Source organism: Ruegeria sp. HKCCD6647-2 (assembly GCF_057221075.1).
In genome coordinates this window covers 1,017,358-1,073,561 of record NZ_JBWVBD010000001.1, presented here as the reverse complement: position 1 = coordinate 1,073,561, position 56,204 = coordinate 1,017,358, and the positions used below count along the sequence as shown (strand labels likewise).

53 protein-coding genes and 2 tRNA genes are annotated in these 56,204 nt (G+C 56.1%); 33 read left to right on the top strand and 22 right to left on the bottom strand.

Going from position 1 to position 56,204, the window contains the following annotated elements:
* Positions 1 to 68 precede the first annotated feature (68 nt).
* Positions 69 to 2,678 carry a TRAP transporter permease gene (locus AC2TDJ_RS05220; protein WP_480839897.1) on the top strand — a complete coding sequence of 870 codons (2,610 nt, stop codon included), beginning with the start codon at positions 69 to 71 and terminating at the stop codon, positions 2,676 to 2,678.
* Complete coding sequence (locus tag AC2TDJ_RS05215) at positions 2,675 to 3,106, top strand: universal stress protein (protein WP_480839896.1); 432 nt, start codon at positions 2,675 to 2,677, stop codon at positions 3,104 to 3,106. The genes AC2TDJ_RS05220 and AC2TDJ_RS05215 overlap by 4 nt, the downstream gene beginning before the upstream one ends.
* A gap of 18 nt (positions 3,107 to 3,124) precedes the next feature.
* On the opposite strand, the gene AC2TDJ_RS05210 is transcribed toward AC2TDJ_RS05215, so the two are convergent.
* From AC2TDJ_RS05210 to AC2TDJ_RS05195, 4 genes are all read right to left on the bottom strand, one after another.
* Positions 3,125 to 3,940 (bottom strand): sugar phosphate isomerase/epimerase family protein, encoded by an 816-nt coding sequence (locus tag AC2TDJ_RS05210; RefSeq protein WP_480839894.1) that lies wholly within the window; start codon positions 3,938 to 3,940, stop codon positions 3,125 to 3,127.
* A gap of 65 nt (positions 3,941 to 4,005) precedes the next feature.
* Entirely contained in the window at positions 4,006 to 5,040 is a 1,035-nt protein-coding gene (locus tag AC2TDJ_RS05205; RefSeq protein WP_480839892.1) for a lipocalin-like domain-containing protein, read from the bottom strand.
* Positions 5,030 to 7,441: an ABC transporter permease gene (locus tag AC2TDJ_RS05200; RefSeq protein ID WP_480839890.1), complete on the bottom strand. Its 2,412-nt coding sequence runs from the start codon at positions 7,439 to 7,441 to the stop codon at positions 5,030 to 5,032. The genes AC2TDJ_RS05205 and AC2TDJ_RS05200 overlap by 11 nt, the downstream gene beginning before the upstream one ends.
* Positions 7,438 to 8,085 carry an ABC transporter ATP-binding protein gene (locus AC2TDJ_RS05195; RefSeq protein WP_480839888.1) on the bottom strand — a complete coding sequence of 216 codons (648 nt, stop codon included), beginning with the start codon at positions 8,083 to 8,085 and terminating at the stop codon, positions 7,438 to 7,440. The genes AC2TDJ_RS05200 and AC2TDJ_RS05195 overlap by 4 nt, the downstream gene beginning before the upstream one ends.
* A gap of 172 nt (positions 8,086 to 8,257) precedes the next feature.
* Between AC2TDJ_RS05195 and AC2TDJ_RS05190 the strand changes: the two genes are divergently transcribed.
* Positions 8,258 to 8,692, top strand: coding sequence for an ion channel (locus AC2TDJ_RS05190; RefSeq protein WP_480839886.1), 435 nt, complete (start codon positions 8,258 to 8,260; stop codon positions 8,690 to 8,692).
* Here AC2TDJ_RS05190 and cls read toward each other — a convergent pair.
* From cls to AC2TDJ_RS05175, 3 genes are all read right to left on the bottom strand, one after another.
* The gene (cls, locus tag AC2TDJ_RS05185; protein ID WP_480839884.1) at positions 8,689 to 10,101 is read right to left on the bottom strand and encodes a cardiolipin synthase; all 1,413 of its coding nucleotides are present in this window, start codon (positions 10,099 to 10,101) and stop codon (positions 8,689 to 8,691) included. The two genes, AC2TDJ_RS05190 and cls, sit on opposite strands and share 4 nt — an antisense overlap.
* 23 nt (positions 10,102 to 10,124) lie before the next feature.
* Positions 10,125 to 11,096 carry an HAD family hydrolase gene (locus AC2TDJ_RS05180; RefSeq protein WP_480839882.1) on the bottom strand — a complete coding sequence of 324 codons (972 nt, stop codon included), beginning with the start codon at positions 11,094 to 11,096 and terminating at the stop codon, positions 10,125 to 10,127.
* A 71-nt stretch (positions 11,097 to 11,167) separates the two neighbouring features.
* A complete protein-coding gene (locus AC2TDJ_RS05175; RefSeq protein WP_480839881.1) occupies positions 11,168 to 12,778 on the bottom strand; it encodes an arylsulfatase in 1,611 nt (536 codons plus the stop codon).
* A gap of 192 nt (positions 12,779 to 12,970) precedes the next feature.
* Between AC2TDJ_RS05175 and AC2TDJ_RS05170 the strand changes: the two genes are divergently transcribed.
* Positions 12,971 to 13,651 carry a Crp/Fnr family transcriptional regulator gene (locus AC2TDJ_RS05170; protein ID WP_480839879.1) on the top strand — a complete coding sequence of 227 codons (681 nt, stop codon included), beginning with the start codon at positions 12,971 to 12,973 and terminating at the stop codon, positions 13,649 to 13,651.
* Here AC2TDJ_RS05170 and AC2TDJ_RS05165 read toward each other — a convergent pair.
* Entirely contained in the window at positions 13,634 to 14,752 is a 1,119-nt protein-coding gene (locus AC2TDJ_RS05165; protein ID WP_480839877.1) for an AI-2E family transporter, read from the bottom strand. The two genes, AC2TDJ_RS05170 and AC2TDJ_RS05165, sit on opposite strands and share 18 nt — an antisense overlap.
* 117 nt (positions 14,753 to 14,869) lie before the next feature.
* Between AC2TDJ_RS05165 and AC2TDJ_RS05160 the strand changes: the two genes are divergently transcribed.
* A complete protein-coding gene (locus tag AC2TDJ_RS05160; RefSeq protein WP_480839875.1) occupies positions 14,870 to 15,739 on the top strand; it encodes a YihY/virulence factor BrkB family protein in 870 nt (289 codons plus the stop codon).
* Between the two features lie 110 nt (positions 15,740 to 15,849).
* Positions 15,850 to 16,044 carry a hypothetical protein gene (locus AC2TDJ_RS05155; RefSeq protein ID WP_480839873.1) on the top strand — a complete coding sequence of 65 codons (195 nt, stop codon included), beginning with the start codon at positions 15,850 to 15,852 and terminating at the stop codon, positions 16,042 to 16,044.
* Positions 16,045 to 16,051: 7 nt separating this feature from the next.
* Here AC2TDJ_RS05155 and AC2TDJ_RS05150 read toward each other — a convergent pair whose 3' ends face one another.
* Positions 16,052 to 16,768: an RlmE family RNA methyltransferase gene (locus tag AC2TDJ_RS05150; RefSeq protein WP_480839871.1), complete on the bottom strand. Its 717-nt coding sequence runs from the start codon at positions 16,766 to 16,768 to the stop codon at positions 16,052 to 16,054.
* Positions 16,768 to 17,880, bottom strand: a complete 1,113-nt coding sequence (locus tag AC2TDJ_RS05145) for a Ppx/GppA phosphatase family protein (RefSeq protein ID WP_480839870.1) — start codon at positions 17,878 to 17,880, stop codon at positions 16,768 to 16,770. The genes AC2TDJ_RS05150 and AC2TDJ_RS05145 overlap by 1 nt, the downstream gene beginning before the upstream one ends.
* A gap of 239 nt (positions 17,881 to 18,119) precedes the next feature.
* On the opposite strand from AC2TDJ_RS05145, the gene AC2TDJ_RS05140 reads away from it, so the two are divergent.
* The 5 genes from AC2TDJ_RS05140 to AC2TDJ_RS05120 all read left to right on the top strand — a co-directional run bounded on the left by AC2TDJ_RS05140 (position 18,120) and on the right by AC2TDJ_RS05120 (position 21,512).
* A complete protein-coding gene (locus tag AC2TDJ_RS05140; protein WP_480839868.1) occupies positions 18,120 to 18,416 on the top strand; it encodes a virulence factor in 297 nt (98 codons plus the stop codon).
* Between the two features lie 26 nt (positions 18,417 to 18,442).
* Complete coding sequence (locus AC2TDJ_RS05135) at positions 18,443 to 19,369, top strand: methylenetetrahydrofolate reductase (RefSeq protein ID WP_480839866.1); 927 nt, start codon at positions 18,443 to 18,445, stop codon at positions 19,367 to 19,369.
* Between the two features lie 9 nt (positions 19,370 to 19,378).
* Positions 19,379 to 20,440 carry a methyltetrahydrofolate cobalamin methyltransferase gene (locus tag AC2TDJ_RS05130; protein ID WP_480839864.1) on the top strand — a complete coding sequence of 354 codons (1,062 nt, stop codon included), beginning with the start codon at positions 19,379 to 19,381 and terminating at the stop codon, positions 20,438 to 20,440.
* Positions 20,441 to 20,568: 128 nt separating this feature from the next.
* Positions 20,569 to 21,393 (top strand): polyphosphate kinase 2 family protein, encoded by an 825-nt coding sequence (locus tag AC2TDJ_RS05125; protein WP_480839862.1) that lies wholly within the window; start codon positions 20,569 to 20,571, stop codon positions 21,391 to 21,393.
* Positions 21,394 to 21,438: 45 nt separating this feature from the next.
* Positions 21,439 to 21,512: transfer RNA gene (locus AC2TDJ_RS05120), tRNA-Gly, on the top strand.
* A 13-nt stretch (positions 21,513 to 21,525) separates the two neighbouring features.
* Here AC2TDJ_RS05120 and AC2TDJ_RS05115 read toward each other — a convergent pair.
* Together AC2TDJ_RS05115 and AC2TDJ_RS05110 are read right to left on the bottom strand one after the other, a co-directional pair.
* Positions 21,526 to 22,383: a class I SAM-dependent methyltransferase gene (locus AC2TDJ_RS05115; RefSeq protein WP_480839860.1), complete on the bottom strand. Its 858-nt coding sequence runs from the start codon at positions 22,381 to 22,383 to the stop codon at positions 21,526 to 21,528.
* A gap of 24 nt (positions 22,384 to 22,407) precedes the next feature.
* Positions 22,408 to 24,453 carry an ASKHA domain-containing protein gene (locus tag AC2TDJ_RS05110; protein WP_480839858.1) on the bottom strand — a complete coding sequence of 682 codons (2,046 nt, stop codon included), beginning with the start codon at positions 24,451 to 24,453 and terminating at the stop codon, positions 22,408 to 22,410.
* Between the two features lie 217 nt (positions 24,454 to 24,670).
* On the opposite strand from AC2TDJ_RS05110, the gene guaB reads away from it, so the two are divergent.
* The 3 genes from guaB to AC2TDJ_RS05095 all read left to right on the top strand — a co-directional run bounded on the left by guaB (position 24,671) and on the right by AC2TDJ_RS05095 (position 29,748).
* Positions 24,671 to 26,119 (top strand): IMP dehydrogenase, encoded by a 1,449-nt coding sequence (gene guaB, locus AC2TDJ_RS05105; RefSeq protein ID WP_480839856.1) that lies wholly within the window; start codon positions 24,671 to 24,673, stop codon positions 26,117 to 26,119.
* A 67-nt stretch (positions 26,120 to 26,186) separates the two neighbouring features.
* Positions 26,187 to 27,350: an RsmB/NOP family class I SAM-dependent RNA methyltransferase gene (locus AC2TDJ_RS05100; protein WP_480839854.1), complete on the top strand. Its 1,164-nt coding sequence runs from the start codon at positions 26,187 to 26,189 to the stop codon at positions 27,348 to 27,350.
* Between the two features lie 106 nt (positions 27,351 to 27,456).
* A complete protein-coding gene (locus tag AC2TDJ_RS05095) occupies positions 27,457 to 29,748 on the top strand; it encodes a hybrid sensor histidine kinase/response regulator (protein ID WP_480839852.1) in 2,292 nt (763 codons plus the stop codon).
* A 5-nt stretch (positions 29,749 to 29,753) separates the two neighbouring features.
* Here the strand turns inward: AC2TDJ_RS05095 and AC2TDJ_RS05090 are convergent, their stop codons facing one another.
* Positions 29,754 to 30,347, bottom strand: a complete 594-nt coding sequence (locus AC2TDJ_RS05090) for a gamma-glutamyl kinase (protein ID WP_480839850.1) — start codon at positions 30,345 to 30,347, stop codon at positions 29,754 to 29,756.
* Between the two features lie 191 nt (positions 30,348 to 30,538).
* Here AC2TDJ_RS05090 and recA point away from each other — a divergent pair, with 191 nt between their 5' ends.
* The 5 genes from recA (at position 30,539) to AC2TDJ_RS05065 (ending at position 36,521) form a co-directional block, all read left to right on the top strand.
* Positions 30,539 to 31,603, top strand: a complete 1,065-nt coding sequence (gene recA / locus AC2TDJ_RS05085; RefSeq protein ID WP_480839848.1) for a recombinase RecA — start codon at positions 30,539 to 30,541, stop codon at positions 31,601 to 31,603.
* Positions 31,604 to 31,786: 183 nt separating this feature from the next.
* Positions 31,787 to 34,459, top strand: coding sequence for an alanine--tRNA ligase (gene alaS, locus AC2TDJ_RS05080; protein WP_480839846.1), 2,673 nt, complete (start codon positions 31,787 to 31,789; stop codon positions 34,457 to 34,459).
* A gap of 1 nt (position 34,460) precedes the next feature.
* Positions 34,461 to 34,748, top strand: a complete 288-nt coding sequence (locus AC2TDJ_RS05075; RefSeq protein WP_480839844.1) for a DUF1330 domain-containing protein — start codon at positions 34,461 to 34,463, stop codon at positions 34,746 to 34,748.
* 295 nt (positions 34,749 to 35,043) lie between these two features.
* Positions 35,044 to 35,682, top strand: a complete 639-nt coding sequence (locus AC2TDJ_RS05070; protein WP_480839842.1) for a transglutaminase-like cysteine peptidase — start codon at positions 35,044 to 35,046, stop codon at positions 35,680 to 35,682.
* Between the two features lie 188 nt (positions 35,683 to 35,870).
* Complete coding sequence (locus AC2TDJ_RS05065) at positions 35,871 to 36,521, top strand: hypothetical protein (RefSeq protein ID WP_480839840.1); 651 nt, start codon at positions 35,871 to 35,873, stop codon at positions 36,519 to 36,521.
* A 335-nt stretch (positions 36,522 to 36,856) separates the two neighbouring features.
* Here the strand turns inward: AC2TDJ_RS05065 and typA are convergent, their stop codons facing one another.
* The 4 genes from typA to AC2TDJ_RS05045 all read right to left on the bottom strand — a co-directional run bounded on the left by typA (position 36,857) and on the right by AC2TDJ_RS05045 (position 40,373).
* The gene (gene typA / locus AC2TDJ_RS05060; RefSeq protein ID WP_480839838.1) at positions 36,857 to 38,674 is read right to left on the bottom strand and encodes a translational GTPase TypA; all 1,818 of its coding nucleotides are present in this window, start codon (positions 38,672 to 38,674) and stop codon (positions 36,857 to 36,859) included.
* A gap of 76 nt (positions 38,675 to 38,750) precedes the next feature.
* On the bottom strand, positions 38,751 to 39,086 hold the full coding sequence (locus tag AC2TDJ_RS05055) for an SMR family transporter (protein WP_480840234.1): 336 nt from the start codon (positions 39,084 to 39,086) through the stop codon (positions 38,751 to 38,753).
* Positions 39,087 to 39,474: 388 nt separating this feature from the next.
* The gene (locus AC2TDJ_RS05050; RefSeq protein WP_480839836.1) at positions 39,475 to 39,720 is read right to left on the bottom strand and encodes a hypothetical protein; all 246 of its coding nucleotides are present in this window, start codon (positions 39,718 to 39,720) and stop codon (positions 39,475 to 39,477) included.
* The gene (locus tag AC2TDJ_RS05045; protein ID WP_480839835.1) at positions 39,720 to 40,373 is read right to left on the bottom strand and encodes an alpha/beta hydrolase; all 654 of its coding nucleotides are present in this window, start codon (positions 40,371 to 40,373) and stop codon (positions 39,720 to 39,722) included. The genes AC2TDJ_RS05050 and AC2TDJ_RS05045 overlap by 1 nt, the downstream gene beginning before the upstream one ends.
* 180 nt (positions 40,374 to 40,553) lie before the next feature.
* Between AC2TDJ_RS05045 and iscR the strand changes: the two genes are divergently transcribed.
* The 12 genes from iscR (at position 40,554) to AC2TDJ_RS04985 (ending at position 51,163) form a co-directional block, all read left to right on the top strand.
* Positions 40,554 to 41,012: a Fe-S cluster assembly transcriptional regulator IscR gene (gene iscR, locus AC2TDJ_RS05040; protein ID WP_480839833.1), complete on the top strand. Its 459-nt coding sequence runs from the start codon at positions 40,554 to 40,556 to the stop codon at positions 41,010 to 41,012.
* A gap of 60 nt (positions 41,013 to 41,072) precedes the next feature.
* Positions 41,073 to 42,116, top strand: coding sequence for a cysteine desulfurase family protein (locus tag AC2TDJ_RS05035; RefSeq protein ID WP_480839831.1), 1,044 nt, complete (start codon positions 41,073 to 41,075; stop codon positions 42,114 to 42,116).
* A gap of 18 nt (positions 42,117 to 42,134) precedes the next feature.
* On the top strand, positions 42,135 to 43,655 hold the full coding sequence (sufB, locus tag AC2TDJ_RS05030; protein WP_480839829.1) for a Fe-S cluster assembly protein SufB: 1,521 nt from the start codon (positions 42,135 to 42,137) through the stop codon (positions 43,653 to 43,655).
* A complete protein-coding gene (locus AC2TDJ_RS05025; RefSeq protein WP_480839827.1) occupies positions 43,655 to 43,858 on the top strand; it encodes a hypothetical protein in 204 nt (67 codons plus the stop codon). The genes sufB and AC2TDJ_RS05025 overlap by 1 nt, the downstream gene beginning before the upstream one ends.
* Positions 43,859 to 43,907: 49 nt before the next feature.
* Positions 43,908 to 44,663, top strand: a complete 756-nt coding sequence (sufC, locus tag AC2TDJ_RS05020) for a Fe-S cluster assembly ATPase SufC (RefSeq protein WP_480839825.1) — start codon at positions 43,908 to 43,910, stop codon at positions 44,661 to 44,663.
* On the top strand, positions 44,663 to 45,943 hold the full coding sequence (sufD, locus tag AC2TDJ_RS05015; RefSeq protein ID WP_480839823.1) for a Fe-S cluster assembly protein SufD: 1,281 nt from the start codon (positions 44,663 to 44,665) through the stop codon (positions 45,941 to 45,943). Before sufC ends, sufD begins: the two co-directional genes overlap by 1 nt.
* Entirely contained in the window at positions 45,943 to 46,428 is a 486-nt protein-coding gene (locus AC2TDJ_RS05010) for a YIP1 family protein (RefSeq protein ID WP_480839821.1), read from the top strand. Before sufD ends, AC2TDJ_RS05010 begins: the two co-directional genes overlap by 1 nt.
* A complete protein-coding gene (locus AC2TDJ_RS05005; protein ID WP_480839819.1) occupies positions 46,425 to 46,991 on the top strand; it encodes a Yip1 family protein in 567 nt (188 codons plus the stop codon). The genes AC2TDJ_RS05010 and AC2TDJ_RS05005 overlap by 4 nt, the downstream gene beginning before the upstream one ends.
* A 12-nt stretch (positions 46,992 to 47,003) precedes the next feature.
* A complete protein-coding gene (locus AC2TDJ_RS05000) occupies positions 47,004 to 48,224 on the top strand; it encodes a cysteine desulfurase (protein ID WP_480839817.1) in 1,221 nt (406 codons plus the stop codon).
* Positions 48,225 to 48,299: 75 nt separating this feature from the next.
* Positions 48,300 to 48,376, top strand: a tRNA-Arg gene (locus AC2TDJ_RS04995).
* Positions 48,377 to 48,489: 113 nt separating this feature from the next.
* Positions 48,490 to 49,848: a tyrosine-type recombinase/integrase gene (locus AC2TDJ_RS04990; protein WP_480839815.1), complete on the top strand. Its 1,359-nt coding sequence runs from the start codon at positions 48,490 to 48,492 to the stop codon at positions 49,846 to 49,848.
* Positions 49,849 to 49,867: 19 nt separating this feature from the next.
* Positions 49,868 to 51,163 (top strand): hypothetical protein, encoded by a 1,296-nt coding sequence (locus AC2TDJ_RS04985; RefSeq protein WP_480839813.1) that lies wholly within the window; start codon positions 49,868 to 49,870, stop codon positions 51,161 to 51,163.
* A gap of 648 nt (positions 51,164 to 51,811) precedes the next feature.
* On the opposite strand, the gene AC2TDJ_RS04980 is transcribed toward AC2TDJ_RS04985, so the two are convergent.
* From AC2TDJ_RS04980 to AC2TDJ_RS04970, 3 genes are all read right to left on the bottom strand, one after another.
* The gene (locus tag AC2TDJ_RS04980) at positions 51,812 to 52,354 is read right to left on the bottom strand and encodes a hypothetical protein (protein WP_480839811.1); all 543 of its coding nucleotides are present in this window, start codon (positions 52,352 to 52,354) and stop codon (positions 51,812 to 51,814) included.
* A 148-nt stretch (positions 52,355 to 52,502) separates the two neighbouring features.
* A complete protein-coding gene (locus tag AC2TDJ_RS04975) occupies positions 52,503 to 52,802 on the bottom strand; it encodes an immunity protein TriTu family protein (RefSeq protein WP_480839809.1) in 300 nt (99 codons plus the stop codon).
* Positions 52,803 to 53,009: 207 nt separating this feature from the next.
* Positions 53,010 to 53,501 (bottom strand): hypothetical protein, encoded by a 492-nt coding sequence (locus AC2TDJ_RS04970; protein WP_480839808.1) that lies wholly within the window; start codon positions 53,499 to 53,501, stop codon positions 53,010 to 53,012.
* Positions 53,502 to 53,736: 235 nt separating this feature from the next.
* Between AC2TDJ_RS04970 and AC2TDJ_RS04965 the strand changes: the two genes are divergently transcribed.
* Positions 53,737 to 53,967, top strand: coding sequence for a hypothetical protein (locus AC2TDJ_RS04965; RefSeq protein ID WP_480839806.1), 231 nt, complete (start codon positions 53,737 to 53,739; stop codon positions 53,965 to 53,967).
* A 117-nt stretch (positions 53,968 to 54,084) separates the two neighbouring features.
* On the opposite strand, the gene AC2TDJ_RS04960 is transcribed toward AC2TDJ_RS04965, so the two are convergent.
* Positions 54,085 to 54,564 carry an SMI1/KNR4 family protein gene (locus tag AC2TDJ_RS04960; RefSeq protein WP_480839804.1) on the bottom strand — a complete coding sequence of 160 codons (480 nt, stop codon included), beginning with the start codon at positions 54,562 to 54,564 and terminating at the stop codon, positions 54,085 to 54,087.
* 129 nt (positions 54,565 to 54,693) lie between these two features.
* Between AC2TDJ_RS04960 and AC2TDJ_RS04955 the strand changes: the two genes are divergently transcribed.
* Positions 54,694 to 55,281, top strand: a complete 588-nt coding sequence (locus AC2TDJ_RS04955) for a DUF3885 domain-containing protein (protein WP_480839802.1) — start codon at positions 54,694 to 54,696, stop codon at positions 55,279 to 55,281.
* 51 nt (positions 55,282 to 55,332) lie between these two features.
* On the opposite strand, the gene AC2TDJ_RS04950 is transcribed toward AC2TDJ_RS04955, so the two are convergent.
* Complete coding sequence (locus AC2TDJ_RS04950; protein WP_480839800.1) at positions 55,333 to 55,992, bottom strand: TrmH family RNA methyltransferase; 660 nt, start codon at positions 55,990 to 55,992, stop codon at positions 55,333 to 55,335.
* Between the last annotated feature and the right edge of the window lie 212 nt (positions 55,993 to 56,204).

Sequence of the window (56,204 nt, the reverse complement as noted above, 5' to 3'; positions counted from 1 at the left end):
CCTGCACCAAACCCGAATCAAACGGGTGACGTAGAAGGCCGAAAATGGCCGCGACGGGGAGACATTTCATGAGTTCCGACACACAATCCAATCGCCCGCTTTCCGAAGAAGAGCTACAGGAACTTGTAGCTTCGTCCGATGCCGGTGGGCGCAATCCTGTCGGTAACGTCGGGCTCTTTCTGGCCATTGTCGCGGCGATCTGGTCGATCTTTCAGGTCGTGCTGGCGTCTCCGATTGCGAACTATGTCCTGCCGGGCAGCGTCGTGAACAACGCGCGGCAGTTTCATCTGGCCTTTGCGATGTTTCTGGCCTTCGCGGCTTATCCCGCGCTCAAATCCAGCCCAAGGGACTATATCCCCGTCCAGGACTGGATCATGGGGATTCTGGGCACATTCGTCGCGCTTTACGGCTATTTCTTCTACAACAAGATCGTCGACGCGGGCGGTCTTGCGGACGACACGGACAAGTGGGTTGCCTTGGTCGGCCTGTTGCTGTTGTTCGAGGCCGCGCGTCGAGCGCTTGGTCCCGCAATGGCGATCATCGCGACGATTTTCCTGGCCTATGTATTCTTCGGCTCCTCCGAATGGGTGCCCGAGGTTATCCGCTGGAAGGGCGCCAGCCTGAAAAAGGCGATGAGCCATATGTGGATTACGTCCGAGGGCGTATTCGGCATCGCCTTGGGCGTGTCCACCAAGTTCGTCTTCCTGTTCGTTCTGTTCGGCGCGTTGCTCGATAAAGCCGGGGCAGGGAATTACTTCATCAAAATGGCCTTCGGTGCCTTGGGGCACCTGCGCGGCGGTCCGGCCAAAGCGGCCGTCGTTGGCTCGGCGGCAACCGGTCTGATCTCGGGTTCGTCCATCGCCAACGTTGTGACCACTGGCACATTCACCATTCCGCTGATGAAACGCGTCGGATTTAGCAGCGAACAGGCGGGCTCGGTCGAGGTTGCGTCCTCCGTAAACGGTCAGATCATGCCGCCGGTGATGGGCGCGGCGGCCTTCCTGATGGTGGAATATGTCGGCATTTCATATGTCGAGGTGATCACCCATGCATTCCTGCCGGCTGCGATCTCGTACATCGCGCTTGTCTATATCGTGCATCTGGAGGCGGTGAAGCGGAACATGCCCACGCTGGGTGACCGCGATGTCCATCTGGCGCGGACGATCGTGGGGATGCTGTCCTTCTTCCTTGTCTTCGCAGGGCTGTGTTACGGCTCGCAATTTCCGGTCGATGCGGTGACCAACTGGGCTCCGTCGGCAGCCGGTCTGATTCTCAGTCTTGTCGTCTGTGCCATCTACGTTGTGTTGCTGTACCTCGCCGCGCAGGTGCCGGATCTTGAGCCCGATGACCCGAACGCAAAAGAGGTAAGGCTTCCTGTTATCGCGGACATCTACAAGGCCGGTCTGCATTACCTGCTGCCGATTATCGTTCTGGTCTACTTTCTGATGATCGAACAGAAATCTCCGGGGCTGTCTGCTTTCTGGGCAACCGCACTGCTGTTCGTGATCCTGCTGACGCAGAAGCCGCTCAAGGCTTTGTTCCGTGGCGAGAGCAGTCTGAATGAGCGTTTCATCGACGGTGTTGCTGACCTGTGGCAAGGCCTGATCGACGGTGCGCGCAACATGATCGGGATTGCTCTGGCCACGGCCACGGCGGGCGTGATCGTGGGCACGGTGACCCTGACCGGTGTCGGGCAGGTGATGGCCGATCTGGTCGAATTCTTGTCGGGCGGTAACCTGATCCTGATGCTGGTGATGGTCGGGCTTCTCAGTCTGATCCTTGGCATGGGCCTGCCGACAACGGCCAACTATATCGTTGTCAGCTCGCTGATGGCCGGAGTTGTTGTGGAACTGGGCGCTCAGAGTGGGTTGATCGTACCGCTGATCGCGGTGCACCTGTTCGTGTTTTATTTCGGTATCATGGCCGACGTTACCCCTCCGGTGGGTCTGGCGAGCTTTGCCGCGGCCGCCGTGTCGGGTGGAGACGCCATCCGAACGGGCTTTACCGCCTTCTTCTACAGCCTGCGGACCGTGGCGCTGCCCTTCGTGTTCATTTTCAACACCGACCTTCTGTTGATCGACGTGACTTGGATAGAGGGCATCATCGTTGCCATATTCGCAACAATAGCGATCCTTGTCTTTACTGCGGGAACAATGGGGTACTTCCTGACGCACAGCCGCATCTACGAAAGCATTGCCTTAATCCTTGTGGCCTTTGCGCTGTTCCGACCCGACTACCTTATGGACAGGTTCGCGCCACCTTTCACCAATGTTGAACCGGCCGCATTTGTGGAGACCATTGGCAATACGCCGCCGGGCACCGAGGTGCGGATGGTCATCAGCGGGCCCGATTTCGACACGCTTGAGATGACAGACACAACTGTCGTTGTGCCCGTCGGCAGCGAAGACGGTGGTGCTGCGCGGGTCGAGGCGATGGGCCTGCTGTTGATCGAAGAGGATGGGTTGATCAAGCTGGAAGAACCGATGTTTGGCTCTCCGGTTGCGGATGACCTGGACATCTTCGACTATTACGGTGACGAGGCCGTGCGTCTGACATCTGTCAGCCTTCCGTCCAGTCAGCCGCCTAAGCAGTTGATGTATATCCCGGCGCTGATCCTTCTGGGTCTGATCGCCTTCCTGCAACGCGGCCGCGCCGCCAGACAAGAGGTGCCCGCATGATACGTTCTGTTCTATGCGCAGTGGACGCTGGTAAACCGGAGACAGATGCAGAAGTGCTGCGGCAGGCGGCGCGTCTGGCGGATTTGGATGGTGCGCAGTTGGATGTTGTCACGGTGCTGCCGGATTATGGCGAATCTTTTGTGGGCAGCTTTTTTGAACCCGAGCACCATGAGCACGCTATAGAAAACGCACATAAGGCGCTGGAGCAGCTCGGGAATACCGTCTTGGGGCCTGAGCGTAATGCCAAGGTGCGCCATGTGGTGGCCACCGGCACTGCCTATCAGGAAATCCTGCACACGGCCGAGACCGCGCAAAGCGATCTGATCGTCATCGGTGCGCATCGGCCTGATCTTAAGGATTATCTGTTGGGTCCGAATGCCGCGCGGGTTGTACGACATTCGACTGTTTCCGTTTACGTGGTCCGTTAATCTGGTGATTGGGGTTGGCTATTCTGCCAGTCCCAGCTGATGCAAATGCGCAAATCCGGTCATGACGTCCTGGCTGTGGCGGAGTTCCAGCACAAGGCGCGCGGTCGGTGCGCTTTCCGCCAGCGCGGAAAAGACGGCGTGCCAGTTAACTGTGCCCCGACCCGGAGCCCAATGCCGGTCTGCATATCCGTCCGCGTCCTGCAGATGAACATGCGCCAGCCGTGCCCCGGCGGTACGTACATAATAATCAAGCGGCGGTGCACCGGTGGAGCCGTGGGCGTAATGCGCGTGGCCGGTATCCAGCGACACTCTGACGTGATCCACACCGAAACTGTCTGCCAGTACGACGCGATCCCGGGGATCCTTATCCTCGATGTTCTCGATCACAAGTTGAACACCCAGTGAGCCCGCCCGTTCAACAATCGGAGCAAGCGTGTCGTGCGTTCGCCCGATTTTGGAAGCCCGGGCTGTAAGATCCGCGTCGAGATTGTTGAAACTCCACGTCTTATAGGGCGAGTGCAGGACCATCTGCGTAGCACCCAGCGCGGCGGCGGCGTCCAATGCCTGATCAAGACGCATTTGCACGACGGCTCTTACCTCGGGGTCGCGACAATCAAGCGGCAGGTCGTAGAATGGCCCATGGATGCCCAGCCGCCCTTCATAACTTTTTAGTTCCGCTTTCGCGGCTGCAATCAGATCCTGCCCCTCTTGGCCAAGGTTTTTGGCAAACAGGAAGTCTTGAATTTCCAGATCACGCTGCCCCTCGATCAGCCAGTCGCGATGGGTCGCCAGATCAGTCACCATCAACGCTGCGCCCACTTTCAATTTCGTCATTAGCAGTTCCTTTCCGATGGACACTGCTCTAACGACGGGCCGTGACAGTCAGACGACAGAACGCATCAATACCCGGTCATCTCCAGATACCCCTGTCCCGAGTGGCTGCCTGAGACTTTGACCGGCCCTTCCCAATATTCGAACCGTGTGCCCATCCAGGCCTGAGGATTCAATGCGGTGACTTCGATATCCAAATCGCGATCGGGAAGGGTTACACGCCATTTGACCGGTATCTCTCGATCCGCGACGCGGGCCGTTTCCTGCGGTGCAAACGTTGCCGAGCCGTCGGGCAGGGCCGAGCTTTGACCATCTTCGCTGATCCAGGTGGCTGCGGTGAAGTCCCCTCGCGCTCCGCGCAGACGAAAGGCCATTAGTTTGTTTCCGTCATCAAAGCTGAGCGAGAACCAGTCCCAACCGCTCTGATCCGGCGACAAGGGTTGCGATGACCATTCGCGGTCCAGCCATCCCTCTCCGGTAACGGAGACGTTTCCGGTCGGCAGGCGCAAAATGCCCTCAACTGCGTATGCGGGTTGTGAGTAGTAGTGGCTGGCCTGCCCATCTGCGGATTTAACGGAATAGCCCCGCTGGCCGTGGAAAACCAACGGACCGGTGGCCCGCAGGGCGAGGTCATAGCCAAAATCTGACCCATTGGCCGCCAATTCCAGCGCGTCAATTCCGTCGCCACGCATGTGCCACTCGTCAATCCAAGCTGCAAAGGGTACAGCCGTCACGCCTGCCTGGCCAATGCCACCGCGCGACAGCCGTTCGGCAAAATAGTGTTCGTCGGGGGTGGTTATCGCGGCGTGCCCCATCCAGAGCTGAGGGCTCTGCCATCCCTCAGTCTCGGTCGGTTTGAGCGCCGAGCGGAATAACGTCCATTGAACGCCATAATCCAGGCCGTCCTCACCCCGCAGATTTGCGGTCAGATACCACCATTCGATCCGGTAGGACGGGTGCGGCCCGTGATCTGAGGGAAATAAAAAAGCGTATCCTTGTTGAGGAACGTCGAAACCTTCCGCCGTTCCTCCGAGCCCGGCATAGCCCTGCGCCCATGCGCCGATGGGAAACCAGAGGAGAAGCAGGATAACCTTAGCGTTCATTTGCAAACACCCTCAGAAGGTTGACAGGAGGCAGACGCAGCAACCGCCATGCGGGCAGGGCCGCGGCAATTGTGGCAGCAAGCAAGGTCAGGGCGAACAGGCGTATCCAATCGGTGGGGAACAGGAACATGGGCAGGCGCCAACCGAAGGCCTGTACATTTATGACGGCCAACAGAATCCAGGCCAGAACCAGACCCAAGGGCAACGCCAGACAGGCAGTCAGCGTCGCCAGCAGAACGCTGCGCAACACTTCCAACTGCGCCAACTGGGCTCGGGTCAGTCCAAGGGCCCAAATCGGTGCCACCTGCGGCAGGCGCTGTGTCCATAAGGTCAAAAGGCTGGTGAGGATGGCAAAGCCGGCGACACCGAGCGTCAGTATGTTCAAAGCCGAGGTGACCACGAAGGTCTTGTCGAATATGGCCATCGATTGCGCCTTGATTGCCCCCTGCGGCACGACGGCGCGGGCGGGCAGGTCAAATCGCTCACGCAAGGCTTGTGACAGGTCCGCGGCGCGTTCAGGTGCCACGCGGATACCAAAGCGTCGTGCTGGGGTCGACGGTGCGATCGCATCCAGTTGCGGCATCGCCACGATTGCCTGACCGGTGGGGTTGCCGTAGTCGGAATAGACGCCCGCGATCGTAAGGGAATCGTTTGGCGTCAGGTCGAGTGTGTCGCCCGGCCACAGATTAGCTCGACGGGCCAGTTGTTCATTGATCAGAATTGCACCCTGATCCATAACCATATCCCAGGCTCCGGGGCTGCGTGCGATCAACGGCCAATGCTGCCGATAGGTATCGTCGTCAATGACGCCATACAGGAACAATGGGCCGGTTTCATGCGCCATCTCGGTGCTACGAATGGGCAGAACGGCGGTGACCTGTGGCTTCAGCCAATCGGCGATTTGCGCAGCCTGCTCTTCGTTTGCGGCCGTGATGTAGAGCTCGGAAGTCAGGCGTTGATCCAGCCAGCCGGTAAACGTCAGGCGGAAACTGGAAACCATTGTCCCGACGCCCACATTGGCGGCCAGAGCAAGCAACAAAGCCATCAGTGCCAGTGAAAGACCCGGAAGCTGCGCGCGCATGTCCGCCCAAACCCACTGGGCCAGCGGTCCACGTGCGCGTCGCGCCAGTACGGCCAAAAGCCAGGAGAGGAAGACCGGCAGCAACAGGGCGGCTCCGGTCAGGATGCACGCCAACATGGCAAAGCCTGTGATCAGGCTGCCAAATCCGGCGTATAGCGCAAGCCCGGCCAAAATAATGGCGATGCCAAGTCCACCCGCCAGGCGACGGGAAACAACTCCGCCCCAGGCCTGCAATCCTGGCCCGGCCAGCAGGGGCAAACGCGATAGCTTCCACAGAGCCTGACCGCTTGCGACCAAAGTGCCCCCGACGGCCATCGTGAGACCGGCAAGCGCCCAGAGCGGACGCAGGGTCAGTTGTCCGTCAACCGGTGCACCGTAAAGACCACGGAGCGTTACCGCCACATCCGGGATCAGCGCGCCCGCGATAAAGTATCCCAGAACAAGACCCAGCAGACCTCCGAGCAGGGCCAGCAGGACAAGTTCGGACAGGAACAACGTTACGAGACGCCGCATCGGTACACCCAACGCCCTGAGCGTGCGGATCATTCCGCGCCTTTGCGCAAAAGCCAGCCCAACCGTGCCGTGCACGATGAACAGGCCGACTGCGAAAGAAAGTAGACCAAACGCAGACAGGTTTAGGTGGAAACTGTCGGTCAACTGCGCGGTGTCCGTTCGAACCGAAGGCGTGGTACGCTCTAGTTCCGGTGCGATGTGCGCCAGAGGCGGCAAGTTTGCCGGCTGATCAGGAAGGACCACGAGACGAGAGATCATGTTTCGCTGATCAAGCAGTTCCTCGGCCACTCCAATATCTGTGAGGATCATGTTCGGGGGCAGGGCATCGCTGACGATGATAGGCGGATAACCATCAAGCCCGTTAAACAGAGCCTCCAAGTCGGGTGGCATCAACAGACGCCCCGGAGAAGTCAGGATGTCAGAAGGATCAGGTGGATCGTTGCTTTGCTCGACCCGAGTAATCGCAGGCAGGGCGGGATAGCTTACCATGTCGACACCCATCAGACGCATCGAGCGCCCATTGACTCGCAGAGTACCTTCCAACACCGCGGCAACCTGCCAACCTGCGCGGCGCAATTCGACGTAGCGGGACAGGGGGATCAGACCGGACGGATCATGCAACTCGTCAAACTGACCGACGGCGAGCTGTGCGCTGGCTCTTGCATAGCTTGCACGAGCCTCGGCGTTGATGGCCTGAACCGCGGACCATAAGCCCGTCGCCAAGGCTATTCCGGTCAACAGCGTGGCCAGTTGCAACCGGTGCGTACGCCAGTGGGACAGCAGAACCTGTAGGCAGGCAGCGATCATGCGATATGGCCGCCGTATAAATGCGCGCGCCGGTCCAGCCGTGCTGCAATATCCTGAGAGTGGGTCACCAGCAGCAGCGCTGTTCCGGTGTCAGCAACCAATGATAACATCAGGTCCAGAACCACCGCACTGGCGGTTTCGTCGAGGTTTCCTGTGGGTTCGTCCGCCAGCAGAAGCTTGGGTCGCGTTGCCATCGCACGCCCGATGGCCACGCGTTGCTGCTGCCCGCCGGACAGGTGTTCGGGGTAACGGTCCAGCGTCTCAGCGAGGCCCAGTCGATGCGCCAGCTGCGCAGTCCACTCAGGATTATCGCGATCGGCAAGGCGGGCATGAATCGACAAGTTCTGGGCCACGGTCAGCGACGGGATCAGGTTGAACTGCTGAAACACCAGCGACAGGGTCGAACGTCGCAGCTCAGCGCGCCCTGCGTCGTCCAGCATCGAAAGCTGCGCGCCGTCCAAGGTGATCTCTCCCGCATCGAAACCGTCCAACGCGGCAGCCAGATGCAACAACGTGCTTTTTCCACTCCCGCTCTCTCCGGTCAGGGCCAGCGTCTGGCCCCGGTCCAGTGTCAGCGAGACATCGTTCAGAACAGGGCGCCCACCAGGGTAGGATTTCCGAACATGATCAATGGTAAGAAGCATTCTCAACCTCGTTTGGTGCACTCCACAATGTGCAATCCCGGCTTGTGGTGTCCAGTGCCCAGCGCCTCAGGGTTCCATTCGCCGCAGTGCCGACCCTGGGTCAGGGTTGTTCAATGCTGCGCAAAGGCCCATGCTGCAAACCAGAGAAAAAAGAAAACGAGGGACGCGCGGAATGACCTTGCCGCAGCAGATACTGTGGGGCAGCCTTTATTTGGGGATCTGCTTTCTGATTGAAATCATGTTGCTGACATGGTGCGTTCTGGTTGTTCGTGGCTTCCTGGAAAAGTGGGAAAGCCGGAGCACAATTCTGGCCACAGCAGGCCCCATCACAATCGCGTTGGCATTCATCATCTTTACACACACCGTACAGGTCTGGATTTGGGCCATTGTCTGGGTGTTCGGAGATGTCCTGCCTGATTGGAATTCGGCACTGTATTTCTCGCTGGTGACCTTCACGACCCTCGGCTACGGCGACATCGTTCTGGGCGAGGGGTTGCGCATCTTCGGTGCCTTCGCTTCGGTCACCGGATTGCTGGCCTTTGGTCTATCCACTGCGTTTCTGGTCGCCTTGATGACCCGCGTGTTTCAGGAGAGGTTTCTGACCTAAAGGATCGGCGCAAAGAGGCGCGCGATCGGTGCACCGAAACGGATGTGAGTGGGTTGTTGAGATAACGTTCTTGTCAGTTCGTAACTGGCCTCGAAATCGGTTTTCAGCATGTCAGCAGCTGCCCGAGCGGCGCGAGGGTCAAAAAACAGCGCCATCGCCTCGAAATTCAGCCGGAAAGAGCGGTTGTCAAGATTGGTTGTCCCAACTGCGGCCAGCGTATCATCTACCAGGAACGCCTTTTGGTGCATGAACCCATCGGTGTATCGGAATACACGCGCCCCGCATTCCCGGATCTCATCAAAATAGGCGAAAGCGGCCAGCCAGGGCAGACGATGATCAATCACATCCGGAACCAGAATACGCACATCGACACCCCTTAGCGCGGCATGTTGCAACGCCGTCATGATGTCGATGTCGGGCACGAAGTACGGGGATGCAATCCACAGGCGCTCTTTGGCTTCTGCAATAGCGGCAAAGAACATCATCGCGCCTGTTTCGGTTTCATCGCCGGGGCCGGTTGCCACGAGAAGGGCGTTCATATCCTGTTCGGACTCGCTGCCGGCCCAGTCCAGTTGGTCGATCAGGTCTTCGTTGCGCGCCCAATGCCAGTCTTCAATAAAGATCAACTGTAGTTGCCTGACGATGTGACCGGTCATTTTCAGGTGAGTGTCGCGCCATCGTCCGAACCGGGGGCTCTGGCCCAGATACTCGATCCCGATATTGTGGCCACCAATAAAACCGGTTTCCCCATCGATGATTACGGTCTTGCGGTGATTGCGATAGTTGAGCTGAAAGCGGAAGTTCGGCCCCCTTTGTTCACGTGGGTCGGCCACATCAATTCCCGCGCTGCGCAGTGTTTCCAGGTAAGTCGACCGCAGCCCGTAACTGCCGACCGCATCCGTCATGAACCGAACATGCACACCACGTTTGGCGGCTGCTATGAGCCGTTTCTGCAGGTCCTGCCCCAAAGCGTCGTCGCGAACGATGTAGAATTGGATCAGGATATAGTTTTTTGCGGCATCTATGGCTTCGAAAATGGCCTTGAATGTCGCCTCGCCATCAATCAACAGCTCGGCTCCATTGCCACGGGAAACCGGCAAATGCGCTAACGCCTCAAAGGGACGTGGATTGATCCGCAATGTGTCGGGGTCTGGTTTGGAGAAATCCGCAAAGGATTTGATGCCCTCAACCACGCGTTCGCTTTCTTTCCGCGCGATGCGGTAGCCTCTGAACCGGTGGTGACCCAAAAACAGGTAAAACGGAACTGCCAGAAAGGGCGAGGTCAGCAGAAAAACAACCCAGCCGACGGCGCCCTGAGGTGTTCGGGCTGTCTGCGCCGCACGGACGGCAAAAACGACTGCAACGCAATAAAGTGCGAACAGAATCAAAGAGACAAGTAATGTCCACATCAGTGCGTTGTATTCCGAATGGTTCAGTTCGCGCCAGTGTAGATGCGAGACCAGTCATTGGCCATATCAATGATGACCCAACCCATTTCGGGACCCTTATCCAGCCCATCGACCAGTTGACCGATATGGCTGTCGCGATCATAAGCCCATTCCCGTTCTGCGTCCGTATGGTGCACCAGAACCCCCAGTCGCGGCCCATCACCGGCGGTCGTCCATTCTATCATGGCGAAATCGCCATCCGAATTTCCGCCGGCCAGAAGAGGTCGGCGACCAATGGTCCGATCGATATTGACCGGTTTGCCTTCTTTGTCGTCAACAAAGGCAATGCCTGGCGCCTTGGCGATCATGGGGCTTTCGCCCGAGGTGTCGTAAGTGGTTTCACCATAGGTACCCAGGATCTGTTCGGGTGGGATACCGTATGCTTCTTCTGCAAAGACACGCATGAAGTGAAGGCCGCCGCCCGACACGATATAGGTCTTGAAGCCTTTGTCGCGGAGGTAACGCAACAGCTCGACCATTGGCTGATACGTCATCTGATCATACGGCAAACCCGTATCGGCGTGACGTTCGTTTTCCAGCCAGTCAGCAACGGCATTCTGAAACTCGGCAACGCTGACGCCGGAATGCGAGGCGTTTACTACTTTGATCAGGGCCTCATGGCCGCCCTTGAGAATGGCTTCAAGATCTCCTTCGGCCGCGGCCTTCAAAGTCGGATTGGACAGGATTGCAGGGTCTTGCTCGGCGAGTTCGGCCAGACGGTCCATGGCAAATATGAGCTGAAAATAGACAGGCTGCTCTGCCCAAAGCGTTCCATCATTGTCGAAGACAGCAATTCGCTCGGACGGCGTCACGTAATCCGGACCCTCGGGATCGGTCACCGAGGTGACAAAGGAAAGAATCCGCGCCTTCGACTCCGAGTCGGTCCAACTTGGCAAAGGATCGGCAAATGCAATCAGTGGCAGCGTGGCAAATAGTATTGAAAGAGATCTAATCATATCAGGAAACCTCCTGTTCAAACGGTCAGGGGCTGCAAATTCAGCAGCCCCCGAGCTTTAGCACAGCCGCATCAGTTGGATGTCGGCGTGTTCAGTTTCTCCATCACCTGATCCAGGTTGAAGCTGGCGGCCTTCTGGCGCGGCGGGTATTCTTGGAACGTTGCCAGGAAATCACCCACATATTGTTGCGCCGGAACCAGGAAATAGGCCCGGTCGAGCAGCCAGTCATAGTAGGTGTTGGATGTGCGGTAACCCCGTTCGTAGGGATCACGGCGCAGATTGACGATCAGCGGAATGCGCAGCTCGGTCCACGGCTCGATCCACGCGCGCAGGGTTGCCCAGGCTTTCTGCTCGAGGAAGATCAACTTCCAATCGTCAAAGCGCAGCGCCGTGAGGTCACCGTCATCCGAGAAATAGAAGATCTCGCGACGTGGGCTTTTTGTCGTTTCTCCGGTTAGCATAGGCAGGATGTTATACCCATCCAGATGCACCCGATAATCACGCCCCATTGCGGGGGAACTGTAACCGTCCATCAGCTTTTGCTTGATGTCGGGATCCCCGGCAACGGCCAGGTAGGTCGGCAACCAGTCCATGTGATGCACGATCTCGTTGGTGACCGATCCGGCCTCGATCTGACCGGGCCAGCGCACCATCGACGGCACACGCCAACCGCCTTCCCAGTTGGTGTTCTTTTCACCCCAGAAAGGCGTCGCGGCTGCATCCGGCCATGTGTTGTAGTGCGGCCCGTTATCTGTTGAATAATGCACGATCGTGTTGTCGGAGATGCCAAGTTCGTCAAGCAAATCAAGCAACTGACCGACATGCATGTCATGTTCGATCATGCCGGCGCTGTACTCGTCAGCGACGCGTCCTGAAATCTCGTTTGCCTGCGCGCGCATCTCGTCTTTGACGTGGGTGCGGAAGTGCATGCGCGTGCCGTTCCACCAGACGTAGAAGGGCTTGCCTTGCTCATTCGCGCGCTTAATGAAGTCGATGGCGGCAGCAACCGTTTCCTCATCCACCGTTTCCATGCGCTTTTTGGTCAGAGGGCCCGTGTCCTCGATCTCGCCATCGGCGCTGGATTTGATTACACCCCGCGGGCCGTATGCTTCGCGGAAGGTACGACCGTCAGGTAGAACCGCATCACCCGGATAGTCTTCATTCTCTGGTTCTTCCTCGGCATTGAGGTGATACAAATTGCCAAAAAACTCATCAAAACCGTGGTTTGTAGGAAGATGTTCATCTTTGTCACCAAGATGGTTCTTGCCAAACTGCCCCGTAACGTAGCCATGGTCTTTCAGCAAACCCGCTATGGTCGGATCCTCTACCTGCATGCCAAGGTCCGCACCGGGAAGGCCGACCTTGGACAAGCCTGTCCGAAATACCGATTGGCCCATAATATATGACGAGCGACCGGCAGTGCAGGATTGCTCACCATAATAGTCGGTGAAAATCATTCCTTCTTTCGCCACCCGGTCGATATTGGGCGTTCGGTACCCCATCAGACCCATCGTATAGGCCGAGATATTGGACTGACCGATGTCATCGCCCCAAATGACAAGAATATTGGGCTTCTGGTCTTGGGCCCAGGCTGGCAATGCCAGCGCGACAGCGATCGACGCCACGGCGGCCTGACGTATTCTGGTGCGCCAGTTTTTTAGGAGTTGAGAGGAAGGTGACATGTGTTGCTCCTGAACTTTTGGACTCTGAAGTCCGACGAATAAATTTGCGAACGGGACTCGAACCGATTTCAAGGCCCGTCATTAAGCCAAGGATTTCCCGCAGAAATTCAGTTTGCACGGGAGTTGTGTAACGATAACGTATGCCAGTGCAGCGGTTCGCAATTTATCATATGATGAAGTTGAAATATACGGATGTTAAAAAACCTTGGTAATCGGAACTCCCTGAAGAAATCGGACTGGTTCGCGAGCCGGTCGGCCTCCTTTCAGGACGCGTTTTGGGCCTGCGCAATCAGCAAGAATTACGACCCGGATGAGGTGTTATACCTCCACGGCGATTCGGCGGACGGCATTCACGGCGTTCTGCAAGGCGCGGTAAAGATAACCGCACCTGCGGATGACGGACAGGAATTTACCCTGCATCAGGAGGGCGGCGGTTTCTGGGTTGGTGATCTTGCGTTGTTCGCAGCCACGCGCCGATTGATCAGCGTCGTCGCTACACAACCGACCGAGACTCTGTTTTTTCCGAGTTCCCGGCTGGAGCGTCTGGTGAAAGACAACCCGGAATATCTGCGGGACTTTTATGCTCTGTCCTACGAAAACATGCAGAAGGCGTTGCGAATTATCGCCAATCTTGGAACTACGGGAACCATGAAAAGGCTGATCCTGCGCCTGTTGCATCTGGAGGAGGTGGCCACCGACCCGGACGGTTGGATCCATATTTCGCGGGAAGAATTGGCCGCCATGATTGCCGTTTCCCCTCCGACGCTTCACCGATCTCTGCACAGCCTCGTTAATGACGGATTGGTTGAAGGTGGCTATGGACGGTTGCGGTTGAAAGACCGGAGCGCACTGATCTCACTCTGTCAGAGTTGACTGGTTCGTGTCGTCCTCAGCCAATCGGCCATCCAGCGACATCAGAATCGCAACCGGCCGCAAAGCCGGGATGTGGCTGAAGATAATCAGGATACAGACCGTCAGCGGGACGCTCAGGAAGGCACCGATCAACCCCCAGATGGTCGTCCAGAAAGTCAGGGCCAGTATGACCAGAAAGGTCGACATGTTCAGGGACCGTCCCAGCATGGCCGGGTCCAGAAAGTTGCCAATCAGGAACTGAATTGTACCGCAACCCAGCACAATCACCAGAAATGGCCCGATGCTGTCGAACTGAACCAGCGCAATCATGGCCGGAAACACCACGGCGATGATCGAACCGATCGAGGGGATGAAGTTCAGCGCAAATGTCAGCACAGCCCAGGTCTCGGCATATTCCAATCCCAAAACACGGAACACCGTATAGCTGATCGTGGCGGTTATCAGGCTGATGAAGGTCTTGACCCCCACATAACGTTGCAGACTGTAGGAAATCGCATCCAGAACCGAGGCCAGATCGGCACCTAGCTGAGGATTTCCTGCCGCAAGCTGAATCTTCTTTCGAAAGGCCAGCCGTTCGGCCATCAGGAAGGCCACATACAGGCTGATTAGAAAAAACTGGTTCAGCAGCGAAGTCGCGCTGCCCAGTAACACGCGGGCGACATAGGACATGTCGATGCTGACCAGATTGTCCCGAATAAAACTGGTGACATCATTGCCGACCAGTCCGGTGATACGGTTGACGGCGGTATCGAACTGGTTCTCGTATGTGTTGATCGATCGGGCGAACTGCGTGGCCTGGCTGCCAAGCACGTACATGATCATGAACAAACCGGCCAATACAACTGTGACGCCGGCGATGTTGGCCAACCAGACGGGTGCCCGTGTCACAGCCCGCACCCGGTCGGCAAGCGCGATGATCAGAACATTGACCAGCAACGCCATGGTCAGAGGGATCAGAAACCGCGCACCGGCATAAAGCCCCAGTACGACCAGAGTGGCCACGATCGTAATATCCCGCACAACCGTCAGTGTCAGTCGGGGGCGGGCAGGGCTGTCCGGTGATTCCGAGGTCATGTCAAAGCCTTGTTCCGTGGGTGCCATGATCCTGCACAGGCCAGCGGGTTTATGCAATCCGGTCAGGCGGTTATCGGCAAGAATTCAGCATATAACCCATATTGCCATGTTCTGCCCGGTTCCAACGTGGGTTAGTGTCATTGTATGAGCCATGCTTCGATTCCATCGTTTGGACAATTCCTCAATGCCTTTTGGCTGGCATTGCGTCGATTCAATAACAAGGATGGCTTCGTCATGAGCAGCCATGTGGCGATGTCGTTGATGATGGCCTTGTTTCCTTTCGTCCTGTTCACCGTTGCCTTGGCAGGGGCGTTGTCGCAAGGCTATGTCACCGACGAGTTGATCGAATTGATCTTCGGGGCGTGGCCAAAGGACGTGGCAGATCCGATCGTTTCCGAATTGCGGGCGGTGCTGGACGGAGCAGGGACCGGCGTGATCACTTTGGGTGGCTTGCTGGCCGTCTATTTCGCGTCAAATGGTGTCGCCGCCGTCCGCAAAGCTATGACGCAGGCCTACCACGATCAGGACAGCTGGCCGTTTTGGAAAACGCGCTTGCTGTGTTTTGCGCTCGTTATCATTGGCGGCGCTGCCATTCTGGCCATCGCTGCGGTAGAGGTGGTTCTGCCGGTCTACACCCGTCTGGTGTCGGAAAGAACGGATGTAAACGTTGGGCAGTGGCTGTCCGTCGATCGGCTGCGATGGACGTTTACTGTTGCGGTACCGGCTGGCACGGTTTTGTTGGCGCATCTGATACTGCCGACGCGGCGGCACAGGCTGTCTCAGATTCTGCCGGGCGTTATTCTGACGCTTGCGCTGTGGGCGGCAGGTGGTTGGGGGTTCTCCATCTATATCGCCCAGTTTGCCACCTACAGCGCTACTTATGCGGGATTGGCCGGTGCCATGGCGGCCCTGATCTTTCTGTATCTGTGTTCCGCGATGTTGATCCTTGGAGCGGAGTATAACGGAGCATTGATCGACCTGCGGAACGCCCAGCAGGCCAAAGACGTGGCCTGATCTCTCCTAAAGCTGCCAGACCTGAACGGCACTGAACGGGCGGAATTATGCCACGTTCCCGGCAAGATTCACCGTTAGGATTAAGGGTCAAAGGTTTTTGCAGGTGTCCAATGTCTCAACGTTTTTCTACAACAACACAGCCGCTGGTCGGACCACGTAAAGCCTCTTTGGATGAACGCATTGCCGAGCTGCGCGCGAAAAGGCCGGTCTATGTCAACCACGGCGAAGCATTGTTGTTGCAAGGGATAGCGACAGCGTCGTTGCGCGAACAAAAGATCGTGGATGGCAGGTTCGATCTGGATTAACGGGCTGTCAGCCGCGGAAACCCGTTGCGACGACGAATTTCTCTGAACTGTCGGACCGCGACGCAGGCGGTTTCACGTTGGAAACCTTTTGAAACTTCTGTTTCAGTAGCTTTTGCAGGTCACCTTCCGCGCCCCCGGCCAGAACCTTGGCGACAAACGTGCCGCCCTCTTCCAGAACGTCAAAAGCGAAATAGGCGGCGGTTTCGCACAGCGCCATGATCCGCAAATGGTCGGTTTGCTTGTGACCTGATGATGCGGCTGCCATGTCCGACATCACAACATCCGCTTTGCCGCCAAGCCATTCCTTTACCTTCTCGTCGGCGTCATCTTCCATGAAATCCAACTGATGCACTTCGGCACCTGCAACGGGCTCGACCTCTTGCAGATCAACGCCCAGAACAGTGCCGACCCTCTTGCCGCTTTTTTCACCCAGCGCATTGACGCGCTTGACCGCCACTTGCAGCCAGCCACCGGGTGCGCAGCCCAGATCGACCACGCGCGCACCGGGAACGAGAAAGCGGAATTTGTCGTCCAGTTCCAGTATCTTGAACGCCGCGCGCCCGCGGTAACCCTCGACCTGCGCGCGTTTGACATAAGGGTCGTTCAATTGCCGTTCGAGCCAACGTGTCGAGCTGAGTTTGCGCCCGCGCGCGGTCTTGACCTTTACCTTCAGGTCGCGCTGCCCGCGGCCCGAGTTGATTCTGCCAGTTGGTGTCTTCGTCATCAGAACGGTCCGTCTTCCAATACACCGTCCGCACTCATCTGTGCATAAAGCAGGCCTTCGCGCAGCCCTCGGTCCGCCACCGAGAGACGGTCGGTGGGCCAGCAACGCAGCAGAGCCTGCAAAATGGCAGAGCCGGACATGATCAGGGCCTGCCGGTCATCACCGATCCGTGGATCCCGGCGTCGACCCTGAGGGCCGAGTTCTAAATACCCGCGTATGACTTTGTCAATCTGATCGCTGGTCATGCGCAAACCGTCCACTTTGGTCCGGTCATAGCGTTTCAGACCCAGATGCGAGGCTGCAACCGTCGTCACGGTGCCGCTGGTCCCAACGATCTGAAACCCTTCACGCGCCTGTTCGTCCTTGTAGGGCGCAAAGTCGGCCAGGTTTTCCTCGAAAAACCAGCTCATCAGGGCAAAACGGGCCGAGTCATCTTCGACATCGTTGAACTGATCCCGCAGCGTTGCCACGCCCAGTGGCACGCTGATCCAGTCGACAACCTTGGCTGCCGGAAATGGGCTTTCGACCGTGTGGAACCCGTTATGCAGACGCATGATCGCTGCCGGCCGGTCCCGGCGCGGCACGGATGAAATGTCGATCCAGACCAGTTCGGTCGAGCCACCCCCGATATCGACAACCAGCAATTGCTCGGTCTTGGTTGAGACCAGGGGCGCGCAGGAAATGACGGCCAGGCGGGCCTCTTCCTCGGGTTGGATGATCTCGAGCGTCAGACCGGTTTCGCGTTTAACCTGCCGAATGAAGTCCCGCGAGTTCTTGGCACGACGGCAAGCTTCGGTTGCGATCAGACGCATCCGTTTGACCTTGTTGCGTTTCAGCTTTTGCTGGCAGATTCTCAGGGCTTGAACGGTACGCGCCATTGACGCCCGTGACAGCCGCCCGGTTCGCTCCAGCCCGGCACCCAACTGCACGGACTTGGAAAAACTGTCTACCACATGGAACCCGCTGCCCTTGGGCTGGGCTATCAACATGCGGCAGCTATTTGTCCCCAGATCCAGCGCCGCATACAACGCATCTGGATCGGGTCTTGCCGGCGCGGGGCTTTCGACCGCCTTCGGGAACGCGCCCGCACCTTTGGGACGCTTGGGCGCCATCGTAACGCCCTCCGATTTTCGAGTTACCCCGACCATAGGTCGCGCACCGCAATCACGCAAGACGCTCATTATCGTCATGAAGATTTTGATGTCGGGCTCTTGGGAAACTTCGGATACAAGCCCGGTACGCGAGTGTGGGCAAAAACGTCGCTTGAAAAGCGTTGGGTGTCGAAAATCGACCGACCTGAGCCCACATAGAAGTTTAGAACCGGCCCATCGGGTTAGGAGGAATCACAGCGATGCCTGACGTCACTATTGTATACTGGCGCGATATTCCCGCTCAGGTCATCGTCGGCAAAGGCCGCCGTGGCGCCAAGCGGCAATTGGAGGAACGGTTCGAGCAAGCGATCGACCGGGCCGCCATGAAGGTGAACGCCAAGGACAGTGATGCCTACCTGGCCGAGTGGCGCAAGGCCGAACCTTTTGTGGTCGATGGCGACCCGGCAGAGATTGCCGAAACAGAAGCCGTGCGTCTGGAAACGGAATACGATCAGGAGCGGGTCAAAGCCCTGATCGCCAATGACGGTTGGGCATGAGCCCCAGATCTGTATGGGAGGCCGCAATGGCTTTGCTGAACTTCAAGAAACGTGATGCGGCCGAGAAGGCCCCGGTAAACCCGACCGTCGAAGCCTTTCTGAAAGGTTATTCGATCGAGGTTATGCCGCGTACCGCCGAAAAGGTCGAGGATTTCCGCGCGCTGTTGCCCGAAGGCACCCGCGTCTACATCGCCCATATCGAGGGCACCCCGATCGAGGACATGGTGAAAACCGCCAAGCGGATCGCGGACGAGGGTTATCCTGTCATGCCGCACTTCCCGGCGCGGATCATCAAGGATGCTGCAACGCTGGAGAACTGGATCTCGATGTACCAGGGCGAAGCGGGCGTTGAACAGGCGCTGCTGCTGGCCGGTGGTGTAGCCAAGCCGCATGGCGATTTCGACAGCTCGATGCAATTGCTGGAGTCCGGCCTGTTCGACAAGGCGGGCTTCAAACGTCTGCACGTGGCGGGTCACCCCGAGGGGAACAAGGACATTGACCCAGACGGCTCGACCAAAAACGTCGATGATGCGCTGCGCTGGAAACAGAAATTCAGCGAAACAACCGATGCCGAAATGGCGCTGGCAACCCAGTTCGCTTTTGACGCAAAGCCGATCATCGCTTGGGCCGACAGCCTGAAAGAAGCGGGCATTAACCTGCCGATCCATATCGGCATCGCGGGTCCGGCCAAACTTCAGACGCTGATCAAATTCGCCATCGCCTGCGGCGTCGGTCCGTCACTGAAAGTTCTGCAGAAACGCGCCATGGACGTCTCCAAGCTGCTGTTGCCTTACGAGCCGACAGACGTGTTGACCGAACTGGCCACCCACAAAGCGGCCAACCCGGATTTCAACATCACCAACGTACACTTCTTCCCGCTTGGTGGTATCAAGACCAACGCCAACTGGGCGATTGAAAACGGCGGCGCTTCGGCAAAGCCAGCAAACTCCTAAGGAACGGACATGACCCGTACAGTCGTAGAATCAAAAACAAAAACCGCCGTTCTGGGCTTTGACGAGCCGTTCTGTGTGATTGGTGAGCGGATCAACCCGACTGGTCGAAAGAAGCTGGCCGCCGAACTGGAAGCGGGCGACTTCTCGACCGTCGAGAAAGACGCCATCGCTCAGGTCGCTGCAGGCGCGACCGTTCTGGATATCAACGCAGGCGTTGTCTACAACTCGAACCCCAACCCGAATGAGACCGAACCGCCGCTGATGCGTAAGATCGTCGAGCTGGTGCAGGGCCTGGTCGAAGTGCCGCTGTGCATCGACTCGTCGGTTCCGGGTGCGCTGGAAGCCGGTCTGGAGGCCGCTGAAGGTCGTCCGCTGCTGAACTCGGTCACGGGTGAGGAAGAGCGTCTGGAACTGGTTCTGCCGCTGGTCAAGAAATACAACGTTCCGGTTGTGGCGATCTCGAACGATGACACCGGCATTTCGGAAGACCCCGATGTGCGCTTTGACGTTGCAAAGAAGATCGTCGAACGAGCAGCCGATCACGGAATTCCGGCCCACGACATCGTCGTCGACCCGTTGGTCATGCCCATCGGCGCGATGGCCACCGCCGGTCAGCAGGTGTTCGCACTGGTTCGTCGTCTGCGCGAGGAACTGGGCGTGAACACCACCTGCGGTGCGTCCAACATCTCGTTCGGTCTGCCGAACCGCCACGGTATCAACAACGCCTTCCTGCCGATGGCGATGGGTGCTGGCATGACCTCGGCGATCATGAACCCGGTGGCACTGCCGGTGACACAGAAGAAGATTGCCGAGAAGAAAGAGGCTGTTGCAGCCGCAGGCATCATTCTGCCGGAAGGTATGGACGACGAGACGTTCGTTCAGATGTTCGGTCTGGGTTCGACCCTGCCGCGTGCGGGCAAAGAGATGGAGGCCATCCGCGCCGCCAACCTGCTGACCAACAATGACCCGCATGGCGGCGAGTGGATCAAGTTCAACAAATCCCCCGAAGAGGCAGGCGCCACAGGTGCCGCCGGTGGACGCCGTGGTGGTGGGCGCCGTCGCCGCGCCTGATCCGCATTGCATTGAAATTCGAGAAGGCCGGGTCGTTCGCCCGGCCTTTTCTTTTTGACACGGATCATTGTCAGTGAACATCAGGGTCATAAGATTGGGAGCATCCGACGTCTCAAACAGGTGCGCCCATGTCTCATCATCCTCCGAAACTCTCGGAAGTCGATCTCTCCAAAAAACTGGGCAAACACGAATATCTTGAGCGGTTGGTAGACCTGCAAGCTCGGTTGGCGCTGATTCAGCAGGCGTTTCTGTTTCACGGCCTGAAAGGCGTGATCGTTTTCGAAGGTTGGGATGCCGCCGGCAAGGGCGGAACGATCCGTCGAGTCAGTCAGGCTCTGGACCCGCGCAGTTTCAAGGTTTGGCCGATTGGGGCGCCGCGTAACTACTATCTGAACCGTCACTACCTGTTGCGGTTCTGGGAGAGGTTACCACCCGAGGGCGCAATTTCGGCATTCGACCGCAGTTGGTACGGTCGTGTATTGGTCGAGCGGATCGAAAAGTTGACCCCTGAAAAGCGCTGGCGCGAAGCCTATCGTGAGATCAATGATTTTGAGCGAATGCTGGTCGATGACGGCACCCGCATTGTGAAGTTGTTTTTTCACATCTCGCCGGAAGAACAGATGGAGCGATTCACCGAACGGCTGCGCAACCCGCTGAAACGCTGGAAACTCACCTACGAAGACTTCCGCAATCGCGAGAAATGGCAAGAGACCGAGGTCGCAGTGGATGAGATGCTGGCCCGAACCTCGACCGAGATTGCACCATGGAACGTTATTCCTGCAAACAACAAAAAATTTGCCCGAATCAAGGCGATAACAGCCATTGTTGAGGCGTTTTCGGATGGGGTTGACCTGAACCCGCAGCATTTGGACAAAAAAACGCTCGAAGCAGCGGGGCGTTTGCTGGAAGTGGATCAGGACCTGATTGACAGTTTGCGCGCCCGGACGGATTGATCCGTCTTGAACCCGGTTCCGGGGCAGGGTATCCAAACAGGCGCGGCGGGTATGATGTAATGGTAGCCTGTCAGCTTCCCAAGCTGAACGCGCGGGTTCGATTCCCGCTACCCGCTCCAGGCATTCTCGAAATCAATTCGCTCGCTGCGCCTGAAACAGGTTGATCACCGCCGGAATCTTCAGGTCCTGACCATTGGTATAAGGGCCAAATGCTTCTGCCACGGCGTCCTGAATGGCGCGGACATCTTGTGCTGTTCCGTTGAAGTGAGAGATTACCCTGGCAGCAGGGCCGACACGGGTGCACAAAGCAGCCGAATCCTGAACCGAACCGACACCTGCCAATCCAATTGGCACAGCCTCGGCCTTAATACCGGACAGGCCAGCTTTGGCCATCATGCCTGTGACATGTTCAATGTCGTGAAATGCCAGCGGTCCGGGTGCATACCGATCCACCCTTGGTGGCTGACCCAGATGAGAAGTCGCGGCAACATGAGGAATTTTGAACCAGGGGTTGTCACCAAGCGGACCCCATGCGGCAAAGGTCATTTGTCCTTTGGATTTTAACGCGCGGGCCATATTGGTGAATGCAGCAACCGAATCTTCGAAAAACATGACGCCGAAGCGTGAAATTGCAGCGTCATGTTCACCTGCCTCAAACTCGTGCGTCTGTGCGTCGGCGTAGCGGAATTCGATGTTTCGGACACCGCTTTGCATCGCTCGGGCTTGGGCACGATCCAAAAAGGGTTGAGAAATGTCGACTGCGAGAACTTCGCCCGACAATCCCACTTGCTGTGCCGCAGAGATAGAACTGACACCGGTGCCGCACCCGATATCAAGAACCCGCATCCCCGGCCTCAGTTCGGCACGTTTCAGCACCAGGTCGAGCACCGGGGACATCAGATGATCAAGTTGGTCTTCGTAGGTCAACCATTTTGCACCAGAGGCCGATTTTCCCCAGTATTCCGCCTGTTCGTCGTTTGCGGTCTGCATTCCGGCCTCCTGTCGTTGGCGCGACTATGACCTGCGGCGACGACGGCGGCCAGATTTTTCCTCATCCCCGCCGCCAGTATTGAACGAAGGAGCGGGCAGGGTGACCACTTGTGCCAGTTCCGGGAACGGGTCAGTTTTGTGCGGGATCGCGTTAGCAGCGACGAAATGCTCCTGAAATTTGGGTTCGATTGCAGTTTCGACCTTGGTGATCTCGCGCACAACACGCTCGATCTCGGCCCGCGCGGCGATGTTGCACAAGGCGATCCGCGCGCCGGTACCGGCGGCGTTGCCCGCGCTCGATACCTTCTCCAGCGGTGCATCCGGGATCATGCCCAGCACCATGGCATGCTTGGTCGAGATATGTGCGCCAAACGCGCCCGCCAGAACCACGCGGTCGACCTTGTCGACCTCCATTTCGTCCATCAGCAAACGAGCGCCGGCATAAAGCGCGGATTTCGCCAGTTGGATGGCGCGGATGTCGCCTTGGGTGACGGTGATGCGCGGGCCGCCTTCGGCACTGGAATCGTGGATCAGGTATGCGTTGGTCCGACCTTCGGGTACGCAGCGCGCGGTTCCGGTCTGTTCGGCCGAACCGATCAGACCGCTTTCGTCCAACAGCCCGGCGATGCGCATCTCGGCCACGGCCTCGATGATGCCCGAGCCGCAGATGCCTGTGATGCCGGTTGTTGCGATGTCCTGATCAAAGCCTTCCTCGTCCGACCATTTCTCGGAACCGATGACGCGAAAGCGGGGTTCCTTGGTGGCCGGGTCGATCTCTATCCGCTCGATGGCACCAGGGGCCGCGCGCTGGCCCGAACTGATCTGAGCGCCTTCGAATGCGGGGCCGGTGGGCGACGAACAGGCCAGAACGCGGTGGGTGTTGCCCAGAAGAATTTCGGCGTTGGTGCCTACGTCGACGATCAGTACCAGATCGTCGGATTTTCCGGGCTCTTCCGACAGTGCGACCGCAGCGCAGTCGGCGCCAACGTGGCCCGCGATACAGGGCAGGATATAGACCTGCGAGCGCGGGTTCATGTTGGCCAGATCCATCTCGCGCGCCGGAAGCGAGACGCTTTCCGACGTCGCCAACGCAAATGGCGCCTGACCGAGTTCCACGGGATCAAGCCCCAACAATAGATGGTGCATGACCGGGTTGCAGACAAAAACGGTCTCTACGATCAGAGCGGCGTCGATATCGGCTTCCTCTGCAATCGAGGTGGTCAGATCGTTGATCGCCTCGCGCACGGCTTTTGTCATCTCTTGATCGCCACCGGGATTCATCATGGCGTAGGACACGCGGCTCATCAGGTCTTCGCCGAACCGGATTTGCGGGTTCATCAAACCGGACGAAGCCTTGACTTCTCCGGTTTCCAAATCGGTCAGGTGGGCCGCGATGGTCGTCGAGCCGAGGTCGATCGCCAATCCGTAAAGACCGCTTTCATGCAGCCCGGGCCAGATCTCGACAATGCGGGCGACGGTGTCCTTGTGGCCTTTGTGAACGGCTACCGTAACTTCCCATTTGCCCTTGCGCAGTATCAGTTGCAGCTTTGACATCAGGGACAGATCGGCGGTGACTTCGTCAATGTGCCACTGCTCGCGCAGCGCGCGTTCCAGTCGTTCCAGATCTCCCGTGGGCGAGTGCATGTCGGGCTCTTCCACGACCACGAAATAAAGCCGGGTGGCCGGGTCCATGGTAATGGCTCGGGCAGCGGCGGCCTTGCGGACGACCTGGCGGTGAACCTGGCTTTCGGGCGGTACGTCGATCACTACGTCGCCCTGAACAGAAGCCTGACAGCCCAGACGGCGACCTGGTTTCAACCCGCGTTTGTCATCATAACGCTGCTCGACTGCATTCCATTCGCTCAGGGCATCTTGTGCGACTGTCACGCCGTGCTTGGGAAACTCACCATAGCTGGGGGTAATCTGGCATTTCGAACAGATTCCGCGCCCGCCGCAGACCGAATCCAGATCGACACCCAATTGACGGGCAGCGGTCAGAATCGGTGTGCCAACGGGAAAATGTCCGCGTTTGCCCGAGGGAGTAAAGACGACAAGAGGGTCGTTGGTCATGTTGAGCCTGCCATTTGTATTCGCGCGTATGCCGGGCAAGATATTGGTTTACGCGCCAAGGGAAAGGGCAATCAGCGGCACGTTTTGCGCAGCTTGCGTCGTTTTCGGTTGCGGCATCGCCCCGCAGGCGAAAACTACTTGATGCCGGGGGCTTTTCCTTGGGCGCAATCCATGCAATAGGGTCACCGCCAAACGGGCTTTTGCATGGGGTTATCAGATGCAGATTCGTGAGGCACTCACCTTTGACGACGTTCTCCTGGTTCCGGGCGCATCTACCGTGCTGCCCGCCACGGCGGATACAAGCACGCGGGTGACGCGTGAAATCACCATGAATATCCCGCTGCTGAGTTCGGCCATGGACACGGTGACCGAAGCGCGCATGGCCATTGCCATGGCGCAAGCCGGCGGCATTGGCGTCGTGCACAAGAACCTTTCGGTCGAGGAACAGGCCCGAGAGGTACGCCGGGTCAAACGGTTCGAATCCGGTATCGTTTACAACCCCGTCACTCTGCGTGTCGATCAGACCCTTGCCGATGCGCAGGCATTGGTCGATCGCTACAACTTCACCGGCTTTCCCGTTGTTGATGACGCGGGCCGCGTGGTCGGTATTCTGACCAACCGGGATATGCGCTTTGCCACGTCGGACGACATGCCGGTCAAGGCGATGATGACATCGGAAAACCTCGCCATGTTGCAGGAGCCGGCTGATCTGGAAGAAGCCAAAAGCCTTATGCGCGCCCGCCGGATCGAAAAGCTGCTGGTGGTCGATGGCGAAGGCAAACTGACCGGATTGTTAACTCTCAAAGACACAGAACAGGCTGTACTGAACCCGACCGCGTGTAAGGATCGGCTGGGTCGGTTGCGCGTCGCCGCAGCGACATCTGTGGGGGATGCCGGGTTCGAGCGGTCGGAACAATTGGTGGATTCCGGTGTAGATATCATTGTTGTGGACACCGCACATGGACACTCGCAAGGTGTTCTGGACGCGGTGAAACGAGCCAAAACCCTGTCGAACGAGGTTCAGATTATCGCAGGCAACGTCGCCACCGCCGAGGCGACAAGGGCACTGATTGATGCCGGGGCGGATGCGATCAAGGTCGGCATCGGGCCAGGCTCGATCTGTACGACGCGCATGGTTGCTGGCGTCGGCGTTCCTCAGCTGACTGCGATTATGGATTGCGCAACGGCGGCGGGTGATGTTCCGGTGATCGCCGATGGCGGCATCAAATTCTCGGGCGATTTCGCAAAGGCGATCGCGGCCGGTGCGTCCTGCGCAATGGTTGGTTCGATGATTGCAGGGACAGACGAAAGCCCGGGTGAGGTGATCCTGTATCAGGGACGCTCCTTCAAATCGTACCGCGGTATGGGCAGCCTGGGTGCCATGGCGCGCGGCTCAGCGGATCGGTATTTCCAGAAGGATGCCGCCAATGACAAGCTGGTGCCGGAAGGGATCGAAGGACAGGTGCCATACAAAGGATCAGCCAGCGCGGTCATTCACCAACTGGTCGGCGGTCTGCGGGCCGCGATGGGTTATACAGGTTGCGCCACTGTCGACGAAATGCGCCGTAACTGCAATTTCGTCAAGATTACCGGTGCGGGCCTGAAAGAAAGTCATGTGCACGACGTTCAAATCACGCGCGAGAGCCCGAATTATCGGGTGATGTGATCTCCGCGTGTCGCGGTGTCCGGGCCGGGCGCCGCGCGGCAGCTGATGTGAAGGATTGGAAATCACAATGACACCAGCTGCGCGCGTGCAGGCCTCTATAGAAATACTCGATGACATCCTGGCTGGAACTCCGGTTGAAAAGGCATTGACCGGATGGGCGCGACGCAGCCGGTTTGCCGGGTCCAAGGACCGGGCCGCAATACGGGATCACGTTTTCGATGCGCTGCGACGCAAGCGTTCCTTGGCGGCATTGGGAGGGTCCGAAACGGGGCGCGGCCTGATGATCGGGCAAGTCCGCGCATCGGGGCAGGACCCCTCGGATCTATTTACCGGCGAGCGACACGCGCCGCGCGCCGTGTCTGAGGCCGAAGTTGCTCGGGATTTTTCCAGCAAAGCCGAACGTCTGGACATTCCGGAGTGGCTTTGGCCGGAGTTCCAGAGATCTCTGGGAAACGACGCTGAGGTTGCTGCCATCGCGCTGCAAGATCGAGCGCCGGTTCATTTGCGAGTTAATTTGTCAAAGTGCGACTTAGCCGAGGCCGTTCACGTGTTGGCTGAAGATAGCATAAAGGCCAAACCGCACGCCGCATGTGAGACGGCCCTGGAAGTGACTGAAGGCGCACGAAAGATTTCGCAATGCCGTGCATATATATCCGGATTGGTCGAACTTCAGGACGCCGCCAGTCAAGCCATTATTGCCGCGCTTGATTTGCAGCCGGGCATGCGCGTTCTGGATTATTGTGCCGGCGGTGGTGGTAAGGCCTTGGCTCTGGCGGGTCGAGACAAAAACGTGCGCGTCTTTGCCCATGATGCCAACCCCGCTCGAATGCGTGATTTACCTGATCGGGCATCGCGTGCGGGCGTAGACATCACTATCTTGACCGGGCCTGAGATTAGGGAACTGGCCCCGTTCGACATTGTGCTGACAGATGTTCCCTGTAGTGGAAGCGGATCATGGAGGCGAGCGCCTGCCGGCAAGTGGTCACTGACGCAGGATGGGTTGGAAGCACTTACAGTCACTCAATCCGAAATTCTTGAGATTGCTGCACCCCTGGTAACCGACGGAGGTGTGCTTGCTTATGCAACCTGCTCTATGCTGTCGGTGGAAAACGACACCATTGTCGATGCTTTTGTGCGCGACCATCCGGATTGGAAATCGGTGTTTCGGAAATCGTGGCTGGTTTCCCACGGAACTGATGGGTTCTATTCCGCGCACTTGACGCGAAAATAATCTGTTGAAAAACAACTATAAGACGATTTTTACTGCTTTACCAATTAAGCAGTGGTTAACCATTGCGATCCGATACTGATTTGAAATTTATCACGTCGAGTAGTTGATGCCGGACACTGCTGAGAATTTGCCACCGCCTCTGCCACAATGGGGACATGGGCGTGTACGTCTGCTCTCGTTAGGTGCGATAGCGCTTTTTCTGTGCGTTCTTCCGGTTTTTGGCGTGTTCCCCGGCCATTGGAATACAGGGGTGGTCGTTGTCGGCCTCTCATTTCTTTTGGTCGTTCTGCTTCAAACGGCATTCACCTTGCTGGACACGCGAATATCCGAACGCAAGAATGCGGTTTTGATTGCGCTGATAGAACAGGAAAACGATGCCTGTTTCATAACTGACGCGTATGGAGACCTGCAGACTGCAAACGCAAATGCGCGCGCACGGTTTCAGGTGCGCAACGGGCAAAGGCTGGATGTCTGTCTGGGGTCACTTTTCGCCAATCCAGCCGCGATACTGCTGCGACTACAGGCGCGAGCCCGAAAGCAGGGTCATGCTGGTGAGGATATTGTAACGCGGGGGCAGACCACATCAATCAGCGTAACCAGGCTTGAAAGCGATCTCTGTTACTGGCGGGTCGGATTGGACTCGCAAAGACAACGGAGCGATATCACAGCCCCATTGCTTACAATCGGGCGCAACAGAATCATAACACAAGCCAACGATGCTGCGCGGCAGTTGCTGGGTAAAGAGCTGACTTCGCTGGACCAGATTATTCCAAGGGATGTTTCCCTGAATGGCGGAATGCTGCGTCTTCAGACAGCTGATGGTCCGCGGATTGTGGTTGTGTCGACACTTCGTGACGGTGGGGTGAACCGGGACATAGCGCTGGTTCCGGTTCGGGGCGTTGGGCCTGAAAACGGCGAAAAGTCCTTTGCCGATCTGCCCGTGCCGATCATGCGGCTGTCGCCCGAGGGTGAGATCCTTGAAACGAACCGGCTTGCTGCGCGTCTGATCGGAGAGTTGAAACCGGGTGAAACAAATATCGAAGACATCATGCAGGGGCTGGGGCATCCTCTTCAGGAATGGCTCACCCGCACTGCCGAGCAGGACCTGCCCCCGCATTCCGAATTCTTGCGGCTGACCCGTGCCGACAAAGAGGTTTTTGTGCAGGTCACACTGTCAAGGGTTTTTCAGGATGGGCAGATCTGCCTGATCGCCGTTCTTAACGATGCGACCGAATTGAAAACGTTAGAAGCGCAGTTTGTGCAAGGTCAAAAAATGCAGGCCGTCGGACAACTGGCTGGTGGCGTTGCGCATGATTTCAATAATCTGCTGACAGCGATCTCTGGTCACTGTGACCTGCTATTGCTACGCCATGATCAGAGCGATCCGAACTACGGGGATCTTGTTCAGATCAATCAGAACGCCAATCGGGCGGCGGCACTCGTCAGCCAGTTGCTGGCGTTCTCGCGCAAGCAGACCCTCAGGCCCGAAGTGTTGGACCTGCGCGATACGATCTCGGATCTCATTCATTTGCTGAACCGGCTGGTTGGGGAAAAGGTCCGCCTGACCCTCAGCCACGATCCGGTGCTCAAACCGGTCCGGGCGGATAAACGACAACTTGAACAGGTTTTGATGAACCTTGTCGTCAATGCCCGTGATGCTATGCCCGAAGGTGGTGAAATTCGGATCGAAACCGAAATCGCATCATTGGACCAACCGCTGACACGAGATCGCGCCACAGTGCCGCCCGGAGAATACGTGACCGTTAAGGTGATTGACAGCGGCGTGGGGATACCTGCGGATAAGCTGCAGAAAGTGTTCGAGCCTTTCTATACCACCAAACGCACCGGTGAAGGGACCGGTCTGGGGTTGTCCACGGCCTATGGGATCGTCAAGCAAACCGGCGGGTTCATCTTTGTCGATAGCACACTCGGGCACGGCACCGAGTTTACCGTGTTCCTGCCCGTATGTGCCGCCGTGGAAACCGCTGAACCTGAAACGATAACTGCCCCGGATGAGCAGGGCGCTCAGCAGGGAGAGGGCGTTGTCCTGTTGGTCGAGGATGAGGCGCCTGTTCGTGCCTTCGCGACGCGGGCTCTGAGGTTGAAGGGCTACACGGTGCTCGAGGCCGAATCGGCTGAAGCCGCGCTGCAACTGCTGGAGGATCAGACCTTGTCCGTCGACGTGTTTGTCACCGATGTCGTCATGCCGGGCATGGATGGCCCAACCTGGGTACGCAAGGCGATGGAAACACGACCGGATGTTTGCGTGGTGTTCATGTCCGGTTACACAGAAGGCGCATTTGGTGATTCAGGCCCTGAAATCGAAAACTCGACATTCCTGCCGAAACCCTTTTCGCTCACGCAACTGACCGAGGCTGTATTTCAGCAGCTCAACTGAGGAAGCTAGCGCGCAGATGTGTGTAGCGCGAAGTCATCGGCATATTCGCGGCGATACCACGCATCGGTCTCAGCAGACAGATCCATGGGCCGCTTTGGGGATACGTTTTCCTGTGGCAACTGAATGTCACAGTTCAGGCGATCCTGCAGGAAATTCTGTATCGCCGACTGGTTTTCATATTTGAAAACATACGTAGCCCCGGCACCGTTGCTGCGGGTACGGAAAAACCCGGCCTGACTGCCGACATCAGCGAAGGCCGGCCGGGGGTTTTGCAAGTATGCCCGGACAAAAGCATCGAAACTGAGGTTCTTGGTCGAGTTGGGGTGACCGTCCAGTTCCGGGCGGCCACGATACCTGTACCAGCTGCCCAGCCAGTCGACCGGCTCCCGCACGACGGCCATGATCTCCATTTCGGTATCAAACATCTTCTGAAAGACGGACTGGAAAAACCGATCAAACCGCCGGACAGTTGCGTGTTTCAGTTCCGGCGGACCAGCCACAACAAGATCGGCGCGATCCCGAAGAGCTGTCAGATAGGCAGAGCTTCCGGTTTTGGGAACGGACAAAAGCGCAAGCCGTTCCTTGTAGAAAACAAGCATTTTTTCTTTTACCTTCAATGCTTTTGAGTTTTCAGATTGTCGTAAACGACTCTTTAATACAATTGAGGAACTGTGAAAATTGTAAGTTTTTATTGAAATGTTCTCTTTTTGATCTCATAAGGAACAAGAGGCGAACAAAGCAGCGATTGCCGCCCGATCAAGGGTGTGACAAAAGGGAAGGCGACAGGACAATGGCGGATCTTCTGACGATGAGCGACAAGAAAAACGCAGATAAGCAAAAGGCGCTCGACAGCGCGCTGGCCCAGATTGAGCGACAGTTCGGAAAGGGCTCGATCATGAAGCTGGGCGAGGACGCCAAGCAGGATATCGATGCAAGCTCGACCGGCTCGCTGGGGCTGGACATTGCTTTGGGTATCGGCGGTCTGCCGATGGGGCGGATTGTGGAAATTTACGGTCCTGAAAGCTCGGGTAAGACCACGCTGACGCTGCATTGCATTGCCGAGCAACAGAAACGCGGCGGCGTCTGTGCGTTCGTGGACGCGGAGCATGCGCTGGACCCGCAATATGCCCGCAAGCTGGGTGTCGATCTGGACGAGTTGCTGATTTCGCAACCCGATACCGGTGAGCAGGCGTTGGAAATTACAGATACTTTGGTGCGCTCTGGCGCGGTGAACATGGTCGTGGTCGACTCGGTAGCCGCGCTGACGCCGAAATCCGAACTCGAAGGCGATATGGGTGACAGCAATGTCGGGGTACAAGCCCGCCTGATGAGCCAGGCGATGCGCAAGCTGACCGGCTCGATCAGCCGTTCGAACTGCATGGTCATCTTCATCAACCAGATCCGGATGAAGATTGGCGTCATGTTCGGCAGCCCGGAAACCACGACTGGTGGTAACGCTTTGAAGTTTTACAGCTCGGTCCGTCTGGATATTCGCCGTATTGGTGCGATCAAGGATCGGGATGAAGTGGTTGGCAACCAGACCCGTGTCAAAGTCGTCAAGAACAAGGTCGCGCCGCCGTTCAAGCAGGTGGAATTCGACATCATGTATGGCGAAGGCATCTCGAAAATGGGTGAGCTGCTGGACCTGGGCGTCAAGGCAGGCGTCGTCGAGAAGTCCGGATCGTGGTTCAGCTATGGAGACGAGCGGATCGGGCAGGGGCGTGAAAACGCCAAGCAGTATTTGCGCGACAATGGTCGAGTTGCGCTGGAGATCGAAGACAAGATCCGCGCAGCCCATGGTCTGGACTTTGAAATGCCGCCCGAAGCGGAAGAGGATGACATCCTCGAAGCTTGATCGGGCGCTGACAAGATCAGCAGAGATCCACACGACTATTTGAGTGGGGCTGAGATTTTCGGGAACAGGGCGGTCCAACGAGGCCGCCTTGTTTCGTTCCGGCACGCCTCGCCTGTGGACACTCCCGAGGTGCGCAGCTAAACCTCCTTCGGAACAAAATGATTGCGCGCTGAGAGAGCCCACATGCCCACGCTGAACGATATCCGCTCGACCTTTCTGAACTACTTTGCCAAGCAGGGGCACGAAGTGGTGGCCTCTAGCCCGTTGGTGCCGCGCAATGACCCGACACTGATGTTCGTGAACTCGGGAATGGTTCAGTTCAAGAACCTATTTACCGGCGTCGAAACGCGTGACTACCAGCGTGCTACAACGGCACAAAAATGCGTGCGCGCGGGCGGTAAGCACAATGATCTGGACAACGTCGGTTACACCGCACGTCATCATACGTTCTTCGAAATGCTGGGTAACTTCTCGTTTGGCGATTACTTCAAGAACGACGCGATCCCGTTTGCGTGGGAGCTGATCACCAAGGAATTCGGCATCGACAAAAGCCGCCTGCTGACGACTGTGTATCATACCGACGACGAGGCATTCGAGATTTGGAAAAAGGTCGGCGTGCCCGAGGATCGCATCATCCGCATCGCCACCAACGACAACTTTTGGCAAATGGGGCCAACCGGTCCATGCGGACCCTGTACCGAGATTTTCTATGACCACGGCGATCACATCTGGGGTGGCCCTCCGGGTTCGGCCGAAGAAGATGGCGACCGATTTATCGAAATCTGGAACATCGTTTTCATGCAGAACGAGCAGTTCGAGGATGGCTCGATGGTCGAGCTTGACATGCAGTCGATCGACACCGGCATGGGGCTGGAGCGGATTGGGGCTTTGCTGCAGGGCAGTCACGACAATTATGACACCGATCTGTTCAAAACGCTGATTGAGGCTTCGGCTGACGCGACCGGTGTTGATCCCTATGGTGATCAGAACGTGCACCACCGGGTGATTGCCGATCACCTGCGGTCGACCTCTTTCCTGATTGCGGATGGTGTTATGCCTTCGAATGACGGGCGCGGCTATGTCCTGCGCCGGATCATGCGCCGTGCCATGCGCCATGCACATTTGCTTGGTGCGAAAGACCCGGTCATGCACCGTCTTGTGCCGACGTTGGTCCAACTGATGGGCGCGCAATATGCTGAACTGGGTCAGGCGCAGCCGCTGATCGAAGAAACGCTGCTGCTGGAGGAAACGCGGTTCAAGCAGACGCTGGATCGCGGTCTGAAGCTGTTGGATGACGAAGTTGCAAGCTTGCCGGATGGCGCGGCGCTGCCCGGTGATGCGGCATTCAAGCTTTACGACACTTACGGTTTCCCGCTGGACCTGACGCAGGATGCCCTGCGCGAGAAGGGCCGGACTGTGGATACCGACGGGTTCGATGCGGCAATGGCCGAGCAAAAGGCGAAGGCGCGCGCGGCTTGGGCCGGGTCTGGTGAGTCAGCAGATCAGGCGGTCTGGTTCGACGTTCTGGATAGCGCTGGCGCTACGGATTTCCTTGGCTATGAGACTGAGAAAGCCGAAGGCCAGGTGGCCGCTCTGATCGTTGATGGCGCTTTGGTCGATACGATCAAACAGGGCGGAACCGGATGGGTTGTTGTAAACCAGACGCCTTTCTATGGCGAAGCCGGCGGGCAGATTGGCGACACCGGCGAAATCCGGCGTCTTGAGAATATGCAGGATGTGTCCCGCGTTGAAGAAACGCGCAAGTTTGCCGAAGGCAAGGTCTATGCGCATCGCGTGATCGTCAGCCAGGGTGCCTTGTCGAAAGGCGACGCCGTCGAGCTTGAGGTGGATCACGCCCGTCGCACCGCCATACGCGCCAACCACTCGGCCACGCATCTGTTACACGAAGCACTGCGCGAAACACTGGGCGATCATGTGGCGCAGCGAGGTTCGTTGAATGCCGCAGACAGGCTACGGTTCGATTTCAGCCATTCCAAAGCGCTGACACTGGACGAGATTCAGAAGGTCGAGCGTGAGGTTAATGATTTCATCCGCCAGAACTCGACCGTCGAAACACGGGTCATGACGCCCGATGACGCACGCGAATTGGGCGCTCAGGCGTTGTTTGGCGAGAAATATGGTGACGAAGTTCGCGTAGTCTCGATGGGCAAGGCGCCCACCGGCAAGGGACATGACGGCGAAACCTGGTCGATTGAACTGTGCGGCGGCACGCATGTGCGCCAGACCGGCGACATCGGCACCTTCGTCATTCTCGGAGACGGTGCCAGCAGTGCCGGCGTACGTCGAATCGAAGCACTGACTGGGGACGAGGCGTTCCGGTATCTCTCGGCGCAGGATCATCGACTGGCGCAGATTGCGCTCGAGCTGAAAGCGCAGCCTGATGATGTCGTTGGTCGGGTCAAGACGCTGCTGGACGAACGCAAGGCATTGCAGAACGAGGTGGCACAGTTGCGCCGGGATCTCGCCATGGCAGGTGGTGCCGGGCAGGGCGGCGGAACCGAGGCGCGGGACGTCAACGGAACAAAGTTCCTGGCGCAGGCATTGTCTGGCGTTTCCGGCAAGGATTTGCCGACATTGATTGATGAACACAAGGCGCGCCTTGGTTCCGGCGCGGTTTTGCTGATCGCGGACACCGGTGGAAAAGCAGCCGTCGCCGCCGGCGTGACATCAGATTTGACGGATCGGGTCTCTGCCGTGGATCTCGTCAAGGCGGCCGTGTCCGAGTTGGGCGGAAAAGGCGGCGGTGGACGCCCGGATATGGCGCAGGGTGGCGGCAAGGATGCATCAAACTCTGACGCCGCGATAAAAGCGGCCGAAAAGGTATTGGGAGGATAAGATGCCTGCACTCTGGATTGCGCATGTCACGGTGACGGATAGCGAAGCCTACGGAAAATACGCGGAACTGGCCGGACCAGCGATTGCAGCTCATGGTGGCGAATTCATTGCACGCGCCGCCAGATACGTTCAATTGGAAGGGAAAGAGCGGCCCCGCAATGTCGTGGCTCGTTTCCCGTCCGTCGAAGCGGCGGTGGAATGTTACAATTCGGCGCAGTACCAGGCGGCGCTCGACTATGCCCGCGGTGCCAGTGAGCGGGAACTCGTCGTCGTCGAGATCACGGAATAACCTAAACACTTTCTGACGCACCGGGTGCATGCGTCAGAACCCACTGCTGTTGTTGGAATATGTGCCTTCCCGTGCAAATGGTTGGCACGTGGATTGAGTGCGTCATTGGCACGCCAGATAGCAACAGGCTTGGAATTGTGGCCGTCCTCGCCACTTTGTTGAGCGGAAATTGTCCAAAAGAGTTACGAATTTCCGCCGTTTTTCATCCCCAAACTGACCCGTGATTGCTTTGTCGCCTCCGATCTCGATAGATAAGAGAATCGGAATATGGGTGCACGAAAAAGTAATCGCTCGGATGCTGTTTGATCGAGGGATGACGATGACAAAGTTCTGCTCCAAGCTTGTCGCGGATGCACAAGGCACATTACGTCAAACCGGAGCCATCATTGCTCTGGTTTTTGGTGTTTCGGTGTCAGGCACCACGAGTTCGTCCGCCGAATCCGCCTTTATTCCAGGGCAGATGGCTTCACAGCCTCCATCTGGTGCGCGCGACCTGTGCGCGCAGTATTCCTGGGCCTGTGCGACCAAACCGTCAATCAGCATGTCCAGCGACCAGGAGATGAAACTGGTCAAGCTGATTAACCGGAAGGTAAACGCAAGCACGCGATCGGTAACGGACCAGTCGCAATACAGGCGCGCCGAGCACTGGGCCCTTCCGACGTCGAGGGGCGGCGACTGCGAGGATTTTGCACTTCTGAAAAAGCGGGATCTGATCAAGGCAGGCATCGATCCCAGTAAACTACTGATCGCTACGGTGCTGGATACACGCAGAAACTCTCATGCGGTGTTGGTCTATCGATCAGCCAGAGGGGACCTGGTCCTGGATAACCTCACTAGTCGAATCAAACCCTGGACGGCTACGCGGTATCTGTTTCTTCGCATGCAAGATCCGAAACAACCTCGTCAATGGGTCGGGGTTTTTCGGAGCAGTTGAAATCGTGGTTGGCACGGGCAAACCTGGCCACTGTGTTCAACACTAAATGGGCGACCGCTGGGCCGCCCATTTTTGATAACTGTCAAGCGTTTTGGCAGTAGGCGCCTCTGTCTTGAGCACTTGCCGTAAGTTTCATCGCAATAGCCGCCAACAGTAGTCATTCTTTCTTCGTCACGATCGTCATCGAGTTGGACCTAGTCTGGTCCATCATCTTCATCTACGCCATCGTCGCCGTCATCACGGTCATCAACGTCGTCGCCGTCATCACCGTCGTCGCCGTCATCACCATCGTCGCCGTCGTCACCATCGTCGCCGTCGTCACCATCGTCGCCGTCGTCACCATCGTCGCCGTCGTCACCATCGTCGCCGTCATCACCGTCGTCGCCGTCATCACCGTCGTCGCGGTCATCACCATCGTCGCCGTCGTCGTTGTTACCGCCATCGCCGCCCTCGTCGCCGCCCTCGTCGCCGCCATCGCCGCCGTCGTCGCCGCCGCCATTGGGATCTTCACCAACCGGATCGTCGCCGTCTGGATCATCATTGCCCGGGCCGCCAGTGGTTCCAGGCGTCGAGTCGTTCGGTTCCTCTTCAGCGCGACCGTCACCCGATCGCTGGGTGTTCCCGAGCGTAGATGCCGTGGGAAAGTCCGTCAGAACTGCCGCAAATCGCGGACAGTCAAGCAGCGTGCGTTGCAGAATTTCTTCAAAATCCGCCCGCCGCTGGATGTAACGCAGCATACGAGAGCTGACCACATCACACGCGCACAGTGTATTGGAAGACACGGATTGCCTTGCTGTTTTTACCGTGCACATCTCGGACGCATAGGCCGCGCCGGGTGATAAAATTGGCAACGATGCCGAAACAAAAATAAACGAAAGTAACCTTGATCTCATGCGCATAATGCGCCTCCTCAGTACTCTTTACCCGTTGGAGCCACGAAGACTCGCAGCGCCGCACTCTGGTCACGGCTATACCTTAAAGCTGCCACATTTACAGGGGGAAGAAAGCCCGGATTTCATCATCATGAACAACCTGAGGTAGAAGTCACCAGAAAATCAAAGAGAAAGCCCGGGCAGTTGCCGGGCTTTTAGAAGACCACTATTTTAGTGAGTGACTTAAAAATGTCACAGAAGTGCCATTGTTTCCATTTTTGGGAGCAATGATGCCCCTAATCTCACGCAGATTTGGCCATCCGCTTTCGTTCATGTGGGTCGAGGAAGCGCTTGCGGAGACGAATGGCGTTCGGCGTAACTTCGACCAGTTCATCGTCATCGATATACGCAATCGCCTCTTCCAGTGAAAACTGAACATGCGGTGTCAACCTGACTGCGTCGTCCGAACCACTGGCGCGCACATTGGTCAGTTTCTTGCCTTTGAGGGGGTTCACTTCAAGGTCATTGTCGCGCGAATGCTCACCAATGACCATTCCCTGATATACATCGGTTTGCGGACCGACGAACATCCGGCCGCGCTCTTCCAGGTTCCACAACGCATAGGCGACCGCCTGACCATTTTCCATCGAAATCAGAACGCCGGCGCGACGACCCGGGATCGGACCTTTGTGCGGTGCCCAACCGTGGAAAACGCGGTTCAGAACGCCGGTCCCGCGGGTATCCGTCAGGAATTCGCCGTGATAGCCGATCAGGCCGCGCGAAGGCACATGAGCAATGATGCGGGTTTTGCCGGTACCGGCAGGCCGCATCTCGACCAGCTCGCCTTTCCGCGCCCCTGTGACTTTTTCGATAACTGCGCCAGAGTATTCGTCATCCACGTCGATAGTGACTTCCTCGACGGGCTCCAAACGCTGGCCGCCTTCTTCACGAAACAGAACCTGTGGCCGGGAAATGCTGAGCTCGAACCCTTCACGGCGCATGTTCTCGATCAGGACACCCATCTGCAATTCGCCACGGCCGGCAACTTCGAAGGCTTCGCCGCCGGGCGTATCTGAGATTCGTATGGCAACGTTCGACTCGGCCTCTTTCATCAGCCGGTCTCGGATAACGCGGGACTGCACTTTTTTGCCATCACGCCCAGCCAGTGGAGAATCGTTGATACCGAATGTCACTGTGATGGTTGGTGGGTCGATGGGCTGTGCGGGCAGGGCCTCATCCACTTGTGGCGAGACCAGCGAGTCTGCAACGGTGGCCTTGCTCATCCCCGCGATGGTGACGATGTCGCCTGCTTCAGCAACGTCGATTGGCTGCTGCGCCAGGCCGCGGAAAGCCAGGATTTTCGAGGCGCGAAAATTCTCGATCAGTGCGCCGTCACGGCTGAGCGCCTTGAGGCTGTCGCCTGCCTTCAGTGTACCGCTTTCGACGCGACCGGTCAGGATGCGGCCGATGAACGGATCGCTGCCCAATGTGGTGGCCAGCATACGGAACGGTTCATCTTTTTTCTCGATCTGCTTGGGGGACGGTACGTGATCGACGATCAGATCAAACAGTGCGCTTAGATCCTTGCGGGGACCGTCCAGTTCCATATCCGCCCAGCCCGAACGGCCCGAGGCGTACATGGCCGGGAAGTCCAACTGATCATCTTCCGCACCAAGGTTGGCGAACAGGTCGAAACATTCGTCCAGCGCACGGTCTGGTTCGGCATCTGGCTTGTCGACCTTGTTCAGCACCACGATCGGGCGCAGACCCAGCGCCAGGGCCTTGGACGTCACAAACTTGGTCTGCGGCATCGGACCTTCGGCCGCGTCGACCAACAGTACAACGCCGTCCACCATGCTGAGAATCCGCTCGACCTCTCCACCGAAATCGGCGTGGCCGGGGGTGTCGACGATGTTGATGCGGGTGTCTTTCCACTCGACGCTGGTTGCCTTCGCCAGAATTGTGATGCCGCGTTCACGCTCCAGGTCATTGCTGTCCATGGCGCGTTCGGCCACGGCCTGGTTCTCCCGGAATGCACCGGATTGTTTGAGCAGCTCATCCACCAGAGTGGTCTTGCCGTGGTCCACGTGAGCGATGATTGCGATATTGCGCAGGTCCATGAGAGGTCAGCCTTTGAACGGGAAGTTGCCGCGCGCATAGCGCGGCTTGGAACAAGTTACCAGCCCAAACGCGCGGTTAGTGCCCAGCCGTCTTCGAAAACAGGTGAATGATCAGGATACCTGCAAGAATCATCGACAATCCAAGCACTGCAGGCCAATCGAGCCTTTGACCGAAAACCAGGAAACCGATCAGAGCGATCAGGAAAATCCCCAGACCAGACCAGATTGCATAGACGATACCCACCGGCATCACCTTGAGGGTCAATGCCAACAGGTAAAACGCGCAGCCATAGCCCACGACGACCAACACCGAAGGCCACAGGCGCGTAAATTGCTGACTGGCTTGCAGAGCAGTTGTTCCGATGGTTTCGGCAACAACGGCCAACAAGAGGATGAAGTAAGCGTTGGGCACGGTTTCACTCGCTGCTGAATGGTGGGTTTGGTTGACCACGAATCCGGGTGTTTCGGCAAGCAGGTTTCTGTTTTCAATCAAAGGGAGAGTTGACCGAAGGTCAGGTTATCCCGACTGTTCGGCAACGGAGAACCCGTGGTAGAGTGCCTGCGTTTATTAGTGATTTTTCAGCGAGTTCAAAATGACGACATTTGCAAAATCCGTCATCATCATATCGTTCTTGATCGTGGCGCTGGGGTGGCTTGCAGACGGGGGGTCCGTCGACAAAGATGCAGCCCAAATTGTTGAGCGGTTAACGGGTAATTCGGTTTGAGCGCAAATCACCTGCGATAGAATAAAAGGAGCCTTCGGGCTCCTTTTATTTTGTTTCACCCAATGTCTAAGGCAGCTATTGCTTTTCGATCGCCTTGAGTTTCGAGCGGTGCTGGGACAGTTTCTTGACCACAAATTGCCGCGCCTTGCGCTCGGCCAGACGCACACGGATTTCGGTCAGAAATGCCTCTTCCAGCGTTTGCGACGCGGCACCCAGAACCTCTCCGACTTCGACAAAGAACCGATCCTCGCCGGTTTCATCCATGACTTTCATCGTGTCTTCGGCCAGCCTTGAGGCGAGGGTGGTAATTGTGTCGGACATTAGCGCGTGTTCTCGGTCAGTCGGCGTTTCACGTATTCGGTCACATCGGTCATCAACGTGTCCATGTGACGATCCTGGAAAAAGTGGTCGGCACCCTCAACCTCGTTATGAGTGATGGTGATGCCCTTTTGTTCGTGCAGTTTGCTGACCAGTGTGGTGGTGTCTGCCGGTGGCGCAACACGGTCGGCCGAACCATTGATGATCAGACCTGAAGACGGGCAGGGTGCCAAAAACGAGAAATCATACATGTTCGCAGGCGGCGAGACGCTGATGAAGCCCGTGATCTCGGGGCGACGCATCAAAAGCTGCATGCCAATCCAGGCGCCGAACGAAAACCCTGCGACCCAGCAGTGTTTCGAGTTGTTGTTCATCGATTGCAGGTAATCCAGCGCGGATGCCGCATCGCTCAACTCGCCAATACCCTGGTCATATTCGCCCTGACTGCGCCCAACGCCGCGGAAGTTAAAGCGCAACACGGTGAAGCCCATGTTGTAGAACGCATAGTGCAGGTTATAGACCACCTTGTTGTTCATTGTCCCGCCGAATTGTGGGTGCGGGTGAAGCACGATGGCGATCGGTGCGTCTTTTTCCTTTTGCGGGTGGTAACGGCCTTCCAGGCGGCCTTCGGGTCCGGGAAAAATCACCTCGGGCATGAGTGCTTTGGTCCTGTCTTTTTAACACGTTGGCACCCAGATATACTTGACGGTATTCGTCGGGCACCTTAGAACGGTTCTAATTACATTTGGGTCGCGTAAAAACGCTGTCAGTGGGAGATACGCACTGGCTGCGGCGGCGTCAATGATTTCGCGCTATTCTTGCCACGAGGGAATACAATGAAGCTGTCAACCAAGGGCCGATACGCAATGGTTGCGCTTGCGGACATTGCGCTGCAGCCGGCTGACCAACTGGTGACGCTTTCAGAAATTTCCGAGCGGCAGGACATCTCGCTGCCGTATCTTGAGCAGTTGTTCGTCAAACTCCGACGTGCCGAACTGGTTGCGTCGGTTCGCGGACCCGGCGGGGGTTACAGGCTGGCACGCCCTGCATCGGATATCCGTGTGGTTCAGATTCTGTCGGCTGTAGATGAAACCGTGGACGCGCTGCAAAAAGGGGCGGGGGCTTCGGGTGCTTCGTCGGGTAGCAGGGCCCAATCCCTGACCAACCGTTTGTGGGAGAGTCTGAGCGCCAACGTTTATGTGTTTCTGCACCAGACACGGTTGTCGGATGTCATCCAGAATGACCTGGCGCCGTGCCCGGCCGTACCAAGCTTGTTCTCGGTCGTGGACGATTGATGGCATGACACTCTATTTCGCATCACAAAACACCAAGAGCCCGCTAAAAAAGATGTATCCATGAAACGTGTTTATCTGGATCATAACGCTACTACCATGCTTCGACCCGAGGCGCGCGCTGCAATGATTGCAGCGATGGACGTTGCGGGAAATCCCTCATCGGTCCACGCCGAAGGCCGGGCTGCCAAGGCGCTGGTTGAAAAGGCGCGCGCGCAGGTTGCGGCGGCATTTGGCGCGGACGGGGCAGACATTGTTTTTACATCTGGCGCAACCGAAGGCGCAGCGTTGGCACTGGCGGGGCGTGGCTTGCAAGGCGCCGAGATTGAGCATGATGCGGTGCGGGCTTGGACTGACGGAAGTTTATCCGTTTCATCCAACGGTCACGTTGCAGTTATCAGCCCTGAGGTTTCGACCCTCCAACTGGCGAATTCCGAAACGGGCATTGTTCAGGCCCTGCCGGATGGGCTTGCCGTTACAGATGCAACGCAGGCGTTTGGTAAACTGCCCGTCGCATTCAACTGGTTGGGCGCTGAGATGGCGCTGATATCGGCCCACAAACTTGGCGGCCCCAAGGGCATTGGTGCCGTGGTCATGAAACGTGGCACGTATCTGCCTGCACAGATAAAGGGGGGCGGACAGGAGATGGGCCGCCGCTCGGGCACTGAAAATGTCATTGGAATCGCGGGTTTCGGAGCCGCGGCTGAAGCGGCTGCGCGGGATCTGGCAGATGGTATTTGGGAAAAAGTCGCAGAACTTAGAAATATTCTAGAAAACGCTCTTGAGGCCAGCTCTAAATCTACTATTTTTGTCGGGAAAGATCAGGAGCGACTCCCCAATACACTGTGTTTTGCCACCCCCGGTTGGAAAGGTGAGACGCAGGTCATGCAGATGGATTTGTCCGGATTTGCGATCAGCGCCGGGTCTGCGTGTTCCAGCGGCAAGGTCAAGGCCAGCACGGTCCTGACGGCCATGGGCTACGACGAATTGACGGCTGCAAGCGCGATCCGCGTTTCGCTGGGGCCGGAGACGACAAAAGAGGATGTGCTGCGTTTCGCGGAAACGTGGCTTGAAAAAGAGAAAAAGCATCACGCGCGTGCCGCGTGATCTGACGGAGGGTGTCTTATGGCCGCTTTGGACCAGACCCAGGTAAAAGAAGGTGTCGATCAGGAAACCGTGGACGCGGTGCGCGAGGTCAGCACTTATAAATACGGCTGGGAAACTGAAATCGAAATGGAATACGCGCCCAAGGGCGTGTCTCCGGACATCGTTCGTCTGATTTCGGAAAAGAATGAAGAGCCGGAGTGGATGACCGAATGGCGCCTGTCCGCGTTCGAGCGCTGGACCAAGATGGACGAACCCAACTGGGCCATGGTGAACTATCCGAAGATCGATTTTCAGGATCAGTATTATTATGCGCGTCCGAAATCGATGCAGGAAAAGCCCAAATCTCTGGATGAGGTCGATCCCAAGCTTTTGGCGACATACGAGAAACTTGGTATCCCGCTGAAAGAGCAGATGATTCTGGCCGGCGTCGAAGGCGCCGAGGATGCCCCTGCGGAAGGTCGCAAGGTAGCCGTGGATGCGGTGTTCGATTCGGTTTCCGTGGGTACGACATTTCAGGCAGAACTGAAGAAGGCGGGTGTCATCTTCTGCTCGATTTCCGAAGCGATCCGCGAGCATCCAGAACTGGTCAAGAAGTATCTCGGCTCCGTGGTGCCGGTTTCCGATAACTTCTACGCAACTCTGAACTCGGCTGTGTTCTCGGACGGTTCGTTTGTCTACGTGCCGCCCGGCGTGCGCTGCCCGATGGAGCTGAGCACCTATTTCCGCATCAATGCGGAAAACACCGGTCAATTCGAGCGTACTCTGATCATTGCCGATAAGGGCTCGTATGTCTCTTATCTGGAAGGCTGTACCGCCCCTCAGCGGGACACAGCCCAACTGCATGCGGCGGTGGTTGAAATCATCGTCGAAGAAGATGCCGAGGTTAAATACTCGACCGTTCAGAACTGGTTCCCGGGCGATGAGAACGGCAAGGGCGGAATTTACAACTTCGTGACCAAACGCGCTGATTGCCGGGGCGACCGATCCAAGGTGATGTGGACACAGGTCGAGACCGGTTCGGCGGTGACATGGAAGTATCCGTCTTGCATTCTGCGCGGCGATGACAGCCAGGGTGAGTTCTATTCGATCGCCATCACCAACAACTATCAGCAGGCCGATACCGGCACAAAGATGGTTCATCTGGGCAAGAACACCAAGTCGCGGATCGTGTCCAAGGGGATCAGTGCGGGCAAGGCTCAGAATACCTATCGTGGTCTGGTGTCGATGCATCCCAAGGCTAAGAACTCGCGCAACTACACCCAGTGCGACAGCCTGTTGATCGGAGACAAATGTGGCGCCCACACAGTGCCGTATATCGAAGTCCGCAACAATTCTTCTCGGGTCGAGCATGAAGCGACGACCTCGAAAGTGGATGACGACCAGCTGTTCTATTGCCGCCAGCGCGGTATGGACGAAGAAGAGGCGGTGGCGCTGGTCGTCAACGGCTTCTGCAGGGATGTTTTGCAAGCCCTGCCGATGGAATTCGCCATGGAAGCGCAGCAACTGGTGGCGATCTCGCTGGAAGGTTCGGTCGGTTGATGACACGTACGCCACGCAAACGCATTCAGCGGGATGATGTGCTGACCGCTCTGGGATACGCACTTCCGGTTCTGGGCGGATTGCTCGGCGTGGCCTATGTGAACACCAACTACATGGAATTTATTAACCCGGTCTGGGCGGTCGGTGGAGGGGCAATCCTTGGCTGGATTGCCGCCCGCGTGATCCGCAAAATTCTGGGATAGGAACACACAGGGGCCGAGGCGCCCCTTGCGATACGCAAAAGGACAAATCATGCTGGAAATCAAGAACCTGCACGTCAAACTTGAGGAAGAAGAAAAGGAAATCCTCAAAGGCGTCGACCTGACCGTCGAGGCCGGCAAGGTACATGCGATCATGGGGCCGAACGGGTCGGGAAAATCGACACTCAGCTATGTGCTGTCGGGACGCGATGGGTACGAGGTGACTGCCGGCTCGGCCTCTCTGGATGGCGAAGACTTGCTGGAGCAGGAGCCGGAAGAACGTGCGGCTGCCGGTCTTTTCCTCGCGTTCCAGTATCCGGTCGAAATACCCGGTGTCGGCAATATGACCTTCCTGCGCACGGCCGTGAACGCGCAGCGCAAGGCCAGGGGCGAAGAGGAGTTGTCGGCGGCGGATTTCCTGAAAGTCATTCGCGCCAAGGCGAAATCGCTGAAGATCGACGCTGATATGCTCAAGCGCCCGGTCAATGTAGGCTTTTCCGGCGGCGAGAAAAAGCGCAACGAAATTCTGCAGATGGCCGTGCTTGAGCCGAAGATGTGCATCCTGGACGAGACGGACTCGGGCCTTGATGTGGACGCCATGAAGCTGGTGGCCGAAGGCGTGAACGCGCTGCGGGATGAAGGGCGCAGCTTTCTGGTGATCACTCACTATCAGCGTCTGCTGGACCACATCCAACCGGATGTTGTTCATATCATGGCAGACGGTCGCATCGTTAAATCCGGCGGTCCCGATCTTGCACTTGAAGTTGAAAACAACGGTTATGCCGACATTCTCGCCGAGGTGAACTGATGGCGCTGGCTCAAGCAAAACAACCCGCGACGGAAGAGCGGCTTGCCTCTCTGAGCATGCCTGATGCCGGTTGCACGCGCAAAGCGCGCGAAGCGGCACTGATGCGCGTTCGTGAACTCGGATTGCCCGGACGGCGGGACGAGTATTGGAAATACACCCGGCCGGATACCTTGATTTCGCCTGATGCGCAATCTGCGGCCGTTTTCCAGACAGACGAACCCATGATGTTTCATGAGTTCGACCGGTTGAAGATCGTCTTTGTCGATGGCGTATTCAGCCCCGAAGAATCGGATAATCTGGAGATGGAAGGCGTTACTATCGACCGGCTTGAGGATATCTGTTGCAAGGACATCCATTGGGCCAAAGAGTTGTACGGCGTTCTTGAAGCAAAGGGGCAGTCCCCTGTTCCGCGCCCGCTGGCGGCACTGAATACCGCCTTTGCATCGGATGGCGTGGCGATAAACGTGACCGGAAAGCCGTCCAAACCGATCAGCCTGATCTACCGCCATGCGTCGGAAACGTCGGACGCGATTTTGCACCACTTCATCCGAGTCGAGACCGGGGCGGAGGTTACGATCCTGGAAAACGGCCCGGCCGCGTCCCGCTTCAACAAGTGCATGGAGATCGACATCGCGGACGGTGGCACCTTGCACCATATCCGCGCGCAGGGACGGGACCATCAACGCCGCGCCGCGACCCACATGTTCACGCGTATGGGGACCGAGTCGGTATACAAATCGTTCACTCTGACCGTGAACGGCGTTCTGACACGTAACGAACAGGTCGTGGAACTTACCGGAGATAACGCTGTCGCTCATATCGCGGGCGCATGTGTCGGCGATGGCGAGTTTCACCACGATGATACGGTTTTCGTGACCCATGATGCGGTGAACTGCGAAAGCAGGCAGGTGTTCAAGAAGGTACTGCGCAACGGGGCGACCGGAGTGTTCCAGGGCAAGATTCTGGTGAAGGAAGGTGCTCAGAAAACCGACGGATACCAGATCAGTCAATCGTTGCTTCTGGATGATGACAGCCAATTCCTGGCAAAGCCGGAGCTGGAGATCTACGCAGACGACGTTGCGTGTTCGCATGGCTCAACATCCGGTGCGATTGACGAAACGGCGTTGTTCTATCTCCGCTCGCGCGGGGTGCCGGCAGAAGATGCAACGGACATGCTGACGCTGGCATTCCTGGCTGAGGCTGTGGATGAGATCGAAGACCAGGCCTTGGCGGATGTCATCGTGTCCCGTCTGCAAGAATGGCTGGCACGCCGCCGCTGATGCCCGTGACATCGGATATCGTGGCCACGTATCGCGGCCCGGGACGCGTTGTGCGCCGTCTGCTGGATATGGGGCAGCGGGAAGACCGTGCATTGGCGATTGTGATGTCATTCTGCGTCATCGCATTCATCGCTCAACTGCCCGGGCTTGCTCGCAGGGCTCACGTCGAGGGATTGGACCTTAGCATGCAGATGGGTGGGGCCCTGCTTGGCTCGATCATCATTCTGCCTTTGCTTTTTTACTGTCTGGCCTGGCTCTCACACCTGGTTTCAAAAGTGTTTGGTGGCGGTGGTTCGTCCTACGGGGCACGTCTGGCTCTGTTCTGGGCACTTCTGGCATCGACACCTCTTGTGCTTCTGAACGGCCTTGTTGCCGGGTTTATCGGCAAGGGTGCGGCACTGAACCTAGTTGGCATCGCGTGGGTGGCTGTGTTCGTGTGGTTTTGGATATCCGGTCTCATTCAGGCGGAAGGTCGCAATTCATGACAACATCCGCCCTGCGCAGCCTGGCCGTGTTGACGGTCGCCAATCCGGCTGAGGCCGCCCGGCAAGTTCTGGCGAACTGCCCTGGTCGCGACGTATTGTGGCTGGCCTTCAGCCTTGCGGTTGTTCTGAATACGTTGGTCCAGTCGGCTTCCGGTCTTATCTTTCCGGTCATCGACCCCGACCTTCAGTACTTGTCGGAACCGGTATGGTATATTCTGATCACCACGGCCGGAGCGCTGATGCTGAGCATTGGTGCGTTTTTCTTGATCGGCCGTCTGTTTGGCGGCAAGGGGTCTTTCGACGGGGTCATGGCGCTTTTGATCTGGTTGCAGTATCTGCAGGTTGCAGCCCAGGTCATTATCTTTTTCCTGGCGCTGGCCCTTCCGCCGATGCTGCGCCCACTCATCCTGGCGATGAGCCTGTTCAGCCTTTACATCACTTTGCATTTTCTCAATCAGGCGCATCAGTTCGGATCATTGGGAAAGTCTTTTCTGGTGATATTGGTTTCAGGTCTCGCGGCCATTCCATTCGTCCTTCTGTTGACCCCAAGCGGGCCGGAATAGGGAATACAGTCTATGTACGATGTGCAGAAAATCCGCTCTGACTTTCCGATCCTGTCACGGCAGGTGAACGGGAAGCCTTTGACCTATCTGGACAATGGCGCGTCGGCGCAGAAGCCTCAGGTGGTGATCGATGCGGTGACGCAAGCCTATGCGCATGAATACTCCAATGTTCATCGTGGTCTGCACTACCTTTCGAACCTAGCAACCGAGAAATACGAGGCTGTCCGCGGTATGGTTGCGCGGTTCCTGGGCGTTCCGAACGAGGACGAGATCGTTCTGAATTCAGGTACGACCGAAGGGATCAATCTGGTCGCCTATGGTTGGGCCATGCCGCGCATGCAGGCCGGTGACGAGATTGTTCTGAGCGTAATGGAACATCACGCCAACATCGTTCCCTGGCATTTTTTGCGCGAACGTCAGGGTGTTGTCCTGAAATGGGTCGATGTGGATGCTGCCGGGCACCTTGATCCGCAAGCAGTGATCGACGCGATCGGCCCGAAAACCAAACTGGTGGCCGTAACTCAGTGCTCCAACGTCCTGGGAACGGTGGTCGATGTCAAAACCATAACCGAAGGTGCCCACGCCAAGGGCGTGCCCGTTCTGGTGGATGGAAGCCAGGGTGCCGTACACATGCCTGTGAACCTTCGGGATATCGGATGCGATTTTTATGCCATCACCGGTCACAAACTGTACGGCCCGTCCGGATCAGGCGCGATCTACATCAAGTCCGAACGGATGGCCGAGATGCGCCCGTTCATCGGCGGCGGCGACATGATCAAGGAAGTCTCAAAGGATCAGGTGATCTATAACGACCCACCCATGAAGTTCGAGGCTGGAACGCCAGGTATTGTGCAGACCATCGGCTTGGGCGCAGCTTTGGAATACATGATGGATCTTGGAATGGATTCCATTGCCGCGCATGAAGCGGGTTTGCGGGACTATGCGATGCAGCGTCTGACCGGCCTCAACTGGTTGCAGGTTCAGGGCACGACCGCCAACAAGGCCGCCATATTCAGCTTCACTCTGGACGGGGCCGGACACGCGCACGACGTCTCGACGATTCTGGACAAAAAAGGGGTTGCCGTGCGGGCAGGGCATCATTGTGCCGGACCTTTGATGGACCACCTCGGGGTGACCGCCACATGCCGCGCGAGCTTTGGTCTGTATAACACGACGGACGAGGTGGACACGCTGGTTGACGCACTGGAACTGGCGCATGATCTGTTCGCATAAATGGGCCTAAAGGTGCGATTGCAGTGCGGATTTGCAGTTGCACCCACTCCGGAACGAGGGTAGCTAACCCTCAAGGCACCTGTAGCTCAGCTGGATAGAGCGCTGCCCTCCGAAGGCAGAGGCCAGAGGTTCGAATCCTCTCAGGTGCGCCATATCAATGAAGATAATAAAATAAATTCAATGAGTTAGATTGATATTGCGCTCTGTTAGGTGACACAATAGGTGACACATGACAGCAAGTTGGTTCAAAATCGGCCCAATCAGTATGAAGATAAAATACGTGGAGTGGCGTAGAGGTACGGCCTACTATCGCCGTCGAATTCCGTCCGACCTACAGAATAAATACAATGGAAAAGCCCATCTGTTTTCCTCACTCAAGACAGACAACCCAGCGTTGGCGGCAAAGCGGTCATTCGAAGAAACTAGGCGTATCGACAGGGAATGGAGCCTGTTGAGATCGAAGGGGCAATCAGACCTTCAGACTAGAGAGGAGGGAATGGCGGTACTTCGAAAGTATGGCCTGAAGCCGGGTCAAGCCGTCGAGTACGACAAATACGACATAGAGCCGGAAGAGTTTGTAGGCGAACTTCTCGCTCACTCTCACGACCCTTACGGAAACAACCCCGGTATCGTAAAGGAACGACTACCAGCAGGCCTTAGGATGGCAGCTGAGTTATTTTACGCTGAAGGTGACGAACTGAACAAACTCACTTGCCCCAGCTTCTCCAAAGTTATCGAGAAACACCTGTACTTTCATCCAAGACGGTCATCAGACCCTCAGTTTGACCGAGCCACACAGAGGTTCATAAAGGTCAACGGAGACATGCCTATAGATCAATTTCGGCGGGAACACGGGAACGCGTACGTCAAGGACCTGCTTGAAAGCGGGGTGAAAAAAGCGACGATAAAAAGGTATCTCGCTCAAGTGAGGCCAGTATTCAATACGGCTATCATCGAACTTGAAGTGCCTATGAATAACCCTCTGGAAAAATTGCAAATACCGGATTCCGAAAGGGATACTGAACCGACAAAGAACCCATTTACAGTTGAACAGGTCATGGCCATTCAGAAACGGTGCATGAAGGTTAACGATGAGCGTAGGTGGTTGATTGCAGCCCTAAGCGATACTGGTGCGAGACTGTCTGAGATTGCAGGATTACTTCGGAGTGATGTCCATTTAGATGCACCGATACCGTATGTCTGCATCGCGGCAAATAGCGTTAGAGAAGTCAAAAACGACGGGTCCGCTAGGAAAGTTCCCTTGGTTGGTGCAGCTCTATGGGGCGTGAAACAAGCGATGGCTGCTTCAGAAGAGGATTATCTTTTCCCCATGATCACTAGGCATGGTGACTACGACAAAAATGCAACCTCAGCCGCGTTGAACAAATGGCTAACTGAACAGGGGCTTAGAGGTGAAAAGCAAAGTATGCATAGCCTAAGGCATTCGATGAAAGACCGGCTAAGAAATACAGGCTGTCCAAAGGATATTCATGACAGGATCGGGGGTTGGAAGACTTACGGTGTGGGGGAATCCTACGGTTTAGGACATGAGCTGTCGGTTCTTCATAATCATCTACTGCATATGATCGAATGCGAGTCAGAAGGCGCTCGACGTCTGACGTAATTTGGTGAAGAGAAGAGAAATGAAAGACGACAGGATCATTACGCTTAAAGTCAGGCCAGACTTTGAACCTGAAGAACTGAGGGCAGCGAAAATGGCCCCCTTGGTTATGCTGCCTTTTTCTGAAGAGGCTCATAAGGCTGTTGATGCGATACTGGATCAGACCGTTTCATTTCAAAGAGGGCAGGGAAGAAGAAAAAGAGGGCTTAAAGCGGAAGTAGCCCTATCATTAAAAGCCACGATTGCCGCACTTATTGGCGACTTACTTGAAGCAGCTCTGAACACAGAGTCGAATGGTTACTGCTGGCGATTGGGGGATAGAACCAAATTCAAAGGCACTTTGGCTACCAGCAGGCACTACGAAACCCTAAAGGAAGAGTGGCCTTTAATGGGGCTGATGGATGTCGCTGATGGCTTCAGAGGAAGTGATGATTGGGACGGGGAGATATATCACCCGAACACTCCGAATAAGAGATGGGCTACACGACTTAGGGCGACACCCCTTTTGCTGACAAAGCTTGAGGAATTTGGAATCAGCCCAGCAACGTTGTCTCTGCATTTCAGGACAGAATTCAAAAAGTCCCAACCAATCAGCCTCAGAACAACAAAGACTAGTGGTCAGGCTAAGGGCAGACTCATTTCTTACCAAAGAACACCAACGACTGATGCACTCGAAGCTGATGTTCGGGAAATCAATGGATTCTTGGCTGAATGGCAGTACAGCTTTGGTGCGCCTCCTGTGCTGTATCGCTTGTTCAACAATGGCGATACTGAGGACTATCAATGGGATATGGGGGGTAGATTTTACGGTTCTGAGTCCACCTACATCAATTGGAAGTCTGAAGACCGTAAAGGTATCCAGATTGGCGGTGAAGCTACAGCCGAAATCGACATAAAGGCCTGCCAACTAACCATGCTTCATGGCTTGTTTGGTGCCGAGTATGAAGTTGGCGTCGACCTCTACGAGATAGAGGGAATTGATCGAGCCGAAGTCAAACAGGCAGTAAACACAATTGTCGGCAATGGAAGGGTAAGCAGAAGAAGAAGCAATCCAATCCAAACTAAGCTTCTAGAGTACTACCCCTTCTTGAATGATCTAGAAGCTCATGGATTTAACTCTCTGAAACTTCAGGCAATTGACTCAAACATTATGAATCAAACTCTCCTTATGCTGAAACGTGAACACAATGTACCAGCACTTCCAATCCATGATTGTCTCATTGTTCGCGCAAAGGACATAGATGCTGCGAAAGAAGTGTTCATCGAAGCGTTTTTTGAGCATGTTGGAGTGAAGCCAACCTTAGAGGTAGAACATTGATGAAGAAGAATCCTCAGTAGATACTGGGACTATTAACTTATCTGATTCAATTACTTACTGCTTCTACGTGTAAGATTTGGTTTGACCATACGATTTGTATTAGACTGCTTGTTGTCTACTTCTAAAATGCTAACGGTATATACCATAATGTCCTACCTTACGGGTTACTATGAACGCTAAGGCCGTCGTTGGATGGCTCCGAGTGTTTGCCAAGTTTGCGTAGATTTGAGATTCTCTTATTCATCAATGGAATCAACGAGATGCTTGGCTTCATTGGATCAATCTAAAGGAGCAGTACAGGGCCGTTTGCTTCTCTCTGGTAGGGGAGAGCTAAGAAGTCGTAATGGACCGCCCTACGGGGCTCTAAGAGGCTCTCAGGGGTCCTCCAGGTTAGTGGGTACTGGGGATAATTTAAATTTGATATCAATTGGTTAATACTTGCCTTTGAATTTTGATTTCAACCACCGACTATTAGGGCGTCAATAAGAGCTATTGAGATTTCCTCGGGCGTCTTCCTAAATCTTTATATACTTGTCGGATTGCTGCTCGACCGAAATAGAATTGTGCTGCCGTTTCTGTTCCTACGAAGCGGGTTTTAGCCGCACGGTTCATCAAGGTCTGCTGTGCGGACTAAGCGGACATCTATCCTCAATGAATGTCGTTCTGGTGTGCAGGAACTCTTGGCACATCTATCGCCAAGGAACTGACCCATTTACACTCGTGGCCGTTACGCGCAGCGATGATCCGGTCCTCAACATGACTTGCCTCCCAAACAGCAACGCATTCCAATTCAAGGCACTCGCTCAGAAGCGCTGGCCGTTCCCAGCCTTGCTCAGCAAAGTCTGAATGATAAAGCGAAAGAGCCCCGGAAATTTTGTCCTGCTTGAAACGGTAATCTTCGTTCATCACATCACTTCGAGGCTCAACCCGGCCAACTTTCAGCCAAAAACCACTACTAATAATGTCACGATAGACAAAGGACTTGAACAATATCGGCAGGTGAATCAAATCTTCGATTGCCGGGCGTTCTGAGAAATATCCTTCAAAAACCGCGACGAAATACTCTTCCCCAAGTTGCCCATATGCCCAACAGTTTTCAGCTATTGGAATCTCAACCAATGCCCCAACTTGCCAGCGCTGCCGTTTAATAGCTTGGCCTCTTTGTGCTCGAAGAAAGTTATTTGTGTCCATGCTTCGTGCATCGCACGCTAAGCACCTATTCTCAATGTCAAAGAAGGGCTCAAACCGGTCATCTGACCTCTTTTGTCGGTCTATACTGCTCGAATGACGGCTCTGCGGACCTTAGCTGCCGTTCCGCCTTAGTGCTATGTTCCCTTAGCTAGTCGGTGGTCCTGACCAATTGTACCTGAAAAGCATCGAACACTCCTATCAGTTCCGTCGTAGACCCGACGTTATAGTGGTGAGTGAAGATTTCGTCGCCTGACGCCATATCCAAGACCTCGCAAAATGCAGTGCCTTGTTCCCAATAGGTTAGCCGACCAATGGCTGAAAAACCCTCACACTCAATATATACCGACGAGTTTGACGTCGGCTTACAAATCACCAGTTTGGGATTTGGCAACACGGGTAGCAGTTGATGTCTGGCAAGTTCTGAAAACTGTTCGATAGAAGGTGTCATCAAATTCACAAAGCCATAATCTGAACGTTGCAGCCATCTTGTTGCCGGTTTGGCCGACCGTCAATGCGTGAGTAGGCATTGAACACGTCGCTGTTTCGTCTTATCTGCACCAGGCTAAAACCGGTCATCTGACAGTTTCGGTTGGTCTACACGGCTCGAATGTCGGCAAAGCGGACAAAACGGACGTTCCGAGTGGTATCTGTGTTACTATGAAATCACGGTAAGGATGGGAGGCGAAATTTGACTTGCCTCAACTTGGTTCAGTAGGCCTGAGGCTTCGTCGCGAAGCCAAATCAGTCTATCGTCTTCAAGACAAATGTCGGCGACTTGCTCAATAGTTATCTCGCAAATTGGGATTGGATCGGTCAAGTCGGCGATCAAATCTCTGACCTGTTTTTCGGAAAGGTCGCCCTTGCCATACCGCATCATGACAAAACCTGCTGACAAGTCATGTGCCCATTGGGGAAGAAGTATTTGGGTATCAAGTAAGGCCTTATGGAATATTTCTTCGATGTTGTCGGAGCGCTCAACTAAAACGAAGTCCATGAGCCACGAGTCAGGGTCCGTGGACCGCATCAACACCTTAGTCGCCCAGTTCGAAAATTCTTTCTCTGACCAATAACCGCTATCATTTAGCGCATATAGAACACAGAGAAGGTCTGCTTTTGTCGAGATGGTCCGGGAGGTTTCTGTTGCCATGAAACTCATCCTAAAGCGAGAGCAAACGGTCTTGAAGTAGCAATGGGTTAACAGTTGGGCTCGAACCGGTCATTCGACGGTTTCAGTATGTCAACGGGTCGGTTCGGACGGCATCAAGGTCGGTCTAGCGGACGAAGCGGAACTTTGACTTTTTTAGAATCGTGCCTAGCATGCCGCTCACAACGCTGCCCGACCATTATCCGTATTAGCCACCAATAAGGATTGAAGTACCTAGATGACCCACGATGACGACGAGTTTTTGGCGCAAGTTGCTTCAATTGACGGGAGAGAAGTTGTCAAAGTTTATTGCGATGATGCTGGAAACTTCCGTCTGAAAAAGTTCGCGACTAATTTCGATGAAGAAGAGCTGGTAAGATATGAAATCGCAGTTAATCCAAATCCCGGTGGCATTTACGGCAGTCTAGAAATCGACATATCTGAAGCTGAGGCGCTTGTTTCGAAGTGATATCCTTCTAACGACAGCTTAGTTCAACTGGGGCTCTGAGCGGACATTCCCAACCAAAATAGGAAGGCAATGTTCGTTGCGGAAAAGCAGCCATTCGAGAGTTTTGGCACGCCTCGGCTAGTTGGTCGCAATCCACCCGTCGCTCCACGGCCCCAAGTATTGCGCAATCCACTCCGAGAATGAGTTGGCGACTTTGGTCGTATCGTCGAAATCATGATCCCAAAAGAATACAGCGGCGACCGACTTTCTGCCGCCATCCAACTCTTTCATGTCGAAACAAAATTTGCTGCCCATGCTGTCATTAGCGATGACCAAAAAGTTCTCGGGCAGGCCGATGGGGTGCCGGCCTTGTGTCTCGCTGACGATTTCCTTTGGCGTGCACAGCTCGGACAAGTCGTGAAGGTCTGCCTGTTTGTCGACAATCGCTGAAAGGAGGCGTGGAGGCCATGGAAGCCCGACAGCAGTGACCTGCTCCACGTAGTCGGTTGGAAGAGCGATTTCAAAAGTTAGTTCAACTTGCTCCAACTCGATAGTTTTCACTGCTGTTGGAGCGCTGTTCTTAGCGCCCCATTTCTCTGCGAAATGTTTCAGTTCCATATATTACTCAACCGACCTGGTAAAATATCAAGTCCAGACAAGACTAACGGTAACCGAAGATGTCAACGGCGGTTTGGGCTCGGAAGTGGACATTGCAGCCGTTTAAGGTTTTGAGTTATTCAAGAGGGCATGTCAGAAAACACCCCCCCTGATCAGGCAGCCGAATTCTCGAAGGCGTGGCGACAGTCCTTCGGGAAGAGCCCCCCGCTCGGACACGTACTGAGGCGCGATTTTTTCGACCAATGGACGAGATTTCATGCTCTACCTGAGTCCAAGCGCTATGCGGGTTCCGATGATGAAAGGGACATCATTGTTCATAGGGCCAACACCCTTGCTACGGAGTGCTTTGGAGAACGCGCACGGGTTTGGATAGCAGTTGGACGTTTCAAGAATTTTGCATCTAAGAACAATGATTTGCCCGTCTGCGTGAGCCAGCCGGTGTCGATGACTTGGATCGACGAAGACGAAGAGCCGGATGACCAGTCTGAGATTACGTTCTTTGCAAGTGTATTGGAGTGGAAGCCAAGTTCTTTGGACAGGCTTATTATTCAAATCGCGGAAGACCAAGAACGTGCAATTCTATTTTCCGAGGACACTCAAACCGTGCTTGCACCATATGACGGAGGCTTCGATGTAATCAGCCTGCAACCGAACTGGATTGGCAAGCTTGAAAACAAGCACAGGGCATGGATGTCTAGCAGACCGGACAAGTTGTAAGTTACTTAGGGCTCGAAGCGGACAGAGCCGCCATTCAAATTAAACGTTACGCTAGCTGTCGTGGTCTTCACGAAGCATTACCGTGGGCAAAGGCTTGGAGCGTTTCCCTTTGTTTCGACCGCGTCGATATTTGCTCTGATATTCTCTGCGTTGCTTAGTTACTTCATAGAGAACAATGCCCGAGCTTGTACCTAGGTTTAGGCTTTCGATCATTCCGAACATTGGAACAGCGACACACATCTCGCTGCGTTCTACCGCGCTGTCTGTGATACCGCGTTTTTCGTTTCCGAACCATACAGCCAACTTGGTGTGTGTCGTGAAATCACCTTCGTGAAGAAAGACGTTTTTCTTTCCTTTCACGTGAGGTGATGTGACGACCGATATAAACCCTTGCTTTTCCAGATGGTTAAGACACTCGTCAGTGCTATCGAACCGCTTCACAAATGTCCATTTCACCGCCGACACAGAGGTCTTAGACAGCGACTTTCGCTCTCGCATCTCTTGCCAATTTTCCGGCAAGGCTTTGCGCGGATCGACGATATAGACCTTTTCAACGCCTAGTGCGTTTGCGTTGCGAATGACCGTTCCGATGTTCTTGATATCGACCGGATCTTCTATGACGGCAATCAAGTTCTTGCAGCGAAATGCCTTTATCGCATCTGCACGCTTGCGGACCGTCGCCTTGGACTTCTTGGGTTCTGTGTTTTCCATCTCAGACGAGTATCACGTAGCAGGCAAGTTTCAAGACACGTCCTTTAGTCCAGAAGCTGTCAAGCAGCATGCCCGCTCTGGGCTCGAAGCGGACATCTGACAACTTCTTTTAGCCATCAAATGTCCGGTGCACGAACCTTCCAGATTCTGACCCACTAAGGAACCGTTTTTTCACAGTTAATAATAAGAACAATAAACCCCCTCCTTTTTGA

Bases quoted from the DNA above. Each gene is read 5' to 3' on its own strand.
- AC2TDJ_RS05125 (WP_480839862.1), top strand. From the start codon at position 20,569: ATGTCTCATCATCCTCCGAAACTCTCGGAAGTCGATCTCTCCAAAAAA.
- AC2TDJ_RS04950 (WP_480839800.1), bottom strand. From the start codon at position 55,992: ATGGAAAACACAGAACCCAAGAAGTCCAAGGCGACGGTCCGCAAGCGT.
- AC2TDJ_RS05045 (WP_480839835.1), bottom strand. From the start codon at position 40,373: ATGCCCGAGGTGATTTTTCCCGGACCCGAAGGCCGCCTGGAAGGCCGT.
- AC2TDJ_RS05200 (WP_480839890.1), bottom strand. From the start codon at position 7,441: ATGATCGCTGCCTGCCTACAGGTTCTGCTGTCCCACTGGCGTACGCAC.
- AC2TDJ_RS04990 (WP_480839815.1), top strand. From the start codon at position 48,490: ATGAAGATAAAATACGTGGAGTGGCGTAGAGGTACGGCCTACTATCGC.
- AC2TDJ_RS05095 (WP_480839852.1), top strand. From the start codon at position 27,457: ATGCCGGACACTGCTGAGAATTTGCCACCGCCTCTGCCACAATGGGGA.
- AC2TDJ_RS05220 (WP_480839897.1), top strand. From the start codon at position 69: ATGAGTTCCGACACACAATCCAATCGCCCGCTTTCCGAAGAAGAGCTA.
- AC2TDJ_RS04970 (WP_480839808.1), bottom strand. From the start codon at position 53,501: ATGGCAACAGAAACCTCCCGGACCATCTCGACAAAAGCAGACCTTCTC.
- AC2TDJ_RS05215 (WP_480839896.1), top strand. From the start codon at position 2,675: ATGATACGTTCTGTTCTATGCGCAGTGGACGCTGGTAAACCGGAGACA.
- alaS (WP_480839846.1), top strand. From the start codon at position 31,787: ATGCCCACGCTGAACGATATCCGCTCGACCTTTCTGAACTACTTTGCC.
- AC2TDJ_RS05175 (WP_480839881.1), bottom strand. From the start codon at position 12,778: ATGTCACCTTCCTCTCAACTCCTAAAAAACTGGCGCACCAGAATACGT.
- AC2TDJ_RS04965 (WP_480839806.1), top strand. From the start codon at position 53,737: ATGACCCACGATGACGACGAGTTTTTGGCGCAAGTTGCTTCAATTGAC.
- AC2TDJ_RS05070 (WP_480839842.1), top strand. From the start codon at position 35,044: ATGCTGTTTGATCGAGGGATGACGATGACAAAGTTCTGCTCCAAGCTT.
- cls (WP_480839884.1), bottom strand. From the start codon at position 10,101: ATGTGGACATTACTTGTCTCTTTGATTCTGTTCGCACTTTATTGCGTT.
- AC2TDJ_RS05195 (WP_480839888.1), bottom strand. From the start codon at position 8,085: ATGCTTCTTACCATTGATCATGTTCGGAAATCCTACCCTGGTGGGCGC.
- AC2TDJ_RS05035 (WP_480839831.1), top strand. From the start codon at position 41,073: ATGAAACGTGTTTATCTGGATCATAACGCTACTACCATGCTTCGACCC.
- iscR (WP_480839833.1), top strand. From the start codon at position 40,554: ATGAAGCTGTCAACCAAGGGCCGATACGCAATGGTTGCGCTTGCGGAC.
- AC2TDJ_RS05170 (WP_480839879.1), top strand. From the start codon at position 12,971: ATGTTAAAAAACCTTGGTAATCGGAACTCCCTGAAGAAATCGGACTGG.
- AC2TDJ_RS04960 (WP_480839804.1), bottom strand. From the start codon at position 54,564: ATGGAACTGAAACATTTCGCAGAGAAATGGGGCGCTAAGAACAGCGCT.
- AC2TDJ_RS05205 (WP_480839892.1), bottom strand. From the start codon at position 5,040: ATGAACGCTAAGGTTATCCTGCTTCTCCTCTGGTTTCCCATCGGCGCA.
- AC2TDJ_RS05110 (WP_480839858.1), bottom strand. From the start codon at position 24,453: ATGACCAACGACCCTCTTGTCGTCTTTACTCCCTCGGGCAAACGCGGA.
- AC2TDJ_RS05150 (WP_480839871.1), bottom strand. From the start codon at position 16,768: ATGACGAAGACACCAACTGGCAGAATCAACTCGGGCCGCGGGCAGCGC.
- guaB (WP_480839856.1), top strand. From the start codon at position 24,671: ATGCAGATTCGTGAGGCACTCACCTTTGACGACGTTCTCCTGGTTCCG.
- AC2TDJ_RS05115 (WP_480839860.1), bottom strand. From the start codon at position 22,383: ATGCAGACCGCAAACGACGAACAGGCGGAATACTGGGGAAAATCGGCC.
- AC2TDJ_RS05050 (WP_480839836.1), bottom strand. From the start codon at position 39,720: ATGTCCGACACAATTACCACCCTCGCCTCAAGGCTGGCCGAAGACACG.
- AC2TDJ_RS05155 (WP_480839873.1), top strand. From the start codon at position 15,850: ATGTCTCAACGTTTTTCTACAACAACACAGCCGCTGGTCGGACCACGT.
- AC2TDJ_RS05010 (WP_480839821.1), top strand. From the start codon at position 45,943: ATGCCCGTGACATCGGATATCGTGGCCACGTATCGCGGCCCGGGACGC.
- AC2TDJ_RS05140 (WP_480839868.1), top strand. From the start codon at position 18,120: ATGCCTGACGTCACTATTGTATACTGGCGCGATATTCCCGCTCAGGTC.
- AC2TDJ_RS05025 (WP_480839827.1), top strand. From the start codon at position 43,655: ATGACACGTACGCCACGCAAACGCATTCAGCGGGATGATGTGCTGACC.
- AC2TDJ_RS05210 (WP_480839894.1), bottom strand. From the start codon at position 3,940: ATGACGAAATTGAAAGTGGGCGCAGCGTTGATGGTGACTGATCTGGCG.
- AC2TDJ_RS05160 (WP_480839875.1), top strand. From the start codon at position 14,870: ATGAGCCATGCTTCGATTCCATCGTTTGGACAATTCCTCAATGCCTTT.
- AC2TDJ_RS05005 (WP_480839819.1), top strand. From the start codon at position 46,425: ATGACAACATCCGCCCTGCGCAGCCTGGCCGTGTTGACGGTCGCCAAT.
- sufB (WP_480839829.1), top strand. From the start codon at position 42,135: ATGGCCGCTTTGGACCAGACCCAGGTAAAAGAAGGTGTCGATCAGGAA.
- AC2TDJ_RS04955 (WP_480839802.1), top strand. From the start codon at position 54,694: ATGTCAGAAAACACCCCCCCTGATCAGGCAGCCGAATTCTCGAAGGCG.
- AC2TDJ_RS05000 (WP_480839817.1), top strand. From the start codon at position 47,004: ATGTACGATGTGCAGAAAATCCGCTCTGACTTTCCGATCCTGTCACGG.
- AC2TDJ_RS04975 (WP_480839809.1), bottom strand. From the start codon at position 52,802: ATGACACCTTCTATCGAACAGTTTTCAGAACTTGCCAGACATCAACTG.
- AC2TDJ_RS05100 (WP_480839854.1), top strand. From the start codon at position 26,187: ATGACACCAGCTGCGCGCGTGCAGGCCTCTATAGAAATACTCGATGAC.
- AC2TDJ_RS05145 (WP_480839870.1), bottom strand. From the start codon at position 17,880: ATGGCGCCCAAGCGTCCCAAAGGTGCGGGCGCGTTCCCGAAGGCGGTC.
- AC2TDJ_RS05090 (WP_480839850.1), bottom strand. From the start codon at position 30,347: ATGCTTGTTTTCTACAAGGAACGGCTTGCGCTTTTGTCCGTTCCCAAA.
- AC2TDJ_RS05190 (WP_480839886.1), top strand. From the start codon at position 8,258: ATGACCTTGCCGCAGCAGATACTGTGGGGCAGCCTTTATTTGGGGATC.
- AC2TDJ_RS04985 (WP_480839813.1), top strand. From the start codon at position 49,868: ATGAAAGACGACAGGATCATTACGCTTAAAGTCAGGCCAGACTTTGAA.
- recA (WP_480839848.1), top strand. From the start codon at position 30,539: ATGGCGGATCTTCTGACGATGAGCGACAAGAAAAACGCAGATAAGCAA.
- typA (WP_480839838.1), bottom strand. From the start codon at position 38,674: ATGGACCTGCGCAATATCGCAATCATCGCTCACGTGGACCACGGCAAG.
- AC2TDJ_RS05135 (WP_480839866.1), top strand. From the start codon at position 18,443: ATGGCTTTGCTGAACTTCAAGAAACGTGATGCGGCCGAGAAGGCCCCG.
- sufC (WP_480839825.1), top strand. From the start codon at position 43,908: ATGCTGGAAATCAAGAACCTGCACGTCAAACTTGAGGAAGAAGAAAAG.
- AC2TDJ_RS05130 (WP_480839864.1), top strand. From the start codon at position 19,379: ATGACCCGTACAGTCGTAGAATCAAAAACAAAAACCGCCGTTCTGGGC.
- AC2TDJ_RS05075 (WP_480839844.1), top strand. From the start codon at position 34,461: ATGCCTGCACTCTGGATTGCGCATGTCACGGTGACGGATAGCGAAGCC.
- AC2TDJ_RS05180 (WP_480839882.1), bottom strand. From the start codon at position 11,096: ATGATTAGATCTCTTTCAATACTATTTGCCACGCTGCCACTGATTGCA.
- sufD (WP_480839823.1), top strand. From the start codon at position 44,663: ATGGCGCTGGCTCAAGCAAAACAACCCGCGACGGAAGAGCGGCTTGCC.
- AC2TDJ_RS05165 (WP_480839877.1), bottom strand. From the start codon at position 14,752: ATGGCACCCACGGAACAAGGCTTTGACATGACCTCGGAATCACCGGAC.
- AC2TDJ_RS04980 (WP_480839811.1), bottom strand. From the start codon at position 52,354: ATGGACACAAATAACTTTCTTCGAGCACAAAGAGGCCAAGCTATTAAA.